The organism is Anaerocolumna aminovalerica, from assembly GCF_900115365.1.
GTDB lineage: Bacteria > Bacillota > Clostridia > Lachnospirales > Lachnospiraceae > Anaerocolumna > Anaerocolumna aminovalerica.
Map to the genome: position 1 here is coordinate 1 of NZ_FOWD01000024.1, position 57,671 is coordinate 57,671.

51 protein-coding genes, 7 tRNA genes and 1 pseudogene (1 of these 59 running past the window's edge) are annotated in these 57,671 nt (G+C 35.0%); 48 read left to right on the plus strand and 11 right to left on the minus strand.

The window, feature by feature from the left end; genetic code table 11:
* Window positions 1-315 precede the first annotated feature (315 nt).
* On the minus strand, window positions 316-1,236 hold the full coding sequence (locus tag BM183_RS13240; protein WP_091687359.1) for an alpha/beta fold hydrolase: 921 nt from the start codon (window positions 1,234-1,236) through the stop codon (window positions 316-318).
* Window positions 1,237-1,410: 174 nt separating this feature from the next.
* Here BM183_RS13240 and BM183_RS13245 point away from each other — a divergent pair, with 174 nt between their 5' ends.
* The 13 genes from BM183_RS13245 to BM183_RS13305 all read left to right on the plus strand — a co-directional run bounded on the left by BM183_RS13245 (window position 1,411) and on the right by BM183_RS13305 (window position 6,599).
* Window positions 1,411-2,559 carry an N-acetylmuramoyl-L-alanine amidase family protein gene (locus BM183_RS13245; RefSeq protein ID WP_091687360.1) on the plus strand — a complete coding sequence of 383 codons (1,149 nt, stop codon included), beginning with the start codon at window positions 1,411-1,413 and terminating at the stop codon, window positions 2,557-2,559.
* A gap of 19 nt (window positions 2,560-2,578) precedes the next feature.
* Window positions 2,579-3,172, plus strand: coding sequence for an XTP/dITP diphosphatase (locus BM183_RS13250; protein WP_091687361.1), 594 nt, complete (start codon window positions 2,579-2,581; stop codon window positions 3,170-3,172).
* A 158-nt stretch (window positions 3,173-3,330) separates the two neighbouring features.
* On the plus strand, window positions 3,331-3,813 hold the full coding sequence (locus BM183_RS13255) for a YfcE family phosphodiesterase (protein ID WP_091687362.1): 483 nt from the start codon (window positions 3,331-3,333) through the stop codon (window positions 3,811-3,813).
* A gap of 176 nt (window positions 3,814-3,989) precedes the next feature.
* Window positions 3,990-4,064 (plus strand) — tRNA-Pro (locus BM183_RS13260).
* Between the two features lie 99 nt (window positions 4,065-4,163).
* Window positions 4,164-4,234 (plus strand) — tRNA-Gly (locus tag BM183_RS13265).
* Between the two features lie 26 nt (window positions 4,235-4,260).
* Window positions 4,261-4,334 (plus strand) — tRNA-Arg (locus BM183_RS13270).
* A gap of 9 nt (window positions 4,335-4,343) precedes the next feature.
* Window positions 4,344-4,417: transfer RNA gene (locus tag BM183_RS13275), tRNA-His, on the plus strand.
* Between the two features lie 29 nt (window positions 4,418-4,446).
* A tRNA-Gln gene (locus BM183_RS13280) sits at window positions 4,447-4,518 on the plus strand.
* A gap of 59 nt (window positions 4,519-4,577) precedes the next feature.
* Window positions 4,578-4,650 (plus strand) — tRNA-Lys (locus BM183_RS13285).
* Between the two features lie 4 nt (window positions 4,651-4,654).
* Window positions 4,655-4,734 (plus strand) — tRNA-Leu (locus BM183_RS13290).
* Between the two features lie 101 nt (window positions 4,735-4,835).
* Complete coding sequence (locus BM183_RS13295; protein ID WP_091687363.1) at window positions 4,836-5,492, plus strand: alpha/beta fold hydrolase; 657 nt, start codon at window positions 4,836-4,838, stop codon at window positions 5,490-5,492.
* Between the two features lie 173 nt (window positions 5,493-5,665).
* On the plus strand, window positions 5,666-6,172 hold the full coding sequence (locus tag BM183_RS13300; protein ID WP_091687364.1) for a GNAT family N-acetyltransferase: 507 nt from the start codon (window positions 5,666-5,668) through the stop codon (window positions 6,170-6,172).
* A gap of 121 nt (window positions 6,173-6,293) precedes the next feature.
* Window positions 6,294-6,599 (plus strand): histidine phosphatase family protein, encoded by a 306-nt coding sequence (locus tag BM183_RS13305; protein ID WP_139221527.1) that lies wholly within the window; start codon window positions 6,294-6,296, stop codon window positions 6,597-6,599.
* 116 nt (window positions 6,600-6,715) lie between these two features.
* On the opposite strand, the gene BM183_RS13310 is transcribed toward BM183_RS13305, so the two are convergent.
* From BM183_RS13310 to BM183_RS13320, 3 genes are all read right to left on the minus strand, one after another.
* Window positions 6,716-7,279 (minus strand): GNAT family N-acetyltransferase, encoded by a 564-nt coding sequence (locus BM183_RS13310; protein WP_091687365.1) that lies wholly within the window; start codon window positions 7,277-7,279, stop codon window positions 6,716-6,718.
* Window positions 7,272-7,889 carry a TetR/AcrR family transcriptional regulator gene (locus BM183_RS13315; protein WP_091687366.1) on the minus strand — a complete coding sequence of 206 codons (618 nt, stop codon included), beginning with the start codon at window positions 7,887-7,889 and terminating at the stop codon, window positions 7,272-7,274. Before BM183_RS13315 ends, BM183_RS13310 begins: the two co-directional genes overlap by 8 nt.
* Before the next feature lie 162 nt (window positions 7,890-8,051).
* Window positions 8,052-8,960: an AraC family transcriptional regulator gene (locus tag BM183_RS13320; RefSeq protein ID WP_091687367.1), complete on the minus strand. Its 909-nt coding sequence runs from the start codon at window positions 8,958-8,960 to the stop codon at window positions 8,052-8,054.
* Between the two features lie 335 nt (window positions 8,961-9,295).
* On the opposite strand from BM183_RS13320, the gene BM183_RS13325 reads away from it, so the two are divergent.
* From BM183_RS13325 to vanT, 6 genes are all read left to right on the plus strand, one after another.
* Window positions 9,296-9,847, plus strand: a complete 552-nt coding sequence (locus BM183_RS13325; protein WP_091687368.1) for a DJ-1 family glyoxalase III — start codon at window positions 9,296-9,298, stop codon at window positions 9,845-9,847.
* 188 nt (window positions 9,848-10,035) lie between these two features.
* The gene (gene vanR, locus BM183_RS13330) at window positions 10,036-10,740 is read left to right on the plus strand and encodes a VanR-ABDEGLN family response regulator transcription factor (protein ID WP_091687369.1); all 705 of its coding nucleotides are present in this window, start codon (window positions 10,036-10,038) and stop codon (window positions 10,738-10,740) included.
* Complete coding sequence (gene vanS, locus BM183_RS13335) at window positions 10,733-11,833, plus strand: vancomycin resistance histidine kinase VanS (RefSeq protein WP_416386049.1); 1,101 nt, start codon at window positions 10,733-10,735, stop codon at window positions 11,831-11,833. Before vanR ends, vanS begins: the two co-directional genes overlap by 8 nt.
* Window positions 11,834-12,129: 296 nt before the next feature.
* On the plus strand, window positions 12,130-13,182 hold the full coding sequence (vanG, locus tag BM183_RS13340; protein WP_091687416.1) for a D-alanine--D-serine ligase VanG: 1,053 nt from the start codon (window positions 12,130-12,132) through the stop codon (window positions 13,180-13,182).
* Window positions 13,179-13,937, plus strand: a complete 759-nt coding sequence (locus tag BM183_RS13345; protein WP_091687370.1) for a M15 family metallopeptidase — start codon at window positions 13,179-13,181, stop codon at window positions 13,935-13,937. Before vanG ends, BM183_RS13345 begins: the two co-directional genes overlap by 4 nt.
* Entirely contained in the window at window positions 13,934-16,057 is a 2,124-nt protein-coding gene (gene vanT / locus BM183_RS13350; protein WP_091687371.1) for a serine racemase VanT catalytic subunit, read from the plus strand. The genes BM183_RS13345 and vanT overlap by 4 nt, the downstream gene beginning before the upstream one ends.
* Window positions 16,058-16,180: 123 nt before the next feature.
* Here vanT and BM183_RS13355 read toward each other — a convergent pair whose 3' ends face one another.
* Window positions 16,181-17,488: an alanine/glycine:cation symporter family protein gene (locus BM183_RS13355; protein ID WP_091687372.1), complete on the minus strand. Its 1,308-nt coding sequence runs from the start codon at window positions 17,486-17,488 to the stop codon at window positions 16,181-16,183.
* 365 nt (window positions 17,489-17,853) lie between these two features.
* Between BM183_RS13355 and BM183_RS13360 the strand changes: the two are divergent.
* The 8 genes and pseudogenes from BM183_RS13360 to BM183_RS13395 form a co-directional block, all read left to right on the plus strand.
* Window positions 17,854-18,060, plus strand: a pseudogene (locus BM183_RS13360) (small, acid-soluble spore protein, alpha/beta type); the annotation flags it as partial.
* A 418-nt stretch (window positions 18,061-18,478) separates the two neighbouring features.
* Window positions 18,479-19,825, plus strand: coding sequence for a phosphoglucosamine mutase (gene glmM / locus BM183_RS13365; protein WP_091687374.1), 1,347 nt, complete (start codon window positions 18,479-18,481; stop codon window positions 19,823-19,825).
* A 368-nt stretch (window positions 19,826-20,193) separates the two neighbouring features.
* Window positions 20,194-21,489, plus strand: a complete 1,296-nt coding sequence (gene tig / locus BM183_RS13370) for a trigger factor (RefSeq protein ID WP_091687375.1) — start codon at window positions 20,194-20,196, stop codon at window positions 21,487-21,489.
* A 160-nt stretch (window positions 21,490-21,649) separates the two neighbouring features.
* A complete protein-coding gene (clpP, locus tag BM183_RS13375) occupies window positions 21,650-22,231 on the plus strand; it encodes an ATP-dependent Clp endopeptidase proteolytic subunit ClpP (protein ID WP_091687376.1) in 582 nt (193 codons plus the stop codon).
* An 85-nt stretch (window positions 22,232-22,316) separates the two neighbouring features.
* The gene (gene clpX, locus BM183_RS13380; protein ID WP_091687377.1) at window positions 22,317-23,612 is read left to right on the plus strand and encodes an ATP-dependent Clp protease ATP-binding subunit ClpX; all 1,296 of its coding nucleotides are present in this window, start codon (window positions 22,317-22,319) and stop codon (window positions 23,610-23,612) included.
* A gap of 189 nt (window positions 23,613-23,801) precedes the next feature.
* A complete protein-coding gene (gene lon / locus BM183_RS13385; RefSeq protein ID WP_091687378.1) occupies window positions 23,802-26,129 on the plus strand; it encodes an endopeptidase La in 2,328 nt (775 codons plus the stop codon).
* A gap of 49 nt (window positions 26,130-26,178) precedes the next feature.
* Window positions 26,179-26,766: a ribosome biogenesis GTP-binding protein YihA/YsxC gene (gene yihA, locus BM183_RS13390; protein WP_091687379.1), complete on the plus strand. Its 588-nt coding sequence runs from the start codon at window positions 26,179-26,181 to the stop codon at window positions 26,764-26,766.
* Window positions 26,767-26,893: 127 nt separating this feature from the next.
* Entirely contained in the window at window positions 26,894-27,268 is a 375-nt protein-coding gene (locus BM183_RS13395; RefSeq protein ID WP_091687380.1) for a hypothetical protein, read from the plus strand.
* Window positions 27,269-27,324: 56 nt separating this feature from the next.
* Here the strand turns inward: BM183_RS13395 and BM183_RS13400 are convergent, their stop codons facing one another.
* The 3 genes from BM183_RS13400 to BM183_RS13410 form a co-directional block, all read right to left on the minus strand.
* Entirely contained in the window at window positions 27,325-27,855 is a 531-nt protein-coding gene (locus BM183_RS13400; protein WP_091687381.1) for a DUF4364 family protein, read from the minus strand.
* A gap of 94 nt (window positions 27,856-27,949) precedes the next feature.
* The gene (gene mnmL, locus BM183_RS13405) at window positions 27,950-28,894 is read right to left on the minus strand and encodes a tRNA modification radical SAM protein MnmL/YtqA (protein ID WP_091687417.1); all 945 of its coding nucleotides are present in this window, start codon (window positions 28,892-28,894) and stop codon (window positions 27,950-27,952) included.
* A gap of 45 nt (window positions 28,895-28,939) precedes the next feature.
* Entirely contained in the window at window positions 28,940-30,094 is a 1,155-nt protein-coding gene (locus BM183_RS13410) for an NAD(P)-dependent malic enzyme (RefSeq protein ID WP_091687382.1), read from the minus strand.
* A 350-nt stretch (window positions 30,095-30,444) separates the two neighbouring features.
* Here BM183_RS13410 and rho point away from each other — a divergent pair, with 350 nt between their 5' ends.
* From rho to asd, 15 genes are all read left to right on the plus strand, one after another.
* The gene (gene rho, locus BM183_RS13415) at window positions 30,445-31,935 is read left to right on the plus strand and encodes a transcription termination factor Rho (protein WP_091687383.1); all 1,491 of its coding nucleotides are present in this window, start codon (window positions 30,445-30,447) and stop codon (window positions 31,933-31,935) included.
* A gap of 112 nt (window positions 31,936-32,047) precedes the next feature.
* Window positions 32,048-32,257 carry a 50S ribosomal protein L31 gene (gene rpmE / locus BM183_RS13420; protein ID WP_091687384.1) on the plus strand — a complete coding sequence of 70 codons (210 nt, stop codon included), beginning with the start codon at window positions 32,048-32,050 and terminating at the stop codon, window positions 32,255-32,257.
* A gap of 161 nt (window positions 32,258-32,418) precedes the next feature.
* Window positions 32,419-33,867 (plus strand): DUF1385 domain-containing protein, encoded by a 1,449-nt coding sequence (locus BM183_RS13425; protein ID WP_091687385.1) that lies wholly within the window; start codon window positions 32,419-32,421, stop codon window positions 33,865-33,867.
* A 6-nt stretch (window positions 33,868-33,873) separates the two neighbouring features.
* Complete coding sequence (prmC, locus tag BM183_RS13430; protein ID WP_091687386.1) at window positions 33,874-34,725, plus strand: peptide chain release factor N(5)-glutamine methyltransferase; 852 nt, start codon at window positions 33,874-33,876, stop codon at window positions 34,723-34,725.
* A 69-nt stretch (window positions 34,726-34,794) separates the two neighbouring features.
* Window positions 34,795-35,871: a peptide chain release factor 1 gene (gene prfA / locus BM183_RS13435; RefSeq protein ID WP_091687387.1), complete on the plus strand. Its 1,077-nt coding sequence runs from the start codon at window positions 34,795-34,797 to the stop codon at window positions 35,869-35,871.
* An 80-nt stretch (window positions 35,872-35,951) separates the two neighbouring features.
* Entirely contained in the window at window positions 35,952-36,740 is a 789-nt protein-coding gene (locus tag BM183_RS13440; RefSeq protein WP_091687388.1) for a TrmH family RNA methyltransferase, read from the plus strand.
* A 242-nt stretch (window positions 36,741-36,982) separates the two neighbouring features.
* A complete protein-coding gene (locus BM183_RS13445) occupies window positions 36,983-37,420 on the plus strand; it encodes an NfeD family protein (RefSeq protein ID WP_091687389.1) in 438 nt (145 codons plus the stop codon).
* Between the two features lies 1 nt (window position 37,421).
* Window positions 37,422-38,342, plus strand: a complete 921-nt coding sequence (locus BM183_RS13450; protein ID WP_091687390.1) for an SPFH domain-containing protein — start codon at window positions 37,422-37,424, stop codon at window positions 38,340-38,342.
* Between the two features lie 357 nt (window positions 38,343-38,699).
* Window positions 38,700-40,619: an LTA synthase family protein gene (locus tag BM183_RS13455; protein WP_091687391.1), complete on the plus strand. Its 1,920-nt coding sequence runs from the start codon at window positions 38,700-38,702 to the stop codon at window positions 40,617-40,619.
* Window positions 40,620-40,815: 196 nt separating this feature from the next.
* Entirely contained in the window at window positions 40,816-41,751 is a 936-nt protein-coding gene (gene argF, locus BM183_RS13460) for an ornithine carbamoyltransferase (RefSeq protein WP_091687392.1), read from the plus strand.
* 383 nt (window positions 41,752-42,134) lie between these two features.
* Entirely contained in the window at window positions 42,135-42,479 is a 345-nt protein-coding gene (locus BM183_RS13465; protein WP_091687393.1) for a DUF6145 family protein, read from the plus strand.
* Between the two features lie 14 nt (window positions 42,480-42,493).
* Window positions 42,494-43,264 (plus strand): type III pantothenate kinase, encoded by a 771-nt coding sequence (locus BM183_RS13470; protein WP_091687394.1) that lies wholly within the window; start codon window positions 42,494-42,496, stop codon window positions 43,262-43,264.
* Window positions 43,265-43,284: 20 nt separating this feature from the next.
* Window positions 43,285-44,256, plus strand: coding sequence for a tRNA dihydrouridine synthase DusB (gene dusB, locus BM183_RS13475; protein ID WP_091687395.1), 972 nt, complete (start codon window positions 43,285-43,287; stop codon window positions 44,254-44,256).
* A gap of 35 nt (window positions 44,257-44,291) precedes the next feature.
* Window positions 44,292-44,738: a hypothetical protein gene (locus BM183_RS13480; protein ID WP_091687396.1), complete on the plus strand. Its 447-nt coding sequence runs from the start codon at window positions 44,292-44,294 to the stop codon at window positions 44,736-44,738.
* A 182-nt stretch (window positions 44,739-44,920) separates the two neighbouring features.
* Window positions 44,921-46,003, plus strand: coding sequence for an aspartate-semialdehyde dehydrogenase (gene asd / locus BM183_RS13485; RefSeq protein ID WP_091687397.1), 1,083 nt, complete (start codon window positions 44,921-44,923; stop codon window positions 46,001-46,003).
* Window positions 46,004-46,280: 277 nt separating this feature from the next.
* On the opposite strand, the gene BM183_RS13490 is transcribed toward asd, so the two are convergent.
* Both BM183_RS13490 and BM183_RS13495 read right to left on the minus strand, forming a co-directional pair.
* Window positions 46,281-47,009, minus strand: a complete 729-nt coding sequence (locus tag BM183_RS13490) for a hypothetical protein (RefSeq protein WP_091687398.1) — start codon at window positions 47,007-47,009, stop codon at window positions 46,281-46,283.
* Window positions 47,010-47,335: 326 nt separating this feature from the next.
* Entirely contained in the window at window positions 47,336-49,189 is a 1,854-nt protein-coding gene (locus tag BM183_RS13495; RefSeq protein WP_091687399.1) for a hypothetical protein, read from the minus strand.
* Between the two features lie 245 nt (window positions 49,190-49,434).
* Between BM183_RS13495 and ade the strand changes: the two genes are divergently transcribed.
* The 5 genes from ade (at window position 49,435) to BM183_RS21090 (ending at window position 56,820) form a co-directional block, all read left to right on the plus strand.
* Entirely contained in the window at window positions 49,435-51,222 is a 1,788-nt protein-coding gene (ade, locus tag BM183_RS13500; protein WP_091687400.1) for an adenine deaminase, read from the plus strand.
* 199 nt (window positions 51,223-51,421) lie between these two features.
* The gene (locus BM183_RS13505) at window positions 51,422-52,984 is read left to right on the plus strand and encodes an ABC transporter substrate-binding protein (protein ID WP_091687401.1); all 1,563 of its coding nucleotides are present in this window, start codon (window positions 51,422-51,424) and stop codon (window positions 52,982-52,984) included.
* A 394-nt stretch (window positions 52,985-53,378) separates the two neighbouring features.
* Window positions 53,379-54,320: an ABC transporter permease gene (locus BM183_RS13510; protein WP_091687402.1), complete on the plus strand. Its 942-nt coding sequence runs from the start codon at window positions 53,379-53,381 to the stop codon at window positions 54,318-54,320.
* Window positions 54,321-54,336: 16 nt separating this feature from the next.
* A complete protein-coding gene (locus BM183_RS13515) occupies window positions 54,337-55,125 on the plus strand; it encodes an ABC transporter permease (protein WP_170848007.1) in 789 nt (262 codons plus the stop codon).
* 9 nt (window positions 55,126-55,134) lie between these two features.
* A complete protein-coding gene (locus BM183_RS21090) occupies window positions 55,135-56,820 on the plus strand; it encodes a dipeptide ABC transporter ATP-binding protein (protein ID WP_091687403.1) in 1,686 nt (561 codons plus the stop codon).
* Between the two features lie 43 nt (window positions 56,821-56,863).
* Here BM183_RS21090 and BM183_RS13525 read toward each other — a convergent pair whose 3' ends face one another.
* Window positions 56,864-57,322 (minus strand): YaiI/YqxD family protein, encoded by a 459-nt coding sequence (locus tag BM183_RS13525; RefSeq protein WP_091687404.1) that lies wholly within the window; start codon window positions 57,320-57,322, stop codon window positions 56,864-56,866.
* 258 nt (window positions 57,323-57,580) lie between these two features.
* Here BM183_RS13525 and BM183_RS13530 point away from each other — a divergent pair, with 258 nt between their 5' ends.
* Window positions 57,581-57,671: the start of an ABC transporter ATP-binding protein gene (locus BM183_RS13530; RefSeq protein WP_091687405.1), read on the plus strand. 1,658 nt of this gene lie beyond the right edge of the window; only the first 91 of its 1,749 coding nucleotides appear in the window; its start codon is at window positions 57,581-57,583; its stop codon lies off the right edge, out of view.

The following is a 57,671-nucleotide window of genomic DNA, read 5'->3' on the forward strand; positions in this document are numbered from 1 at the left end:
TTTTGAGGAAGTGTTAAAAGAAAGTGAATAATATCTGTAAAAGCTAACTTCCTCGTTCTTGAAAATGCTGAGTTGTTTACTCTGTGTTGTTCAATAAACTCACTAGAAGTAAGAAGAGTATTCATTTCTTGAAAAAAATCCTTTAAGTTATTACGAATAGACATAAAAATCCCTCCAAAATTTAATAGATAAAATGTATCTAATAAAATTTTGAAGGGAACATTTGTTTGTCAATTCGCATTTTAACCAAAACACCTATAAATAAATATACAATATGACGGTAGTGTCCTTAAGTTGACGACATTGAGCGTCCTACTACGCTAAATTTTTATTAATCCAATTATGTACATCTTCCATTATTTCATGAGAATTTAACTCTTGCAATAATTCGTGTCTGCATTCAGGGTATAGTTTCCAAGACATTTTATTAAAGTTTAATTTTTCGTACGTGGAAATTAACTGTTGGATTTCGGCACCATAACCGCCAACAGGATCCTTATCACCTGAAATAATATACAATGGAAGGTCAGCTCTTGTTTTGCTCATGAGTGATGGTTTTGAAGCTTGTAGTGATAGTTTTATAAGATCTATATAAAAACTTATAGTACAGATAAAACCACAATAAGGATCATGGATGTATGCGCCTACAGCGTTATTATCCCTTGATAACCAATCGAAGGAGGTTCGGGTGGATAAGGATGTATAAAGTTTTGAGCCGAATAATAGGTTGTTCATAAACTGGGATTGATGCATAGGTCCGTTAAATAATTTTACAATATGTGCAAGAAAAAAACCTGCTTTTGCTTTTAAACTTGGCGGACAGGTTGTTCCGCACAAAATAACACCATCCAGATTATCCTCTTGCTGTATTACATTACGGGCAATTAGAGAACCCATACTGTGACCGAACAAAAAGAGTTTATGAGAACGTTTATTTTTCATAACAAAATGAAGAACTTCCAAAGCATCTTCAACTACTAATTTATGTCCGTTAGATGTACTGTAAAAACCTAATTCCTTTATCATTTTATCTCTTCCGTGTCCTCTATGGTCATAGAGATATACATCCATTCCATTAGTGCATAAATACTCAGCAAAGTTATGGTAACGGTTACAATGTTCGGCCATTCCATGTAATAGGAGGATACTTGCTTTTGGTTCTTGAGAACTGAAATAATGGTATAATATGGTTTTGTGGTTGTCTTTTTGTATGATAATATCTTTGTTAACTTCCATGTTCACTATCCTTCCTTTTAACAGGCAATTATATATTTTTTTTAAATAGAGCTGCTTTAAATTTATTATACCTCTAATTTTCAAAAAAGCAATTTTATTCCAGTGAAACGTTGAAAATGTTATTGTAGAATTCGATAAAACATAGTATAATTCTACATATCAGGGGGAAAATAAATGAACGATCAACGACTAAAGCTTTTAGCAATTCATAGTTTAACGATTATGTTGGTAGTTATAGTGATAGCTATCGCTATTTCGCCGAGCAATCAACAAAAAATTTATGCAGATGAGAATATTAATAAAAGCAAATCAGATGATTCTAAAAATATACAATTAGAAGTAGAAGTTATTACAGATGGAATTATTTCAAAGGATGAGCTAAAAGGCAATACATTAGGAGATAAATACCTTGTAATAAAAAAAGATGAAAAATCGCTGTTTCCTGTGAATTTTCAGGATTATTATATGGACCGCAGTATTGAAATAACGGTAAAAGGTTTGAAGGATAAAACTTTTTATGATTCTTCGATTCTTCGTGTGAATGGGGACAAAACCTTTGTGGGATTACCTGCTATAACTGAAGAAGAAACTCTAGATTTTGTAAAAAGTTTTCATATAAACTATACAAAAAGTGAGACAACAGGACTTTACACAGCGGTTATTTATATAACTTTTAATAATATATATGCAAGCTTGGTGTATCAGGATGATGAAAATATATATATTGATTTAAGGCGTCCAAAAGATGTATATGATAAAATTATAGTGGTGGATGCTGGTCATGGCGGCACAGATCCTGGTACATATTCACAGGGTGAAGAATATTATGAAAAGGAAATTAATCTAAGTATTGTACTATATTTGCAGGAGTTACTGGACAGGGAAGATATTAAAGTATATTATACAAGAACTTCCGATGAAACAATTTTCTTAAACCCAAGAGTTTATTTTGCTAATGATGTAGAAGCAGATTTTTTCATTAGTATTCATTGTAATGGAAATGAATCTTCCGAACCAAGGGGAGGGGAAGTTTTATATAATGATATTAAGCTGGATAATGGTTTTACTTCAGAACAATTAGCACAAATATGTTTGGATGAACTTATTAGTGTGACACATAATGTAAATCGTGGGCTTGTAAAAGAAGAAGAAGTGATTATTGTGAAAAAAGCTAAAATGCCCATGGCTTTATTAGAAGTGGGCTTTATGTCAAATACAGAAGAAATGGACTTTTTAGCTAAGGAAAGAAACAGAAGAGACATAGCAAAGGGAATACATAAAGCTATTATGAAAGCCTATGAGGAGTTAGAAAATTATAATTAGGCAGCAGACAGGAGATACTATGAAACGAATTATTTTTGCCACAACCAATGAAGGAAAAATGAAAGAAATAAAGGCTATATTAAGTGATTTGAATGTTGAGATTGTTTCCTTAAAGGAAGCTGGAATTCATGTGAATATAGTAGAAGATGGGGAAACTTTTGAAGAGAATGCAATAATAAAGGCAAAAACAATTATGGAATTAACAGGAGAAATTGTTTTGGCAGATGACTCCGGTCTGGAGGTGGATGCGATGGACAAGGCTCCGGGTATCTATTCTGCCAGATTTCTTGGTGAAGATACTTCATACGATATAAAAAATCAACATATTTTGGATAAGTTAAAAGATGTAGAACAAGAAAACAGAAGTGCCAGGTTTGTTTGTGTAATTGCATGTGCCATGCCGAATGGTGAAATTTTGACAAAAAGAGCTACTATTGAAGGCTTTATAGGATATGAAATTACAGGAAGTAACGGCTTTGGTTATGATCCTATATTCTGGGTACCGGAATTTCATAATACATTAGCACAGTTATCATTAGAGCAAAAGAATGAAATTAGCCATAGAGGGAAAGCTTTAACGGAAATGAGAGAAGAATTAAGGAAAAAACTATAAAAAGAATTTGCAGACATTATTGGAACCAGTGAATCAGAACTGCTAAGTAGTTTCTGTAAAAATATGATAGTTAAGCCGGAGGGTTTATCATATTTCGTATCGGATTTTATTTATTATTTAAGATGCCCCTCCGTGGCATCATGGTTGGAAGAGTGAATATGAAAATTTTAATTGTAAGTGATTCTCACGGAAGAATGAATAATCTAATAAAGGTTATAGATAAGGTTAAACCCATAGATTTAATGCTGCATCTTGGGGATTTTGAAGGCAATGAGGATTTAATAAGGGAGATTGCACCTTGTAATGTTGAGATGGTTAGTGGCAATAATGATTATTACACTAATTTAGAGAAAGAAAAAGTAATTAAATTAGGTAACCATACTGTATTTTTAGCTCATGGACACAGGTATGGTGTTAATTTTAGAACAGATTATATAAAAGAAGCAGCACTAGAACATAAAGCGGATATAGCCATATTTGGACATACTCACCGCCCTTTAATTGACTTATCAGGTAGTGTATGGACAATAAATCCGGGAAGCATTTCCCAGCCAAGGCAAGAGGGTGCAGTTCCAACTTTTATTATTATGGACATAGATAAGGATGGAAGGGCACATTTTACTTTAAACTATCTAAAATAAAGGGATAAGTGTGATTTCTTCAGGGCATAATATACCTGATTTATCCCTTAAATTAAGGTGGTGGAAGTATTTACCTATATGTTTTTTAAAAAAGTTTAAAAAAGTTGTTGACATTAAAGTAAGTCTATTATATAATGATTCTTGCGTCACGAGAGAGACGAAAAAACACTGGAAAACGGGGTGTGGCTCAGCTTGGCTAGAGCGCTTGATTTGGGATCAAGAGGTCGCAGGTTCGAATCCTGTCACCCCGATTTGTACAAGCCGAGTTGAATGATTTGTACAATGTAATTAAATGCAGTATGAATAAGTTACACAAAGCTTCATAATAATTCTATGTAAAGAGTTTATGTGCGGGTGTAGTTCAATGGTAGAACACTAGCCTTCCAAGCTAGATACGTGGGTTCGATTCCCATCACCCGCTTGATGTGCGTATTTGCATATCGAAATGTGCTAGTAGCTCAGTTGGATAGAGCAACGGCCTTCTAAGCCGTGTGTCGGGGGTTCGAATCCCTTCTGGCACATTTTATATGGTGGGTATAGCGCAGTTGGTTAGCGCGCCAGATTGTGGCTCTGGAGGCCAAGGGTTCGAATCCCTTTATCCACCCTGGTAATTAAAATTGCCTTAATTATTAATGGGCTGTCGCCAAGCGGTAAGGCACAGGACTTTGACTCCTGCAGTCGCTGGTTCGAATCCAGCTAGCCCAGTTTCTAACTGAATATTGTTAGATAATAGGATGCTTAACTTAATATAGTTAACATCGGATGGGATATTAGCTCAGTCGGTAGAGCACTTGACTTTTAATCAAGGTGTCCCGGGTTCGAATCCCGGATGTCTCATTTTGCGGATGTGGCGGAACTGGCAGACGCGCTAGACTTAGGATCTAGTGGGATACCGTGGGGGTTCAAGTCCCTTCATCCGCATTAATTGATAAGCCATATGCAGAGATTTGGATGCATATGGTTTTTTTATTTTATGAGGATTAATTATTTGGCGATGTGTAGTAAAATGGAGGATAATCCAAATGAAGGTAACAGTAAATAATATTGAACTTGCATACGAAAAGTTCGGAAATGGTGAACCGCTTATACTTTTGCATGGGAATGGTGAGGACCATCATATATTTGATGTAATTACTAAAAAGTTACAAAAAGATTTTACTGTATATTCTGTTGATAGCAGAAATCATGGTGAAAGTACAAAAACCGAAGATTATTCCTATGAAACCATGGCAACAGATATCTATTCATTTATTAATACTCTAAAATTAGGAAAAGTAAATATTGTAGGCTTTAGCGATGGTGGGATAATTTCATTAATTCTTGCAATGAATCAAAGTGAATGTATAAGAAAAATGGCACTGTTAGGTGTAAATTTAAAACCTGGCGATTTTAAGGAAGACAGTTATAGATTTATTAAAGACACCTATGAAGAAACCAAAGATCCTTTATTCAAATTAATGCTAGAACATCCTAATATTGAATTAGCTGATGTGAAAGCTGTAACCACTCCCACATTAGTTGTAGGGGCAGAACATGATGTGTTTAAGCCGGAGTTATTCGTTAACCTTGCAAACACCTTGCCAAACGCAGAATTAATAATAATGAATGGGCATGAGCATGATAGCTATATTGTAAATCAAGATATGTTATATCCTGATTTAGTGAAATTTTTTATTTAGGCATATGATGTTATCCGTATAATCTGGTTTTTAAGTGGATTCGCAAATTTATTTTAATTATGATTATCAAGTTGAAAAAGGGGCAAGATTGTTTCTTTTTTAACCTGATTTTATATGTTATATTTTATAATGATAAGTTTTTTATACCATATCTTAACAAGGAGGCTTAAAAAATGGAATGTAAAATACGTTCTTGGAGAATAGAAGATGCAAAGCATCTGGCAGAGGCTTTAAATAACAAAAAAATTCTTGAAAATTTAAGAGATGGATTACCATATCCATATACAGTAGATGATGCTAAAAACTTTATTTCAGCAATGCTAGAAGCGGATAAGGATACAACGTATGCTTTTGCAATCACTGTTGACGATAAGGCAGTAGGAAGTATTGGTGTGTTTCGCAAAGATAATATTCATTGTAAAACTGCAGAGATGGGTTATTATATTGCAGAGTCATATTGGGGACAAGGAATTGGAACAAGTGCTGTTAAACAAGTCTGTAAATATATTTTTGAAAATACAGATATTATAAGAATTTTTGCGGAACCTTTTGCTCATAACTTGGGATCCTGCCGTATACTTGAAAAATCAGGCTTCGTATATGAGGGCACTTTAAGGAAAAATGCTGTGAAAAATGGAATTATTCTTGATATGAAAATGTATTCAAGAGTAAAAGAATAATCTATTACATCAGGGGGTAGGCATGTTATACAAATCAAGAGGTTTTTATTACATCAGATACATTACGAGAACGTAATCTAGGAAAATGTATTGGTAAGTCATTCAATGGCTTAGTAAGAACATGGAATGCCAAGAAAAAACTATTGATGACCGAATGTTCTCTGACGCAGAAAGCCGCAGGGATGTTTGGAATAGGCTTCGTCCTTTTTACGATATGATAATGAATAGCGATGAGGAGAACATAATTATAGTATCTCACGGTGATTCTCTTAGTGTGTTTCATGCTATGTGGTTTGGATTAGAGGTTGAAATGTTAAACCAATGTGGTTTATTTGGTATGTCCGGAGGGGTAAGTTTTATGCAAAAGAATGAAGATGGTAAACACATTATTAGGCGTTTAAGTGATATGTCTTACATCTCTGAATAATCCAAATTCCCTTGCATCAAATTTGAAATCATACCATATGAATTGAAATGGTGTGAGAAATGGAGTAGCTTACGGCGATCCATTTCTCTTTTATCAATTAGGTGTATGAAGCTAAATCAGACAGAGTCTATAGGCGGTTCAGTATGAGATGCCATTTGTTTATACTCGGCACTTAAAATGCCCATTACAATAATGTCATGCCAGTTTCCGCCACGATAGAGAGCTTGCCGCAATTGGCCTTCTTGTTTGAAACCAATTTTTTCATACAGATTGATTGCACGTTGATTAAATGAAAATACCTGTAAAAATACACGGTGCAAATTCAATTCATCAAAAGCGTACCTCAAAATCATAGTAAGAGCGGCTTTGCCAATACCCTTTCCCCACATATCTTTTTCTCCAATATCAATCACACATTCAGCGGAGCGGTTTTTGGTATCTATATGAATCAGTGATATAATACCTACTGCTTGTCCTGTTTCCTTATATTCAATAATATATCCCTTAGCATCAGGCTGACCGGACATTATTTGAATTAGATTTTCTGTATCCTCTAAGGTATAAACATCTAATGCCGGGCTGGTACTATACATCACGTCTAAATCATTGCGCCAGTTATGATAAACATTAAAATCATTGGGTGATAGTTTACGTAATTTTATGATTTTGTCTTCAAACATCTGCTTGCCCTCCTTTATATAAAAATGCTGTTAATATATCTTCTAATAAATCAAACAATTTTTCACAATTTATGTTTTTGGAATATTGGTAATAGTGATGGAGCATTATACCATCAATAGCTGAAATCAAGAACTGGGATAAAATTACTTTATCTATTTGTTCACTAAATTCCCCCAGTTCAATTCCGGTATCAATAAATGATTGAATATCAGAAGAAAGAACCTCATGCCTTTCGCAAAGATAGGGAGTATCTATAGCAGAATGCGAAAGAAAAAATTCGGATTTTGCACGTACTAAACTCACTTTATCTTCTTCAATGGTTAAAGCCATTTCCTGCAACCATTTTTTTAGTTGTGGCAGCAGTGGTCTTTTGGGGTCCGGACGCAAAAAACGGTTGTGTGGTAAAGAGTCATCATACCGTAAAGCGGCTAGAAATACGGCATCTATATTTTCAAAATGCGCATACAATCCCCCTCTCGAAATATTTGACATTTCCATAATATCTTGCATAGTGGCATTAGAATATCCTTTTTCAGCAAAAACGTTGACGGCTGCTTTGGCGATTTTCATCTTACGTTCTTCCAAATATTTATCACTAACTTGGGGCATAATTTTCATTCCTCCTTTTATAATAAAATAGACACATGTGTCTATTTTATTATAAAAGGAAATTACATATATGTCAACAAGTAATACTACAATATAAAGATACACAAGAAATACAATATAAAAAGCCTGCTATTGCAGCAGGCTTTTCTAAAGTACAATAATTTATTCCTGTGGTACAGGAACAATCCATATCTCCATGTTGGTTGTTTCAGGACTGTGACTTGCATAGCGTTCCGCTGCAAAAGGTTTTGAAGTAAGGTTGTGATTTGGAAGCCAAGTTTCAAATACATATTTGTGAGCCTTATACACTACATCCATCACAAGGTGTTCAAAATCCTCCGCCTCAAAAGAACAGACGATATATTCACCTTTTGGGAGTTCCCAAGAAGAATAACCTTCCAATATTTCATTTGAATCAGATTCTGCACCGGCAAAATAGCGGTAATAGCCATCCTTTGTTCCGGGATAGGCAACCCCAAGTTCATCCCCATCTCTTTTCAGTTCTTGTATGGTAGGCTTGTTTTTATGAAAGTCGTCCCATAGCTTTCCCAGCTCATCTACGCCGGTCTCACCGCCGCCAGGCATCTGATTAATTGGTTCTTCTGCCGTAAGCCCAATGAAATATTGGGGAGATAAGAGAGTTCGTCGTGTAATTTCAAGAACGATTCCCTCTGCAACTAAAGGTACATTTTCGTCCACAAGAGTATAGTTTAACAGCAACTGGGGTTTCACAAAGCTATTAAGGCGAACAGGATTGATTCGGTATTCCTCAGGGGTCATTCCAAAAGTATCTTTAAAGGCTCGTGTAAAAGTTTCGTGAGAAGAAAAACCAAAATCCAAAGCAATATCTAGAATTCTTTTGTTCCTATTCCGTAAAGCCTCGGATGCTTTTGAAAGACGACGCATTTTAATATATTCGTTCACCGGTCTTTTTACCAAGCGGCTGAATAGCCTTTGATAATAAAACTGGGATAGCGAAGCAAGCTTTGCTAGATCATTAATTCTAATTTCCTCTGAAAGATGTTCTTCAATATAGTCTACAGTTATTTGTATTTGTTCCCATGCGTGCATATCTTAGCACCTCCTTGTAAATAGGATAGCATGCTCATAATGAATTAGCTTGACTGCCAATGCCTTTTTTAGATAATACAGGAATTTTGGAAAACTTTCAATGATAGTGCAGAAATATATTATAATATGATATAATAAAAACGGAGTGAGGAAATGCAAGCCTCGCTTGCGCTTTCCGAGCGTAGTGCCAAGATCATGAACACGCTTTTTGTTCATGATATAATAAAAACGGAGTGAGGAAATACAAGCTCGCTCGCTTGCGCTTTCCGAGTGGATCAGAAGATGGTGAATTGGATTTTCGTAAAAGGTGCTTAAGCACCGGAATGGAGGTTATTATGTCAGAAGTTTATATATTTTTAGCAGACGGATTTGAAGAAATTGAGGGCCTTACCGTAGTGGATCTTCTAAGAAGAGCTGGAATTGATATTACCATGGTTTCTATAACCGGGTCCAAAGAGATTACAGGGGCTCATAATATTAAAGTGATTGCTGATGAATTATTTGATGAAACAGGTTATAATAATGCAAAGATGTTAGTATTACCAGGTGGAATGCCAGGTACTACACATCTATTGGAACATAAGAAGTTACGTGAATTATTATTGAGACATAATTCTGAAGATAAAATGATTGCTGCAATTTGTGCAGCGCCAAGTGTGTTAGGAATGCATGGTATCTTAGAGGGTAAGAAAGCTACCTGCTATCCTGGTTTTGAAGATAAATTAATTGGTGCTAATTACACCAATGAAAAAGTAGTAAAAGATAAGAATGTCATAACAAGCAAAGGGCTTGGAACTGCTATTGATTTTGCCGCTTCTATTATTGAGCACTATCAGGGAAAAGAAGCAGCAAATCGGATAAAATCTTCAATACAATATGGATATTAAAAGGAAATAAAGAAAGAAGGAGTCGTAAGATATATCCAATAGTAACTAATGCTAATCTCTATTAAAACCTTACTAAAAAACCTTGTAAAATCCATATATTCAAGGATATAAAATGCTTTGCTTTTCTACAAGGTTTTTTTAATGGTTTATGATCGGGATAAGTATAAGATATATCATATAGGAATGTTATGAGTATTAATATATTAATTGTAGACGATGAACAACCAATTGCAGATCTAATTGAAGTATATTTAAAAAATGAGAATTATAATGTATATAAATTCTATACGGGAAAGGAAGCACTTCAATGTATCAATACAGTACCTCTTGACCTGGCTATATTAGATGTAATGCTTCCTGACACGGATGGTTTCTCAATATGCCAGAAGATACGGGAGAAATATTTCTTCCCAATTCTTATGCTGACTGCTAAAGTGGAGGATATGGATAAGATTATGGGATTAACGTTGGGAGCAGATGACTATATAACCAAACCATTTAATCCGTTGGAACTTTGTGCAAGGGTAAAGACACAATTAAGAAGGTATAAGAAATATAATCATTTGGACGGACAGGTTGAGGTTCCGGAGGAAAATAATGAATTTGATTTTGCAGGATTAGTAATTAATAAAGATAACCATAAATGTACTTTATACGGAAAACAGCTGTCATTAACGCCCATTGAATTCTCAATTCTATGGTACCTGTGTGAGCATAAAGGTAAAGTTATCTCTTCTGAAGAATTATTTGAAGCAGTATGGGGAGAAAAATATTTAGACAATAACAATACTGTTATGGCACATGTGGCCAGGTTACGGGAGAAGATGAATGAACCTTCTAGAAAACCGAAATTCATAAAAACAGTATGGGGGGTTGGGTATACCATTGAATAAGAATAAATATAAATCCTCAGGTGGTAAATTAACAAGGACAATATTTACAAAATTCTTCTTATCGCTGGTTATTTACTCAGTTGCTTTAGTAGTTCTCTTTCTATTTGCCATTATGTTTTTTTCCTACTTTACTTGGTACAGTGAAGATATCATATATAGGATTCTAAAAATTATTGATTATAACAAAGGGCTATTTTTAGGATTTTGCTGGATAATCGGTTCTATTGTGATATTTCTTATCTATTGGAGAAAGACACTAGGATATGTGGATACGATTGTAGAAGCCAGCAATGAACTTGTAGAACCAGGTGATGATTTTATTCATCTTCCAGACGAATTAAAGCAAGTGGAAAATCAAATGAATCAGATAAAACAACAGGCAATTCGTAATGCAAGGCTTGCAAAAGAATCAGAGCAACGTAAAAATGATTTAATTGTTTATCTTGCCCATGATTTAAAGACTCCCCTTACTTCTGTCATTGGATACCTGACCTTGCTGCGGGATGAGTTACAGATATCAGAGGAGCAGAGAGAAAAATATTTATCAATATCATTAGATAAGGCTGAACGTTTAGAAGAACTCATTAATGAATTCTTTGAAATTACCAGGTTCAATTTAAGTAATCTTAGTTTAGAAGTAAGCCGCACTAATTTATCAAGAATGTTAGAACAAATTGTATATGAATTCAAACCATTATTTAATACGAAAAATTTAGAGTGTAAATTAGATATTGCACCCAATATGGAAATAAAGTGTGATATTAATAAAATGGAACGTGTTTTTGATAATCTCATTCGAAATGCAATTAATTATAGCTTTGAAAACAGTACAATTGAAATAACAGTATCTAAGGAACAGGATTATATATCAATGAGCTTTTTGAATCATGGTAATACAATTTCCGAAGAAAAACTAAGTCGTATCTTTGAACAATTCTATCGATTAGATACTTCCCGTGGGACAAAAACAGGGGGCGCAGGACTTGGACTTGCTATTGCAAAGGAGATTATTGAATTACATCAGGGAACGATTACCGCTTCCAGTGAAAATGAGTGTATCCAATTTGTTGTAAGGCTTCCAAATAGTAATTAGCTTTTATTTTCTTAAGAAAATCTTAGGATTTTACGAATAAAATTGCAATAAATTCTTGTCGAAAAACGAAAAAATAAAGTTCTTTGTTTTGGTACTATAAATGTACCGGGACAGAGAACTTTTTTTATGGGAAAATACGTTTATCTTTTAGTAATGTTTATTTCCAGATATAGCTGCATACGTTATCCGTGCACTAGTAATCAAAATTCTCCAAATCGGTTTCATAAATTAAATGCACAAGGAGAATGGTTGAAAAATTTCATTGTTCAACCTGTGAAAGGAGTATGGTTTTAAAGATGGAAAAGAAAAAAGTTGCAATTATTTTTGGAGGCTGCTCTACAGAATATGAAGTATCCTTACAATCAGCTTATGCAGTAATAACAAATATAAATAAACAAAGGTATGACACAGTATTATTAGGAATTACAAGAGAGGGTAATTGGTTCCGCTATATTGGAGATACTGAAAAGATTCCTGCTAATACATGGCATCTGGAAAAAGATCATTGTATTCCGGCAGCAATATCACCAAGCAGAGATATCCATGGAATTATAGAATTCTATGATGATGAATTGAAATTTACAAGAATTGATATTGCATTTCCCATGTTACACGGTAAAAATGGAGAAGATGGTACCCTGCAAGGATTGATTGAATTGGCTGGAATTCCTCTTGTAGGTTGTAATTCACTGTCCTCTGCATTGTGTATGGACAAAGACAGAGCACATAAATTGGCTGAATTAGCAGGCGTTAAAACACCTTCATCTGTGGTTTTCTCAGGTTCCCTTTCAGACCAGTTGATTTTTGAAAAGACAAGCCATTTAGCCTATCCGTTATTTGTAAAACCAGTAAAAGCAGGTTCTTCTTTTGGAATAACAAAGGTCTATAAAAAAGAACAATTACCGGAAGCAGTTAAGAATGCCTTTCAACATGACAACCAGGTAATAATAGAAGAAAATGTAGAAGGTTTTGAAGTAGGTTGTGCAGTCCTTGGTAATAAGGAGCTTATTATTGGTGAAGTAGATGAAATTGAATTAACAGAAGGATTTTTTGATTATACAGAAAAATATACTTTAAAATCTTCTAGAATTCATATGCCTGCAAGAATTAATGCCGAATTAAAAGATAAAATTAAAAAAACAGCGGTCTCTATTTATCGCGCTTTAGGTTGTACAGGATTTGCAAGGGTAGATATGTTCATTGCAGAAAAAGGAGAAATCGTTTTTAATGAGGTTAATACCATTCCCGGATTTACTTCTCACAGCCGTTATCCTAATATGATGAAAGGAATTGGATTACAATTTGATGAAATTGTGGACAAGCTGATCCAATTAGGTCTGGAAGAATGAGAAGGATAACCTTAAATGAATTGGATATTTTTCATGGGCCATTAATTCTTGTTAATAAAGAACATCAAATTCAAAATAAAAACAATCTGAATTTAGTACCTTATAGTTTAGAGCACAAGGAGATACAACTAGATGCAAAAACTGCATCTATGTTGTCAAAATTGCTGGAATCCATTAATTGTGATAATGAAATTATACCCGTTAGCGGTTATCGCAGCAAAGAGGAACAGGAAGAGATATTTGATAATTCTCTTTTAGAAAATGGAATTGATTTTACACATAAGTATGTGGCATTCCCGGATCATAGTGAACATCAGACCGGCCTTGCAATTGATTTAGGTGAAAATGGTGATTCTATTGATTTTATTCGACCTAAGTTTTCCTATACAGGTATATGCGGTGAATTTCGTGCAAAGGCCCCACAATATGGATTCATAGAAAGGTATAGTAAGGGAAAAGAAACAATGACAGGAATTGCTCATGAACCTTGGCATTTTCGATATGTTGGATATCCACATTCTTATTTAATAGAATACAATGGTTTAAGCCTGGAGGAGTATATACAATTTATTAAGAAATACCCCTACCAAGGAGAGCATCTTACAATTAAGAATAAAGGGACAGAGGTAAAAGTGTTCTTTGTAGAAAGTATAGCAGATAAAACAGTAATAGAATTATCTAACAATGACTTATATCAGATATCCGGTAATAATGTAGACGGTTTTATTGTTACAGTTTGGAGGCAATATTCATGAATATAACAAAAAGATATGCCACACTTGATATATTCAGGTTGATTGCTGCATTTCTAATTATCGCAATTCATACCTCCCCTTTTTTATCAATCAATGAAACTGCTGATTTTATAATCGTCCATATAATTGCCAGAGTAGCAGTTCCTTTTTTCTTTATGGTAACCGGTTACTTTTTATATTTATCTATGGAAAAAGGCAATAAATTAAGAAGAACTTTAAACAAGTTAATCGGTATCTATATAATTGGAATTTTTCTTTACTTGCCCCTCAATTTATATGGAAGTTATTTTAGTCAGGAAAATCTGCCCTTTCAGATTACAAAAGATCTGATCTTTGACGGTACGTTCTATCATCTTTGGTATCTTCCTGCTACAATCATTGGAATTTTATTGGTCCAGTTCTTATTACGCAGGTTTCGAATGATACATGTTTTTATTATTACGATTGTATTATATGTAATAGGATTAGGTGGAGATAGTTATTACGGAATAGTCACACAGATTAGTACTGTCCATAAAAGCTATGATTTCTTATTTAAAATAATGGATTATACAAGAAGTGGATTGTTTTTTGCACCGGTTTATTTATTCCTAGGGTCCTGGATTGCATACTCTAAACATAAAATAAAAACTGAATTTGCAGTTATTGGGTTAATTATTTCTAATGTATTACTTATGGCAGAAGGACTTTTGCTTCATAATTTTAATGTACAACGTCATGATAGTATGTATATTATGCTATTACCAAGTATGTATTTCTTATTTTTAATATTATTACAGTGTAATGGAAACAACATTAAGGAATTACGAACTCTGTCTATGGTGATCTATATCATTCATCCCTGGATGATTGTAATAGTAAGACTAATTGCAAAGATTTTGCACCTTCAGAATTTATTAATTTATAATAATTTGCTTCATTTCTTATCGGTTAGCATTCTATCTCTATTAGCAGGATTAATAGTTATATATTTTTTTACAAGGTTAAAACAAAAGGGGCCAGGTAGTAACAGCAGAGCTTGGGTGGAAGTTGATCTAAATGCGTTGGTACATAATGCTTTCGCATTGAAAGAATGTTTACCAAAAAAGTGTGAGTTAATGGCAGTAGTAAAAGCTGGTGCCTATGGACACGGTGATGTTGAAACTGCAAAGGCGCTGAATAAAGCGGGATTTCATGCTTTTGCAGTTGCTACACTTACAGAAGGAATACGACTTCGGAAAAATGGAGTTAAAGGAGAAATCCTAATTTTAGGATATACCAATCCTTCTGACGTAAATTATCTTACGAAATATAAATTAACCCAAACTGTACTAAATTATGATTATGGCAAGTCATTAAATGAATCTTCTAAACAAGTAAAGGTCCATATAAAGATTGATACAGGTATGCACAGGTTAGGTGAAGATTATGATGGTTATGATAATTTGGAACATATTTACGAACTAAATAATTTAAAGATTGAAGGGATGTTTACCCATCTTTGTACCAGTGACAGTTTGAAAGATACAGATATTACCTTTAGCAAATTACAAATAGAAAGATTTTATGAAACCATTCGCTATTTGCAGGCTAAAGGATATGATACAGGAAAGTTGCATATACAAAGCAGCTATGGAATATTAAATTATCCGGAGTTGGAATGTGACTATGTCCGGGCTGGGATAGCACTTTATGGAGTATTAAGCGATAGAAACAATACCCGTTTATCAGTTGATTTAAAACCAGTTTTATCATTAAAGGCAAGGGTTAGTATAATTAAAAATATAAAAGCTAATGAAAGTGTAAGTTATGGAAGGTTATTTACTGCAAAACAAAATATGAAAGTTGCAACGGTTACCATTGGATATGCAGATGGAGTTCCAAGAAATCTTTTTGAAGCGGATACTTATGTTTTACTACATTCTCAAAAGGCACCAGTTATTGGGCGAATCTGCATGGATCAATTTGTAATAGATGTTACAGATATAGATGATGTGAGGCCGGATGATATAGTCACTATAATTGGAAATGATGGTGAGGAGCAGATATATTGTGAAGATTTTGCTACGGAATGCGGAACCATTTCCAATGAAATATTAAGTCGTCTGGGAAGTCGCCTGGGATATATATTTAAACATTAATATTTGATTTGAGTGTCAAAAGTCTTCAACCAATTAAATTATGAATAGTATTTATGTGCAGTACTATTCATTCAATAAACTATATTTAGACTTTTGACATTCAAATCATTTTTATGTAATGAGCTAATCCTTGACTTTCTTATACAGTACCAAAAGAGACAATACATTTGGCATTATCATAAAAGCATTGACTAAATCAGAAAATTCCCACACAAATTCCAAGGATAATATAGAACCGATAAAAATCATAATGATATAGCATATACGATAGGTTTCAATACCACTTTTTCCGAATAAATAATCCACTGCTTTTTCACCAAAATAGGACCACCCAATGAGTGTGGCCACCGCAAAAGCGATAATAGAAATACCCAGCATAGTTTCGCCTACGACTGGAATTTGCTTAAAAGCGGCTGTAGTTAATTCTCCAGAAGAAAGCCCTTCTACGGATTGGGGATTTCGAAGCATATTTGTTACTATGACCAGTCCGGTAATAGCACACATTATAACGGTATCCCAAAAAGTTGCACTCATAGATATCAGTGCCTGGTCTTTCGGACTTTTTGTTTTTCCGCTTGCAGCTGCAATAGCAGCGGTACCAAGGCCGGCTTCGTTGGTAAATAATCCTCTGGCAATACCATAGCGGGCAGCTGTTTTAATGGTGCTGCCAATAAAACCTCCCATAATTGCCTGGGGAAGAAAAGCGGAACGCAGGATAAGAGTAAAAGCTGGCAATATGTAGTCCAGATTCATAAGAAGCAATATAATACAGGCAAGGATATAAAACCCACCCATTGCAGGAACTAAACGCATACAAATCTTCCCTATGGATTGAATGCCGCCAAGTATAACTAATCCCGTTACGAAGGCAGTGAGAAATCCGGTTATGTAAGGAGATATTCCCCAAAGATGTGCGGCTGTTTCCGTAACGGCATTGGATTGTGTGGAGCAGCCTACTCCATAGGAAGCTAAAAGCGTTAAAAAACAAAATAAAACTGCTAAACCTTTGGAATGAAGACCATATTCTAAAGTATACATAGGCCCCCCAAGATAGGTTCCGTCTTTTGTTTTCTTACGGTATAAGACACCAAGATAACATTCTGCATAGGTAGTTGCCATTCCAAATACACCGGTTAACCAGCACCAAAAAATAGCACCGGGTCCTCCAAGTGCCACTGCAGTTGAGACACCTATAATATTACCAGTTCCAAGGGTAGCTGCCAAGGTGGTGGTAAGAGTGGCAAAACTGCTGGTATCACCTTCCCCGGATTGTGAAGGGGCTATGGATAGTTTAATGGCCTTACCTATATTTTTTTGAATAAATTTTAAATAAAAAGTAAAGAAAAGATGAGTGCCAAAAAGCAGAATTAACATTGGCCAGCTCCAAATAACGCTATTTATATTTTTAATAATATTAAATAATTGACTCATAATAACCTCAATTCCGGTGCTCCAACACCATTTAATTACGACAGTAGCCAACTACTCCTTAGGAAAAGCAATTACTATAATATATGTAAGAGGTAAAATGATTAGTATCCCTATAAATTTTTGAAACCTTTTCTCTCTTTTAAAAAGAGCTATTTATGGGAACTATAAGTTATACTAAAAATTTTAGAAAGTAAATTTTTCAATTCCACAACTTACCATCAATATTTTATAATAAAATCTATAATCACTGCTAACAATATCATTAAGATAATTGATTTACATCATTTATCTAAAATAAAAAGATAAAAGTTGAAATCACTCAACAAATATCTTCAACTAATTAACAAATCACGGAGGTGAATTATATGGCAAGTAATAGGACAGGTTCTAACAGAACAGAAGTACCTCAAGCTAGAGAAGCTCTTAACAGATTCAAGATGGAAGTTGCTGGTGAAATTGGTGTTCCTTTAAAACAAGGTTACAACGGTGACTTAACAAGTTATCAGAATGGTTCTGTTGGTGGAGAAATGGTTAGACGTATGATTCAACGTCAAGAAGAATCAATGTCTGGAACAACAGCATCTGCTGGCACAGGAAGTGCTCCAGCTGCAGGCTTAGGACAACCAGGTGGACCACAAGCAGGTTCAACAGGTCAATCTCAAGGATTCTAATCAAATTGAATAATGTAAAAAAGGCTAACTTTTGATTATGAAACAGATGCTTCATAACCGGTAAAAAGATAGTCAGAATAAAACATCATCTAGTATATATGATGAAGTAAGGGAGTTACATCTGTTACATGAAATCGTACATATGAGATGATGTTTTTTTTGTAAGTAAAGCACTTTTTAATTGCCGTTACATAATTTAAGTATAGAATAACAACAACATTGGAACTAAAAAGTTGCAGCCAGGTTTATATTATGTTACAATTTAACGGGAAAATAACCGCGGAGCTTTGCGGTATGAATATAAAAAGGAGTCATATTTATGGGAAAATATTTTGGAACAGATGGATTTAGAGGAGAAGCAAATGTTGAACTCACTGTAGAACATGCCTATAAGGTAGGAAGATTCTTAGGGTATTACTACGGCAAAGACCATAAGGCCAATATTGTAATTGGTAAAGACACTAGAAGATCAAGTTACATGTTTGAATATTCTTTGGTGGCTGGATTAACTGCAAGCGGCGCAGATGTTTACCTATTACATGTTACCACTACTCCCAGCGTTTCTTATGTAGTACGAAGTGAGAATTTTGATTGTGGAATCATGATATCTGCCAGCCATAATCCATACTATGACAACGGTATTAAGATAATTAACGGAAATGGCTTTAAATTAGAGCCGGAAGTGGAAAGTTTAATTGAAGAATACATAGATAGTGAAAGTGATAATATACCTTTTGCTACAAAAGAGAATATAGGTAAGACCACTGATTACGCTATGGGTAGAAATCGGTACATTGGATACTTAATTTCTTTGGCCACCAGATCTTTTAAACAGGTAAAAGTTGGCCTGGATTGTGCCAATGGTTCTGCCTCCACTATAGCTAAAGGTGTATTCGATGCGTTGGGAGCAAAAACCTTTACTATTCATAACGAACCAAATGGTCTTAATATTAATACAAACTGCGGTTCAACACATATTGAAAATTTACAAAAGTATGTGGTGGACAATGGTCTGGATGTTGGATTTGCATATGATGGGGATGCTGACCGCTGTTTAGCCATAGATGAAAAGGGTAATATTATAGATGGCGATTTAATACTATATATTTGCGGACGCTATATGAAAGAACGAGGGGAATTAAATAACAATACCATTGTAACTACAATTATGTCCAATATCGGTTTATATAAAGCTTTGGATGAACTGGGGATTTCTTATGAAAGAACGGCTGTAGGTGATAAATATGTATTTGAGAATATGATGGCCAACAATCATTCCATTGGTGGTGAACAATCCGGTCATGTAATTTTTAGCAAGCATGCAACTACCGGTGACGGGATTTTAACTTCTTTAAAGATTATGGAAGTAATGCTGGAGAAGAAGTCAAAATTATCCGATATTGTGAAAGAAGTAACTATTTATCCGCAGCTTTTGGTAAATGTTAGAGTTAAGAATAAAAAGGATGCGAAAGAAGACCCCAAGGTAGCAGAGATAATTGAAAAGGTTGCCGATGAGCTTGGGGACAATGGGAGAATCCTTGTTAGGGAAAGCGGGACGGAACCGGTACTTCGAGTAATGGTGGAAGCCAAGACAGATGAAATGTGCAAAAAATATGTGGATATGGTTGTCGGTGTTATTGATAATCAGGGACATACTTTATGTTAATAAAAAAATAGCGTTATAAAAATAGTAAACTATAAAAGTTTAAACATATAAATAGGAAATGTATAAAAATAGCAATAAAAGAACAGCGGTAATAACATAATAAATTCTTAAGAATAAGAAGAAAAATATTTATGGTATTTACAGAATTCCTATGTTATAATATACTAATGTCAAAACTCAGAATGGGAAATTGTCAGTTTTAATCTGCAAATTTTGTTAATAATAAATTATTAGTATAACAAATTATTATAATAATAAATTATTTCATAAGTAGAAGGTAAGTTGTGCATACAGTGGATTATATTGACGTTAAAATTACAGGGATCGTATAAGAGATACGCTTCACATATTTAAGGAGGAAATATTAAATGAGTTTACAAGTAGAGAATTTGGAAAAGAATATGGTTAAATTTACCATAGAATCAAGTGCAGAGGAGTTTGAAGCTGCATTAGAGAAGGCCTATCAGAAAAATAAAGGAAAGATGAATGTACAAGGTTTCCGTAAAGGAAAAGCACCTCGTGCAATTATTGAAAAAATGTATGGAGCAGGTATCTTTTATGAAGATGCAGCGAATATTATTATACCAGATGCTTATGAAAAAGCAGCAGAAGAAAGTAAATTAGATATTGTATCAAGACCTGAAATCGATGTTGTTCAAATTGAAAAAGGCAAGTCATTTATTTTTACTGCTGAAGTGGCTGTAAAACCAGAAGTTACCTTAGGACAATACAAAGGCATTGAAGTGGAGAAAAAATCTGTAGAAGCAACAGAAGATGAAATCAATGCAGAATTAGATAAAGTAAGAGAACAAAACTCCAGAACAATTACAGTAGATGACAGAGCTGTTCAAAGCGGAGATATAGCTGTAATAGATTATGAAGGATTTGTAGATGGTACTCCATTTGAAGGAGGAAAAGGTGAAAATTATTCCTTAACAATAGGTTCTCATTCCTTTATTGATACATTCGAAGACCAATTAATCGGTAAGAACATTGGTGAAGAAGTAGAAGTAAATGTAACATTCCCTGCAGAATATCATGCTGCGGAATTAGCAAGCAAACCTGCTTTATTTAAAGTTACCATTAAAGAAATCAAAGTAAAAGAATTACCGGAATTAGACGACGATTTTGCACAGGATGTATCTGAATTTGATACTTTAGCTGATTACAAAGAAGATATTAAGAAACATATTCTGGAAAGAAAAGAAAAAGATGCTAAGAGGGCAAAAGAAGATGCTGTAGTTGAAAAAATTATCGAGAATGCAACTATGGAAATTCCTGATGCTATGATTGAAACACAGACAAGACAAATGGCAGATGAATTTGCACAAAGACTACAAATGCAAGGTTTAACAGTAGAACAATATTTCCAATTTACAGGAATGAATGTTCAAAAGTTATTAGAAGAAATGAAGCCTCAGGCTATACAACGTATTAAGACCAGATTAGTATTAGAAGCTATCGTAAAAGCTGAAAACATTACTATTTCTGATGAAGAGTTAGAAAAAGAAATAACAAACATGGCTTCTTCTTATCAAATGGAAGTTGATAAATTAAAGGAATTAATTTCTGATAGAGAAAAAGAACAAATCTCATTAGATTTAGCAGTACAAAAAGCTGTTGATGTAGTTTATGAAGCAGCAGTTGATACAGAAGCAAAATAATATCCCAAAATTAAAATAATTTGTAAACTATTCAGTACACTAGAGAAAACCCAAGGACTCTCCAGTTAGCCAGCTCAACAGCTTGTTTTTGAAAGCTGTGTGCTTCGGTCATAAGAAACCTTGTGACTGAATAGTAATTCTTAATAAAGGAGGAATTTCTATGAGTTTAGTACCATATGTCATTGAACAAACCAGCAGAGGCGAAAGATCCTATGATATTTATTCCAGATTATTAAAGGATAGAATCATTTTCTTAGGTGAAGAAGTAACCGATGTATCTGCAAGTGTTATAGTAGCTCAGTTATTGTTCCTAGAGTCAGAAGATCCAGGTAAGGATATTAATCTGTATATCAATAGCCCAGGTGGTTCTGTTACCGCCGGTATGGCAATTTATGATACCATGAGATATATTAAGTGTGATGTTTCAACTATTTGTATAGGTATGGCTGCTAGTATGGGCGCATTTCTTTTAGCAGGCGGTACAAAGGGTAAGAGATTTGCACTTCCTAACGCTGAAGTTATGATTCATCAGCCATCAGGTGGGGCCAAAGGACAGGCAACGGATATTAAAATTGTTGCTGAGAACATTTTAAGAACAAAACAAAAATTAAACGAAATTCTTGCTGCTAATACAGGAAAGCCACTTGACGTGATTGAAATTGATACAGAAAGAGATCACTATATGACAGCTGAGGAAGCAAAAGAATATGGAATCATTGATAGTGTAATTATTAGCGGATAAAGGACATTCGGCTAAGCTACATGAGATTGAGCTTAGCCGAATGTTTTTAGCCTGAATTTAGGACTAATGAAGTGAGGTGAAAATAGTGGCTAACAAGACGGATGAGAGAAAACAGTTAAGATGCTCATTCTGTAATAAAAATCAGGATCAGGTCAGAAAGTTAATAGCTGGTCCTAATAATGTATATATTTGCGATGAATGTATAGAGATATGTTCTGAAATTGTAGAGGAAGAGTTTGATGATACAGTAGCGGATACCGATATTAATCTGCTAAAGCCAGCCGAAATCAAAAGCTTTCTTGACCAATATGTAATCGGACAAGAAGAAGCGAAAAAGGTATTAGCGGTATCTGTATACAATCATTATAAAAGAGTGCTTGCCGGTAGGGATTTAGATGTAGAGCTGCAAAAAAGTAATATTCTTATGGTTGGGCCTACTGGTTCCGGTAAAACTTATCTGGCTCAAACCCTGGCAAAACTACTGAATGTACCTTTTGCCATTGCCGATGCTACAGCATTAACAGAAGCAGGTTATGTAGGCGAAGACGTTGAAAATATCCTGTTAAAGCTGATTCAAGCAGCAGATTATGACATTGAAAGAGCAGAATATGGTATTATTTATATAGACGAGATAGATAAAATAACAAGAAAGTCTGAAAACACCTCTATTACCAGAGATGTTTCCGGTGAAGGTGTACAGCAGGCTTTACTTAAGATACTAGAAGGAACAGCGGCTTCTGTACCGCCACAAGGTGGAAGAAAACATCCCCATCAGGAATTTATACAAATTAACACTACCAATATATTATTTATTTGCGGCGGTGCCTTTGATGGATTGGAGAAGATTATTGAATCCAGAATTGGAAATAAGTCCATTGGATTTAATGCTGTTATTTCTGAAAAAGGAAAGCATAATGTTGGAGAGTTATTCAGACAGGCAATGCCTCAGGACTTTGTAAAATTCGGTTTAATACCTGAATTTGTTGGTCGTGTTCCTGTATGCGTAGCTTTGGATTTATTGGATGAAGAAGCATTGGTTCGTATTCTTACAGAACCTAAGAATGCAATTGTTAAGCAGTATAAAAAGCTGTTTGAATTAGATGGCGTAGAACTTGAATTCGATCAGGAAGCAATTCGTGCCATTGCGAAACGTTCCATTGAAAGAAAGACAGGGGCCAGAGGATTAAGAGCTATTATGGAATCGGTTATGATGGATACCATGTATAGGGTACCTTCCGATACAAAAATCTTAAAATGTATTATTACCAAAGATGCTGCGGAAGGTAATAGTGATCCTACATTAATTAATGCAGAAGACGATTTGCCAAGAAAGCAGATGACAAAACGTATATCAAAAAAGAGTAATAACGAAATAGCTTAAGTCTGTAAAATGAGGCTGTCTTAAAATACCTTTATTGTTTCAATTTAATTTCACGAGATATAAGTGAAACTTCGTGAAATAAGTAGAATTAAAGAGGAGGCATTTTGAGGCAGCCCCATTTTTAAAATACCAAATTAAATGGTGCTAAAGCACCGGAATTAAGGTTAATATGGAAAGCAAGGTGTTAACATGAGTGAGTATGAAAGAAAAATTCCTGTGGTAGCTTTAAGAGGAATGGCAGTACTTCCGGGTATGTTAATTCATTTTGATATAAATCGCCCCAAATCCATAGAGGCAGTAGAGAGTGCTATGGATAACAACCAAATGGTGTTACTTTTAACCCAGCGAGATCCGGATGTAGAAGAGCCGGAGCAAAAAGATTTATATGAAATTGGTACATTAGCACAAATTAAGCAATTAATTAAATTACCTGGAGATATATTAAGAGTCCTGGTTTCAGGAACAGAAAGAGCTAAGCTGGAAAGTCTGGAACCAGACAGTACTTATTTAGTGGGCGAAATTCAGTTGCTGGAAGATAAGACTAAGATACAATTATCTCCTCTGGAGCAAGAGGCCATGCTTCGAGGTCTAAAAGATATATTTGAGCTTTATTCCATAGAGAATACCAGAATCGGGAAAGAAGTAGTAAAGCAAATTCTGAATGCAAAAGAGCTTCAGGAAATGATTGATTTAATTGGAATTAATATACCTCTTAGCGTAGAAGGTAAGCAGATATTAATTGAAGCTGTAAATTTAGTTGACAGATATGAAAAATTAATGGTAATGATTTCAGAAGAGATTGAAATCCTAAGAATTAAGAAAGATTTACAAGCAAAGGTTAAAGAAAAAGTAGATAAAAATCAAAAAGATTATATTCTACGGGAACAATTAAAAGTAATTCGTGAAGAACTTGGAGAAAGTAATACTGTTTCTGATGCTGAGAATTTTATGGCAGCCGTGGAGAAACTGAAGGCAAAAAAAGAAGTAAAAGAAAAAATCATCAACGAAATTAACCGCTATAAGAATATGCCGGGCAATTCCTCAGAAAGTGCTGTAGTAAGAGGCTATATAGAGACTTTATTGGCTCTTCCCTGGGATAAAACCAGCAAGGATAATTTAGACATTAATCATGGGGAGAAAATCTTGAATGAAGATCACTACGGACTGGAAAAAGTAAAAGAAAGAATTTTAGAATTTCTTTCTGTAAGATCTTTAACCAAAAAGGGCGATAGTCCAATCCTGTGTTTAGTGGGGCCGCCGGGTACCGGTAAAACCTCCATAGCCAGATCAGTGGCAAAGGCTTTGAATAAAGAATATGTTCGAATCAGCCTTGGAGGTGTGAGAGACGAGGCGGAAATTCGCGGACACAGAAGGACCTATGTTGGTGCATTGCCAGGAAGAATTGTATCTGGTCTAAAAAGTGCCGGTGTAAAGAATCCTCTATACCTATTAGACGAAATTGATAAAGTAAGCAGTGACTATAAAGGAGATACTTCTTCTGCACTTTTAGAGGTACTGGATGGGGAACAAAATAATAAGTTTGTGGACCATTATGTAGAAATTCCTGTAGATTTATCCGAAATATTATTCATTGCCACCGCTAATACAGTACAAACTATACCAAGGCCATTGCTGGATAGAATGGAACTGATTGAAGTAACCAGCTATACGGAGAATGAAAAACTTCATATAGCAAAAGAACATTTAATAAGAAAGGTTATGGAGAAAAATGGTTTAAAAGAAAAACAATTAACCATTTCCGATCATGCATTAAAAGGGATAATATCCGGTTATACAAAAGAAGCAGGTGTTCGTAACCTGGAAAGAAAGTTAAGTGAAATATGCAGAAAAGCTGCAAAAGAACTGGTTAGCAAAAAGAAAGTACAAGTTAAAATTACAGAAAAGAATTTGGTGAAATATTTAGGCAAGGAAAAATATACACATCAAATGGCCAATGAGAAAAATGAAATTGGTATAGTTAGAGGTCTTGCGTGGACAAGTTTTGGCGGGGATACACTGCAAATTGAAGTGAATGTTATGCCGGGTAAAGGTAAATTCGAATTAACAGGTCAATTAGGGGATGTTATGAAAGAATCTGCTAAAGCAGGTATTAGTTATATTCGCTCAGTTAGTGAACAATATGGTATAGAAGTAGAATATTTTGAGAAACATGATATTCATATTCATATACCGGAAGGTGCAGTGCCAAAAGATGGTCCTTCTGCCGGAATTACTATGGCAACAGCAATGATGTCGGCTGTTCTAAAAAGACCGGTTCGGGCAGACATAGCCATGACTGGTGAGATTACTCTAAGAGGAAGAGTACTTCCAATTGGTGGATTAAAAGAAAAAATATTGGCTGCAAAAGCAGCGAAAATCAAACTGGTACTGGTACCGGAACAGAACAAAAAAGATGTAGAAGAAATATCCTCGGAGATTTTGGATGGAATTGCTATACAGTACGTAGATACTATGGAGGAAGTTCTTTCCTTTTCACTTGTTCCGGAGGAAAAATAGTTTTGGATCAGCACCTTGTGTAAATACGTGAGCAGGATAGGAGAGAAATATGGTTGTAAAAAGTGTAAATTTAGAAACTGTATGCGGAATTACGAGTACATTACCACAAAATGATAAAATAGAAATTGCATTTGCTGGAAAATCCAACGTTGGTAAGTCATCTCTCATTAACGCTTTAATGAATCGTAAGGCATATGCAAGAACGTCATCACAACCAGGTAAAACTCAAACTATTAATTTTTATAATATCAATGACGAATTATACTTTGTAGATCTTCCTGGCTATGGTTATGCAAAGGTTGCAGAAGCTTTAAAAGAAAAATGGGGTAAAATGATTGAACGTTATCTAAAAACATCAAAGCAATTAAAGATTATTTTTTTGTTAATAGACATTCGTCATGAACCTTCTGTAAATGATCGTAATATGTATGAGTGGATAGTTTATAACGGATTTGAACCTGTTATTATTGCTACAAAGCTGGATAAAATTAACCGCAGCCAGAAAGATAAACAGATTAAACTGATTCGGGAAGGGTTAAATGCAAAACCTGGTACTAGAATTATTCCATTTTCATCATTGTCTAAACAAGGCAGAGATGAAATATGGGAATGTATTGAAGAAATAATGGAAGTGTAAATAATTGCTAAACTAATAATCTACTTAAAGACTTAAACAAAAGCAATTTTAAGAATATAAGATATTACCTTCGGAGAAAATAATTAAGAACTCATTGTTTCCTAATTTTTTAGAAAGGTGGTATATTATGACTAAAAGAAGTAATGACGATAATAGGTGCATTGAAAATGAACGTAGAATTGACCATCTTAGAAATATAGTGGAAAAACAAACTCGTTCAGAACGTCATTTAGAAGAACACTCTGATATATCCAAATCTTCTGAAAATATAGCTCATGTAAAAGATATTCAAAGAGAACGGGAAAATGAAATTCAAAACCTAAAGGATATTATTGCCCATGGTGAAAATCATACAAATGATCAATTAGAGAATACAAAAAAACGTTTGAAATATACGGAAGGTTATTTAAACCATAATGCAGATCAAATGGATGATGAAACATTAGAAAGTACAAAACGTAAACAGGAGCACAGAAGAGAACAGGTTGATCAATTAAAGTAAAAAAACAGTGCAGGTATCAATTACCTGCACTGTTTTTTGATTTAAACACCATCTATTTACTCATCATCTTCTTTTAATAAAGTTGAGACTACAAAAGCATATATTTTTTGGCTTTCTGTCCTCCAATTATTACAGAGTTTTGAAGCTTCTTCTTTCGTAGGCACGGATATACTTAAGTCGATAATGGGTTCTTCCTTTTCCAATACACGGAGTCGAGCCATGTATTCTCCTTTTTTTGCCTCAAAGTATTCTGCAAGAATAGATGTTTCGTTTCTTAGTGAATACTGATTTTCTTTTAAGTACTCTATGATTTCTTCTTGAATTACGGAAGAAATCATATTATCAAAGAAAGACAAGGTTTCTCTGCCTTCATTATTAATCTTATAATATGAATTATGCCCGATGGTTTCCATGTTTATGAACTCAGCCTCGATTAATTCGGAGATAGACTGTTGAACATTAAAGTAGTTGGTATACCCTTTTTCTAATATAAAGTTTGATATTTGTGAATTGGTTAAAGGAAAATCTACTTTATCCAGAAGAAATAATATAATCAATTTATATAATGTAAAAGCATCTGATTCCATTCAATAACCTCGATTCCGGTGCTTTAGCACCATATAATAATGGTAGCGATTTGTGCCACCGCACAAACTGCCGGTTGAAAAATATTGTTTTTCCCTATATGACATCCCAGCATTTACCCTGCCAGGTCTTTCTTATTTTAAACTCTTTATGAATTCTATTCAAGACTAACTTTTTATTGGAACTCCATAATGGGGCAATTAATAAACTCTTAGGTCCATCTCCTGTTAATCTATGAATGACCATATCTTTTGGAAGCATCTCAATACAGGATATCAGAATATCCATGTATTCTTCAAGAGAAAGTACATGAAAAGAGTATTTTGCCAAATCCGTGTTTTTTAGCACATGGAGTAATTGCAGTTTTATTCCCTGAATAGGCATTCCTTTTTTGTGAAAGGAGGTAATGTAGGATATGGTCTCTAACATATCAGAAAAACTTTCTCCGGGCAAGCCAAGTATAATATGAACAACCACGGTTACATTTATTTGATGCAGATTTTTAACAGCTTCTTCAAAACAGGAAAGAGAATAGCCTCTCCTTATAAGCTGAGAGGTTTTCTCATGACAAGTTTGTAAACCAAGTTCAATCCATACCGGTTTTATTTTATTTAAATCTGCCAGCAGAGCAATTACGTCATCTGCAAGGCAATCCGGACGGGTTGCTATGGATAAAGCTGCAATGTCCGGATGAGATATGGCCTCTGTAAATATATTGCGCAGATGAGATATTTCACCATAAGTGTTAGTGTATGCCTGAAAATAAGCGATATATTTTTCAGTGATATCTTTTCCATTTATTTTACCTTTCACCAGCTTTTTTGCTTCTTCTATCTGATTGGTAACGGATAGTTCTGGAGAAGCAGCAAAATCCCCGGAACCGCCTAAGCTGCAGAAGATACATCCTGATGTTCCCAAAGTCCCGTCACGATTAGGACAGGTCATGCCCCCATTAAGAGACAGTTTGTACACCTTTTGTCCAAATTCTTGTTTTAGATAATAATTGAGGGAATAATAAGGCTTATCTCCCCAAACTTGTATGTCAGTCAAAAAAATTCTCCTTAATAATGGTAATGATTGCTTGGTTTATTCTGAAATATGAGACTTTACAGCATTGCATACCGCGTTGCATACTCTTGGATCAAATGGCTGGGGCATAATATTATCTGCATTAAGCTCACTATCGTCTATTAATCCTGCAATAGCTTGCGCAGCAGCCAGCTTCATTTCTTCCGTAATTTGTGCTGCCCGCCCTTCTAATGCTCCTTTAAATATTCCCGGAAAGGCAAGTACATTATTTACCTGATTAGGAAAATCGGAACGTCCGGTACCTACAACTTTAGCTCCAGCTTCCTTTGCCAGGTCAGGCATAATTTCCGGTACAGGGTTTGCCATAGCAAATAAAATGGAATCGTTATTCATAGAAGCTACCATTTCTTTGGTAAGAATATTTGGAGCAGATACTCCGATGAATATATCGGTACCTTTTAATGCATCAGCTAATGTACCTTGTTTACCCGGCAGATTGGTTACCTCCATCATTTGCCTCTGCATCCAGTTCAGATCAGGAGCAGACTTAGATAAGATACCTGTTTTATCACATAAAGTTACATCAGTGAATCCGTAATTTAATAACAATTTGGCTATGGCAATTCCAGCAGAACCGGCACCATTAACCACAACCTTACAATTTTCTTTTTGTTTTCCCGTTACTTTTAAACTGTTAATAACACCTGCTAAAACAACAATGGCAGTACCGTGCTGATCGTCATGGAATACAGGAATATTTAATAGTTCTTTTAAGCGTTCCTCAATTTCAAAGCAGCGGGGAGCTGCAATGTCTTCCAGGTTAATACCTCCAAAGGCAGGTGCAATATTAACAATGGTTTTAATGATTTCTTCGGTGTCTTGAGTATCCAGACATATTGGAAATGCATTAACTCCTGCAAATTCTTTGAACAATACCGCTTTTCCTTCCATAACCGGCATGGCAGCCAGGGGGCCGATATTACCCAACCCTAAAACCGCGCTTCCATCAGAAACAACTGCCACAGTATTGGATTTTATTGTATACCGGTAAGCTGCATCGGGATTCTTATTTATTACTTTACAAGGTTCTGCTACTCCCGGGGTATAGGCTAAAGCAAGATCTTCTTTGGAATTAACAGAACATTTTGAAGTGGTTTCAATTTTTCCCTTCCATTTTTCGTGTAACAATAATGACTGGTCGTTTAAATTCATAGTGTTATACCATCCATTCCTTTCTGTATCAGTATGTTGCTTAGTTTTTTATTTCTTTCCGTTTTTGATAATAATACCACTAGAAATCAGGTAAAACAAGTCTGCTCACCATAAATATTCCAAAATTTTTAATTCTTTGGTCCTATTTTAATCTAATTTTAAAAAAAGCCTTTTTTTTCAAATAGAATAGGTGTATAATAAGTAAAAGTTTATTTGATTATTCAATACTGCTTATTTCATTAGAGTCGTCTTATCTTAATCGTAATTACTCCCAATTGATACTGTAAAAATAGCTTAATAATGTTTATAGGAATAAAAGTTATTAAAGACCTTATTAAAGGAGCGTGTACATGGAAACAAATTTGAACGCAATGTCTCTAGCTGAGCTTAGAGCGTTGGCAAAGAATAAAGGAATTAAAGGAATAACCGCATTGAGAAAACAGGAACTGATTGATGCTTTAAAAGAAAATGATGATAATGGGATGACGATGGACGAAGTAATAAGAACACAAGATAATACCGTGGAAGGAGCAATAAGGACACAAAATACTGTGGAAGAAGCAATAAGGACACAAGATAATACGGTGGAAGAACATAATAAGCAGGATATGCAAGGTCAAGATATTGGACAACAGGATTCGGATTTTAGAAAAAATAAAGTACAAAATGATGCTAGAAAACTCAATGCATCCTCAGAAGCAGAACAATTGGACAGTGGAGAGACCAAAGAGGGTATATTAGAAATCATGCCGGATGGATTTGGATTTATCCGCTGTGATAATTACTTGCCCGGTGAGAACGATGTTTATGTGTCACCTGCACAAATCAGAAGATTTGGATTAAAAACCGGTGATATTGTTGCAGGTAATACAAGGATCAAAAGCCAGAATGAAAAATTCAGTGCACTACTGTTTGTTAAGAGTGTCAATGGCTTTCATCCTTCCGAAGCTCAAAGAAGGAAAAGGTTTGAAGATCTAACACCTGTTTTCCCAAATGATAGAATTCATTTAGAAACCCCCGGTGCAAGTGTTGCCATGAGAATGGTGGATTTAATTTCACCTATTGGAAAGGGCCAAAGAGGTATGATTGTATCTCAGCCTAAGACCGGTAAAACTACTTTATTAAAGCAAATCGCAAAGGCTATTACCAAGAATCATCCGGAAATGAATCTTATTATATTATTAATTGATGAACGGCCGGAAGAAGTAACAGATATTAAGGAATCCATCGAAGGTAAGAATGTAGAAGTAATTTATTCTACTTTTGATGAGCTTCCGGATAATCATAAACGTGTTTCCGAAATGGTAATTGAACGTGCCAAAAGACTGGTCGAGCATAAAAAGGATGTTATTATTCTGTTAGACAGTATTACACGACTGGCAAGAGCTTATAATTTAACGGTACAAGCCAGCGGAAGAACATTATCTGGTGGTTTGGATCCTGCTGCTCTTCATATGCCGAAACGTATCTTTGGTGCGGCAAGGAATATGCGTGAAGGGGGAAGTCTTACTGTTCTTGCAACTGCCTTAGTGGATACAGGAAGCAGAATGGACGATGTAATTTTTGAAGAATTTAAGGGAACCGGTAACATGGAACTGGTATTAGACAGAAGCTTATCAGAGAAACGAATATTCCCGGCCATTGATTTACCAAAGTCCAGTACCAGAAGAGAAGATTTATTATTGAACCAGTCGGAATTAGAGGCTACTTATTTAATGCGTAAAGCTTTAAATGGTCTAAAATCCGATGAAGCGGCAGAGAGAATAATAGAAATGTTCTTAAGAACTAAGAGTAATGCAGAATTTATTGAAATGATAAAAAAGACAAAAATTGTGTTTTAGGTATTGCATAAACGAACAACCTATGCTATAATTAAAAAGCTGTTTATTTGAAATGATTAGTTTGACAAAAGTCAACTTTAAACATTAGTATAGTTGCAAAGAGGTGAAAGTAATGAAAGAAGGAATACATCCAAATTATCATCAGGCAAAAGTTACATGTAACTGTGGTAACGAATTCGTAACTGGTTCAACAAAGAGTGAAATCCACGTAGAAATATGTTCTAAATGCCATTCATTCTACACAGGTCAGCAGAAAGCAGCTGCTGCTCGCGGAGCTATTGATAAGTTCAATCGTAGATATGGCCTTAGTCAAAACAAATAGAAAGACAGAAACATATCAAATGTTAAAAACAGGTTGAGGTTGGAGAATCTCAGCCTATTTTTAAATTAGCAGAGGTCTTTCTTTTTGAAAAAATAGATGTCCTTCTGCTTTTGGTTAATAAACATAAGATAGATAGCATTTTTAGAGAGGATGTGGGGTATATGAAACCATCAGGAATAGGTGGACAAGCAGTTATTGAAGGCGTAATGATGAAAAACAAAGATGAATATGCCATTGCTGTCAGAAAACCCAATAAGGAAATTGTAATTGAAAAAAGTACCTTTGTAAGTGCAGCAGAAAAATATAAAATATTTAAGCTTCCGATCTTTCGAGGAATGTTATCTTTCGTGGAGTCCATGATTATTGGCAGCAGAACTTTAACTTTTTCTGCAAGTTTTTTTGAAGAAGAGGAAGAAGTAAAACCAAGCAGGATGGAGAAAGCATTTTCAAAGATTTTTAAAGAAAAAGCGGAAAGTGTTATTATGGGAATTACTATGCTTGTTTCTGTAATATTAGCCATTGGAATATTTATTCTTCTTCCTGGTTTTATAGCCGGTTTATTAACCGAAGTGGTTCAGTCCAGAGTGCTGTTAACGATTATTGAAGGCTGTATCCGTATTTTGTTATTTGTGTCTTATGTAGCAGCCATATCTCAAATTAAGGATATTAAACGTATGTTTATGTATCACGGTGCTGAACATAAGACTATTAACTGTATTGAACGGGGGTATGAGTTAACAGTTGAAAATGTAAAACGGCAGTCCAGAGAGCATAAGAGATGCGGTACCAGTTTTATGTTCATTGTAATGTTTGTCAGCATTATATTCTTTATCTTTATACGTGTTGAGCAACAATGGCTCCGTTATGTGATCAGGGTATTATTAATACCTGTGATTGCTGGTGTTTCTTATGAATTTATCCGGTTGGCGGGAAGAAATGAATCAAAAATTGTTAACATACTAAGCAGGCCGGGTATGTGGCTTCAGGCCCTTACAACGAAAGAACCGGACAATGACATGATTGAAGTTGCCATTCAATCTGTAGAAGCGGTATTTGATTGGAAGGAATTTCTGAATACTAATAAAGCAAAAACCTCTAGAAATAAATCAGCGAGAAAAACTGTGAAAAATTCCAAGACAAACAATGGAAATGAAAATAGTAAATTAAATGATAATAGTTCAAAAGAAAATAATAAAATAAATCAAAATAAAAACATAAATAATATGAAAATAGAAGAAACTGCGGAAGAAATTATTGCTAAAAAAGAGAGTTTAAAAGCAAAATCTAAGGTAGTTGCGGATAGTACTTTACAACATCTGGAAGCGGATAAACGTAATGATATTGAGGAGCAGAATAATCAAAAGAAAGACGACTTAAGTAAAGACAATAAACACAGAAGTGAAAAACATAAAAAATCAGGCAACAATAATTCCAAAAGTAGTGAAGGTCTAAAAGCTTCTGATAAAAAGCATCCGGTGGATGAAGAGACAGCAGCTGCTATTGGAGAACTGAAAGGAAATCCTTATATTGATGAGGAAGAAGACGACGAGATATTAAGGGCGTTGGACCGTTATCTTTTCATTAATGAGAAAAGCAAAGAAGAGGAATGATATATCATGAAAACATTAGAGAATGCATTACAGGAGGGCAGAAAGTTTTTAAAAGAGAAGCAGATTGCAGATAGTGATATTGATGCATGGTATCTGTTATCTTTTCTGTTTAAAATGGATCGTGCCCGGTACCTGATGCATTCTTCTATGCCTATTTCTCAAGTAGAATATCATGAATATATGGAATTAGTAAAGAAACGTGGTAATCATATACCTCTTCAGCATATAACCGGTGAACAGGAGTTTATGGGGCTTAATTTTAAAGTATCGAAAGACGTATTAATACCAAGGCAGGATACCGAAATATTAGTTCAGGAAGTCCTGAAGACAGCTGAGGGAAAAAACGTATTGGATATGTGTACTGGCTCCGGTTGCATTATTATTAGTTTGGATAAACTGGGGAATATTAAGTCAGGAGTTGGTGTGGATATATCAGAAGCAGCCTTAAAGATTGCAAATGAAAACAATACCCGATTGGAAACCAAGGTGCAATTCCTGCAAAGTAATTTATTTGAACAGGTACGTGGCAAATACGATATTATTGTATCCAACCCGCCTTATATTCCAACTTCTGATATAGAAACCTTAATGGATGAGGTAAAAGAACATGAACCCCCCATTGCTTTAGATGGTAAAGAAGACGGTTTATACTTCTATAGATGCATTCTGTCAGAAGGAACCGAATATATGAATCCGGGAGGATTCATTTTCTTTGAAATAGGATGGGATCAAGGCATGGCAGTAAGCCGGCTTCTGAAAGAAAAGGGTTTTCAGGATATTCGTATTATTAAGGACTTAGCAGGTTTAGACCGGGTTGTTACAGGCAGATATGTAAACCAAGAGGAACCCTTCACTTAGCGTTGCGAATATAATTTGATACAAATCAATAGAATTTATAAATGAAAGTTATTATTGGAGGAATATGTAATGTTTGATAAATTAGAGGATCTTTTAATAAGATATGAAGAAATCATTCAAGAATTAAATGATCCGGGAGTTATAAATGATCAAAATAAGTATCGTAAGCTTATGAAGGAACAGAGTGACTTAAGTGCTATTGTAGATAAATATAAAGAATATAAGGCTACAAAAGAAGCCATTGATGACAGCCTAAAGATGTTAGAAGAAGAAAAAGATGAAGAAATGCGTGAACTTGCCAAGGAAGAGTTAAATGATTGCAAGCAAAGGCTAATCGAAATTGAAAATGATCTGAAGATTCTTCTTTTACCAAAAGATCCTAATGACGAAAAGAATGTTATTGTTGAAATCCGTGGTGGTGCCGGAGGAGACGAAGCAGCATTATTTGCAGCTGAGCTTTTTAGAATGTACTCCAAGTATGCAGAAAGCCAACGTTGGAAGATTGATATGATAAACTTAAATGAAAATGGTTTAGGCGGATTTAAAGAAGTTGTATTTATGATTAATGGTAAAGGCGTATATTCCCGTATGAAATACGAAAGCGGTGTACACAGAGTACAAAGAATTCCGGTAACAGAATCCGGCGGACGTATTCATACCTCTACTACAACTGTAGCTATAATGCCTGAAGCAGAAGAAGTTGAAGTAGAACTTGATTTAAATGATTGTAAATTTGATGTATTCCGTGCCTCCGGTAACGGAGGACAGTGCGTTAATACAACTGACTCCGCAGTACGTCTTACTCATATACCTACTGGTATCGTAATCTCCTGTCAGGATGAAAAATCTCAGTTGAAGAACAGAGATAAAGCCTTAAAGGTATTACGTGCGAAACTTTATGAATTAGAGCTGGAAAAGGCTCATAGTGCTGAAGCGGAAGCCAGAAGAAGCCAGGTTGGAACAGGAGACCGTTCTGAAAAAATCAGAACCTATAATTTTCCGCAAGGACGTGTAACGGATCATAGAATTAAGCTAACACTTCATAGACTTGACGATATTTTAAATGGAGATTTGGATGAAGTTATTGACAGCTTAACTGCAGCTGATCAGGCGGCTAAATTAAGTAAAATGAATGAAAGCCAATAAGATGAGTGAAATGGCTTAGTCGGTATTTAAGTTAATGCATAAATAGAAATCTAAAATGAAATAAGGCAAGAGGAATAAGTATGATCAGCAGTATTTCTAATGGGCAGATTAAAAATATAATACAATTGCAGAAAAAATCCAAAGCCAGAGCAGAACAAGGTGCCTTTGTAATAGAGGGAATTAAAATGTTCGAGGAATCAGTGGCTTTTGGAAAACTTATAAAAGCATATGTTTCAAATAGCTTTTATGAGGAAAAAGTTTTAGAGGATCCGGACTATTTCAGGATTATCCCATATGAAATAGTAGAAGATACCGTATTAAAAGAAGCTTCCGATACTTTAACCCCTCAAGGAATTATGGCTATTGTAAAGAAACCGGAATATAATCTAGAAGATATGCTTCAGGCCCCTAATGCTAATTTAGTAATATTAGAAGACCTTAGGGATCCCGGAAATCTTGGAACTATCCTTCGTACAGCAGAGGGTGCTGGGGTAACGGGAATTATTCTCAGCAAAACCTCTGTAGATATGTATAATCCAAAAGTAATCCGTTCCACCATGGGTGCTATCTACCGAATGCCTTTTGTTTATGCAGAGGACTTAAAAGAAGCAATTGTCAAAGTGAAGGAGCATAATATAGCTATATATGCAGCACATCTGTCGGCTGATTGTTATTATGATGAAATAGATTATAAAGGAAAAAGTGCCATTCTGATTGGTAACGAAGCCAACGGCTTAAGTGATGAAATCACCCAAATGGCAACAAAATATATAAAAATCCCTATGGAGGGAAATGTAGAATCTTTAAACGCAGCAATTGCGGCGTCGGTTTTGATGTATGAAATATATCGTCAAAAAAGAGTGAGATAATATATAAAATTATCGGCTGTTTTAATACTATAAAATCAGATTCATGAATAATTAAACAATATAAGGTTGGTATGAAAATACCAATCTTTTTAATGTTAGGAAATTTATAGGTTGTTAACGAAACATAAATTACTACTATTGGGAAATAATAAATGTATAATATGTTAAACTAATCTTGTATATTATGGTAATATGAAGTAAAATAAAATTACCATAGTGAGAATAAGGGGGTGCTTTACAAGATGGATTCTATGTACTGGTTAGTGATTTTAGCAATATTCTTACTAATAGAAATTATCACACTGGGTCTGACTACCATATGGTTTGCCGGTGGTTCTCTCGTATCTTTTTTCCTTTCCCTGCTGGTAGATAACATGATATTAGAAATAACTGTATGCTTAGTCGTTTCATTTTTACTGTTGTTTTTTACAAGGCCTGTTGCAAAAAAATATTTTAATAAACAACGTGTTAAGACAAATATTGATTTGCTTATAGGTAAAGAGGTGAAAGTGATAGAAACTATTGATAATTTAAATGGTAAGGGATGGGTCTTACTTAATGGGCAGGAATGGATGGCCAGAGCGGTGAATGATGATACAATCATTCCGGAAGGCGAAAGAGTAATTGTAAGAAAAGTTTCAGGTGTAAAATTAATTGTTGATATAAAGGAGGAAATATAGTATGGAGATTGTACTTATTATTTTAGGTGTTATTGTTTTACTCATTCTTGCATCCAGCATCAAAATTGTACCACAGGCTACGGCTTATGTAATCGAGCGTCTTGGTGGATATCAGACTACATTAGATGTAGGTATTCATTTTATTATACCCCTTATAGATAAAGTAGCAAAAAGGGTATCCTTAAAAGAGCAGGTAGCCGATTTTGCTCCTCAGCCGGTTATTACTAAGGATAATGTAACTATGAAAATCGATACGGTATTATTTTTTCAGATTACAGATCCGAAGTTATATACCTACGGTGTTGAGAGGCCCTTAATGGCTATCGAGAATTTATCCGCCACTACATTACGTAATATTATTGGTGATTTGGAATTGGATGAAACTTTGACTTCCAGAGAAATTATTAATACGAAGATGCGTGTATCTCTTGATATTGCAACAGACCCCTGGGGAATCAAGGTAACTCGTGTAGAACTAAAGAATATTATTCCCCCAACTGCTATTCAGGATGCTATGGAGAAGCAAATGAAAGCAGAGAGGGAAAGAAGAGAAGCAATTCTTCGTGCAGAGGGTGAGAAAACTTCTGCTATTTTGGTTGCCGAAGGTAAGAAACAGGCAGTGATACTTGAAGCGGAAGCATCAAAAGAAGCTGCCATATTACGGGCAGAAGCACAAAAAGAAGCGACCATTAGAGAAGCAGAAGGTCAGGCAGAAGCGATACTTGCTGTACAAAAGGCTAATGCAGACGGTATTCGTTTCTTAAATGAATCTCAGCCGGGAAATGCAGTGCTTCAATTAAAGAGTCTGGAAGCCTTTGCAAAAGCTGCAGATGGTAAAGCAACAAAGATTATAATTCCTTCTGAAATTCAAGGAATTGCAGGTCTTGTAAAATCTTTAACAGAAGTAAGCAAGGAAGATTAATAAAAAAGGGAGCAGAATCATTCTTGTATGATTTGTTAACCACAACACTGGTTTTATAGAAAATAAATTTGTAACCAATAAAAATTAATTTAATGCCTGATATTTAAAAAATCTGAGTAATTATAAGGGCTGGAGGAAAGAAAAAAGATATTATTTTCCTACAGGCTCAGAGGATTTAATGTCAGGCATTATTTTTATTTAACAAAAAAAACTTTAAATTTCCATTTTTTTTAAGATAATCTTAAGAATTCTTGTCTTGATAATAAAATCCCTTTGAGCTATTATATAAAAGGAGTAGGATGAGGATTTAAGAACAGATGGTACTCTGTTGAAATTGATAAAAGGAGTGCATATATAATGAAACAGTACAAAAAGATTTTACAATCGCCTTATATGATTTTGCTTTTATTTACAATAAAGCTAATTATATATTATGGATTGATTGATGCCAATATTCTGGATAGTTTTATTATTATAGTAAGTATTATAACTCTTGGCATCATTTTTATAGGCATTAGCAGAATTAAATTTAAACATAAAAAGGGATTATTTTTAATAGTATATAGCTTAGTCAGTTTATTGATGTTTGCTGATTCCATGTATTATAATTATTATAATCAAACAGTGTCCATCAAGCAACTTTGGCAGGCAAAGAATGTTGCTGCCGTACCGGATAGCTTTTTTGCAACACTAATACCTGCAAGTTTTCTGTTGTTCTTAGATATTCCCTTTGTCTACTATTATTTTAAAAAGCATACCGATGACATCAGTACGAAAAATAGCTGGAGTTTTAAAAGAGAAATGAAGTATTTAATAGCAGGCTTATGTGCTATTTTTGCTTTATTGGTTGTAAATCCATTAGATAGTGTAGCTATTGACAAAGTAAACAGTGTAGAGTTTTTTACGAACCATGTAAATGATATCTATAATGCCGTTGCAGATAATATAGTAACAGAAGAAATACCGGTGGAAGAGGTCTTGGAAGTGGTAGAAGAGGTTGCCCCCAAGGAAGAAGGTATGTCCCTGCAAGGTATTGGAAAAGACAAAAATTTAATATTACTTCAAGTGGAAGCTTTGCAAAACTTTGTTCTTGGTGCAGAATACAATGGGCAAATACTAACACCTAATTTGAATTCCTTAATCGGCAAAGACTCTATATATTTTAATAGGTATTATAGTACCATAGGGAAAGGAAATACTGTTGATGCGGAATTTGCTACCTTAAATAGCTTATATCCTGTTATTGATAGGGAGTGCTATACGTTATATGAAAAGAATACTTTTTATGGACTTCCCTGGATCTTACGGGAAAAGGGATACAGCACTTTGGCTATCCACGGTTATGAAGGAGCGTTTTGGAATAGGGAAGCAGCTTATCCGGGGCAGGGCATTGAAGAATTTTATAGTATGGAAGATCTGGATGCAAGTGAAACAATTGGATTAGGTATCTCAGATAAGTCCATGTTTAAACAGGCAATTGATATATTAGAGGAAGAAAAAGAACCTTTCTTTAGTTTTATTATTACTTTAACCAGTCATCATCCTTATCTTTTGGATGAGGAATATAATACCTTAGTACTTCGGGAAGAAGATAAGGACACGAAGTTTGGTTCTTACCTGCAAACCATTCATTATATGGATGAAGCCCTTGGACAATTTATTGCTGATTTAAAAGAAAAGGGACTTTACGAGGATACGGTAATTGCTATATATGGTGATCATCATGGTTTAAATAAAAACATGGATAACAACCAAGAAAAGATGGAAGAGTTTTTGGGGAGAGAATATGATTATGATGAAATGCTAAGGGTACCTTTAATCATACATGTTCCCGGAAGCAATGTATATAGAACCGTATCAACAACAGGTGGGCAAATTGATTTTCTCCCCACCATTGCCAATATTATGGGACTGAAAATAGATCATCCTTATATTTTAGGTCAGGATTTAGTGAATGCCAAAGAAGGTTTCGCAGCGTTTACGGCATATTTATTTGAAGGGTCCTTTATACACAATAATGTTATGTTTGAAATATCCAGAGAAGGTGTCTTTGAAGGAAGCAGAGCTTGGGACGTGGGAACCCATGAAGAATTGGATGGGTCACTTTTTGAAGAGGATTATAATAGAACTGTTAAAATAAAGAAGACCTCAAAAGAAATATTAGATCGGGATTTAATTGCAGAATATATGGAAGATAAAAATAGTTCTGATCATTCCTATGAGGAAAAGTACAATACAGATACTAAGAGTAATATAGAAGAAAACAATTATAGATAATTAATTTATTCAAGGAAGTTCTACACTTTTTATATCAGTGTTAGAACTTCCTTTTAAAATTTACAAAAATATATTGACAAAAAAATAAAAATTAAGTACCATGTATAAATAAACATTAATATTTATAAATATAATATATAGTCATTATTAAAAATGAAGCCTAAATTATTATTTCATTTTATAAAGGAGGATTTGTATGAATTTGAAAGGGCGTAGTTTACTAACATTAAAAGATTTTACACCAGCAGAGATTGAATATTTAATAGATTTAGCGGCAGACTTAAAAAGAAAAAAGAAACAGGGTATTACGGGAAATAGTTTAAAAGGTAAGAATATTGCATTAATATTTGAAAAACCTTCCACCAGAACCAGATGTGCATTTACAGTGGGATGTGTTGACGAAGGGGGACATCCTGAATATTTAGGTAAAAATGACATACAATTGGGGCATAAGGAAAGCATTGAAGATACTGCAAGAGTACTAGGAAGAATCTTTGATGGGATTGAATTTCGAGGATTTAAGCAAGATACCGTTGAAAAACTTGCCAAATACAGTGGAGTACCTGTTTGGAATGGTTTAACAGACTTATACCATCCAACACAGATTTTAGCAGATTTTTTAACATTAAAGGAGCAATTTGGGAAGTTATCAGGACTTCATTTGATATTTGTGGGAGACGGCAGAAATAATATGGCAAATAGTTTAATGATCGGTTCCGGTAAATTAGGTATTAATTTTACTATTCTTGCTCCAAAATCCTTATGGCCGGAAGGGGAGTTAGTAAAGACCTGCAAAGAATATGCAGATGCCGCAGGCAGCACAATAACAATCACAGATAACATAGAAGCGGTAAAAGGTGCAGACGCTATTTATACGGATGTATGGTGCTCCATGGGTGAGGAGGACCTTGCAGCAGAACGTATCGCGCTTCTAAGACCTTATCAGGTAAATCAGGCTCTAATGGAGAAGACGGGTAAGAAAGAGACGATTTTCTTACATTGCCTTCCGGCAGTAAAAGGAAACGAAGTTACAGAAGATGTTTTTGAAAAACACAGTGAAGTTGTTTTTGATGAAGCGGAAAACCGCATGCATACCATAAAGGCGGTTATGGTTGCTACACTTGGTAATTAGTTAAAGGACGTTTCTGAAAAAGGATAGAGAACTCCGAAAGTCAACCATGACTTTCGGAGTTCAATTTACGTTATAAGGCAAAATTAAGTACTTAAGTAGGATGTTGTATTGTTGAAAATCTCAGTATATTTTTTTTACTATTTATCAGTTTTAAATGGAAAAAATATTATCATAGGTTGTCTTAAATTTACTTGAATTATTTTATATTTCCGTTTATGATATAATACAAACGGAATGAGGAAGGTGCAAGCTTGCTTGCAAATTCCGATTGGAGTGCCAAGATCATGAACATTTTTTATGTTCATGATATAATACAAACGGAATGAGGAAGATGCAAGCTTGCTTGCAAATTAAAAAGTTTAACCGAAAGGGTATGGATGACTATGTATCAGGATAAGATGGTTTTATGTGCCAGCAGTTCTTATGAGCATAAATTTTATTTAAATGAAGATTTTGATTCGCTTCCGGAATCTATTAAAGAGGAATTAAAAATCATGTGTGTTTTATATACAGAAGATGTAGGAGGTGTTCTTACATTAGAGTTTGATGAAGAAGGTGACTTGATGTTCAATGTGACTAGTGATGAGGGAGATCTTCTTTTCGATGAAATTGGAAGTGTCCTTAAGATAAAGGAAATCAGACAGAAAAAAGAAGAGCTTTTGGAAGCATTGGAATTATATTATAAAGTGTTTTTTTTAGGTGAAGATGTTGATTTAGAAGATAAATAGAATGGAGGTTTGTTATGTTACTGGTAATTGATGTGGGAAATACCAATGTTACATTAGGTATATTTAAAGAGGATGTTTTAATTTCTAACTTCCGTATTACAACAAGAATAGCAAGAACCTCTGATGAATATGGAATTATAATTTATGATTTATTGAAAATAAAAGGAATAGATTTTACCCAGATTAAAGCGGCAGCAATAGCTTCTGTAGTACCAGGTATTATGCATTCTCTAAAGTCTGCAATTATAAAGTATCTCAACTTAACCCCTTTTGTAATTGGTACAGGAACAAAAACCGGCATTAAGATAGTTACTCCAAATCCGAAAGAAATCGGCTCGGATCGTATTGTTGATGCAGTAGCGGCTTATGATTTATATGGAGGACCTTTAATCGTGATTGATTTTGGGACGGCAACTACCTATGATCTTATTACAGAAGACGGCTCTTTCCTTGCAGGAATTACAAGTCCGGGTATCCGCATATGTGCTGATGCTTTATGGCAACAAACTGCAAGACTGCCGGAAATCGAAATTAAGAAGCCGGATTCCATTTTAGCAAAAGAAACTATTTCCAGTATGCAGGCGGGATTAGTTTATGGATATATAGGCCAAACTGAGTATATCGTTAAGAAAGTTATAGAAGAATCCGGTATAAAGGGAATCAAAGTCATTGCTACCGGAGGGCTTGGAAAAATTATTGCAGATGAAACAGACGCGATTCAAATCTTTGATGATAGTCTAACTTTGCAAGGTATTCGTCTCATTTACAATAAGAACAGAATGTAGAACAAAGAGCAGGTAGTTTTATGAGTTTAATGATTGGAAATATAAAGATAGATGGTAATCTTGTGCTAGGACCTATGGCAGGAGTAACAGACCTGCCATTTCGTCTGTTGTGCAAAGAGCAAGGTGCAGATCTAATTTATACTGAAATGGTTAGTGCCAAAGGCATACAATATAATAATAAAAATACAGAGAAGCTTTTAGAAGTTGCAGAAGGAGAAAGGCCGGTTTCCCTGCAATTGTTCGGATCAGATCCGTATATTATGAGTGAAACGGCAAAACGTATTGAAGATAAAAACTTTGATATTTTAGATATTAATATGGGATGTCCGGTTCCTAAAGTAGTTAATAACGGTGAAGGCTCCGGCTTAATGAAAAATCCTAAGTTGGTAGGAGAAATTGTACATGCCGTATCTTCTGCTATTAAAAAGCCTCTTACCGTAAAAATACGTAAAGGTTTCACAGAATCTACAACAAATGCAGTAGAAATAGCAAAGATAGCAGAAGCCAATGGAGCAGCAGCCGTTGCTGTTCATGGTAGAACCCGTGAGCAATATTACAGCGGTGAAGCAGATTGGAAGATTATTAAAGCGGTAAAAGAAGCCGTATCCATACCGGTTATTGGCAATGGAGATGTAATTACGCCGGAGAGTGCTACCGCGCTGATAAACGAGACAGGTTGTGATGCTGTTATGATAGCCCGCGGTGCCAGAGGTAATCCATGGATATTTTCTCAAATCAAAGAATATTATCAAACAGGTAAGATACCAAAGAAGCCAACTCCCCAAGAAGCAGTAGATATGATGCTTCGTCATGCAAGAATGTCAATTGACTATAAAGGTGAATATACTGGTATTAGGGAAATGCGAAAACATATTGCTTGGTATACAACAGGATATCCTTTAGCTGCTAAATTAAGAAATCGAGTAAATGAAATTGAAAGTATAGAACAATTACAAGAATTACTTTTTGAATATTTAAAAAGTATAGGATAAATTTTTTCAACCTGTGAAAGGAGCATGGTTAAAAGATGGAGAACTACCAAAGAAATGCAAATGGTGAAATAAGGACTTGTATAAGGTGTGGAAAAATATTTCAATATTATGGGTTAGGCCGCTGCTACTGTCCTGCTTGCAAGAAGCAAGATGATGAGGCTTTTAATAAAGTGAAAGCTTATATCTATGAACATGGTACTGCAACGGTTATGGAGGTATCTGAAAAAACGGGAGTTCCCGTTCGTTACATAAGACTATATTTAAAGGACAGCCGAATTGAAATACCAGAGAATTCACCTATATTTATTCAATGTGAAAGATGTGGTGTAAATATACGTTCCGGTAGGTTATGCCCCAATTGTGCAAGTGAATTGACCAATGAGATGCGATTGGAAATGGATTTTAACAACGAGCAGATTGGTGAGATACCCAGAAAGTATAGCTGCGGGAAAATGAGATTTTTAGATAAGAATTGTGACTAAAAACTTTAATACTTATACTTAATATTTAAACATTTGTCACAAAAAATCATTAAATAGTAGAAAACAGTTGATTTTTATGAGCAAGAAGAGTAGTGTATATCTACAAGGAAGACATATGTTCGTAGTACAAATACATTTTCAGGTATTTGTCCTTTTATAAGTTGAAAGGAATTGGTGTTGGTATGAGCAAATTAAAAGTTGGTATCTTAGGCGGTACTGGAATGGTAGGGCAGCGCTTTGTTGCATTGTTAGAGAATCATCCTTGGTTTGAGGTTGTAACTGTTGCAGCTAGTGAAAGAAGTGCAGGAAAGACATATGAAGAAGCAGTAGGAGATCGTTGGAAGTTAAATACTCCAATGCCTGAATCAGTAAAGAAACTTATTGTAAAGAATGTAAATAGCGTAGATGAAGTCAGCCAAGGAGTTGATTTTGTTTTCAGTGCAGTTGATATGACAAAAGAAGAAATTAAAGCCATAGAAGAAGCCTATGCTAAAACAGAAACGCCAGTCGTATCCAATAATAGTGCACATAGATGGACACCTGATGTGCCAATGGTAGTTCCTGAAATTAACCCGGAACATTTGGCAGTTATTGAAGATCAAAAGAAACGTTTGGGAACGGAAAGAGGTTTTATTGTAGTAAAACCTAATTGTTCTATTCAAAGCTATACACCGGCCCTTCACGCCTTAAAAGAATTTGAACCTAAAATTGTTGTAGCAACAACTTATCAAGCGATATCCGGAGCTGGAAAAACCTTTAAGGACTGGCCAGAAATGATTGATAATGTTATCCCTTATATCGGTGGAGAAGAAGAAAAGAGCGAACAAGAACCGCTTAGAATCTGGGGTAAGGTTGAAAACGGTGAAATCGTAAAAGCGGCAGCACCAATTATTACAACTCAATGTATCCGTGTACCGGTAAGTGATGGTCATACTGCGGCAGTATTTGTAAGTTTTGAAAAGAAACCAACTAAAGAACAAATAATCAAAGCTTGGAAAGAATATAAAGGACTTCCCCAAGAATTAAATTTACCAAGTGCTCCAGAACACTTTATTCAATATCTTGAGGAAGATAATCGTCCACAGGTTAAGCTGGATAAAGATTATGAAAATGGTATGGGAATTTCTCTGGGCAGGCTTCGTGAAGACAGGGTTTACCATTATAAATTCGTTGGTTTGTCCCACAATACCCTTCGTGGAGCAGCAGGCGGCGCTGTCTTAATCGCTGAATTGCTGAAAGCCAAGGGTTATATTACTTCAAAATAAACTTATTAATTTATAGAACGCTTACTTAATAATTATAGAAATGTCTCACTAATAATGTGTAGCTTCCATTATTAATCGTTGACCTTCAAGAGTAAGGATTTGTTTTTGCAGAGAATCAGTGGAGGGTATGTGGGATTAGTGGCAATATAGAAAATGCCACTAATCCCACATACCCTCCACTGATTTCGAAAAAACAAATCATACCCTCTCGCTATATTCACAACCTAAATTATGCAACATCTATTCAAACTTAACAGGGCAAAGTGTACATTGAACTTTATTTTGTTAACTCAAAGATATACCTGATAAAATCAACAGCATTTTCAGTATATTTGGAATTCACGGCTATTCCCAGAACCGGATTCTCCATAGGTTGTCCGGTTTTATCATATAATATGCTATCCTTTAGGTAAATCCCATAAGCGCCTTTAGCCGGATCTTCTTCTGTTTGGGTATAGTAGAAGGAATCTCCAAAATAGCTGCACATTTCAGTGGTTAGCTGATCCGATAATTTACTAAAGAAACCTGAATTTGCATAGCGAGCAAATTCAGCTTCGGGAGCTATGAAGATATCGATTTCGCCAGAGTAAAACAAAACCGTTAATTTTTGCTCACTGGCCATAGTCATTTCATTCATGGCGTCTTCATTGCTAAGATATAATGTAGTGTCTATAAATACGTTTTCTTTATCTTTATCTAAGTTTAGATAATCAGAAAAGTTGGCTTCCAGTATTTCTGCCGTCTCCATATCAATGGAGCTGTTAATAGAGGTTACATGTAATACTGTTTTGGGACCTGGATTTAAGATAGTATAGGCTAAATAGATGATTCCAACTGCTATTGCAACGAAGACTATTGTTTTTAATCTATAATAGTCATTAAAATAACTAACCTTTTCCTTAAATGTCATCTCACTGAATTTTTGCTTTTCTGTTTGTTCCTGTCTTGGTTGATATATAGAAGCAGAGTCATCAAGAGTTGTACTTTTAAAATGATCTTCTTTCATGAATGATGTACCTCTTTCCTTTTACTAATTTCTAATTATGTTCGTTAAGATTCATTACAATAAGTTTAGCATACTGCCCTATGAAATAAAAGAAAGGAAATATAAAATATTAGTAAAAATATTTAATACAAAAGTTATGCCAATATAAATAATGGGAAATTTATTATAAGATTAAGCATGTTATTTATTTCTGCTGATAAAAAGAGAGTTGCTGCATTTCTCTTAACATATAATTGGTAACAAGTTACACAATCTACGTTATGAAATTTGCAGCAACTCCCGCTTATAATTGTTTTAATTTTGTCTTATTCGTAAAAAATTCTAAATTACATTCCATATAGAAGCAGATCAAATAATGGGCCAAAGTCTTCCGCTAATATAGTTTGAATGTTCGTCATAAAACCTTCCAAGTCTGCGGTTTCAATGTAGGAATCCATATTATTCATCATATCAACGATTTTTTCAGAAGAAGAAGGCATTTTTATATCTTTTACTGGTATTTCCTTGGTGGTCAATAATAATGCAATGGTTTCAATTCCACCAGCCATCATTTTAATGTTTATATCCTGCTGTTTGTTAGCAGATTTGAATTCAACTACGAATTCCGTACCAAGCATTTCATCAGATGTTAAAGTGAATTTACCATCTAATTTGTTATCTTTCAATTTAACATTTTCAAGAGCTACATTAAAACTTGTTGAAGTAGTTTCGTCATAGTATTCATCATAATAATTAAATGAAATAACAGAATCACCGGTAAAACCATTGCCGATAGTACCATTAGCAGTAACATCTAAAATATCTAAATCCTTTTCCTTAAACCAGGCTTGAAAGCCCAATTTTGAACCATCCCTAGCGGTAGTATAACCCAAAGAAGTGCTGCTACCGTCCAAAATGGTTATTTCGCGGCCTGTAATATTACCATTACTATCTGTATATAGGACCATATTTAACATAGGTTCGTTTGTCAGAGTTGATTTATCCGCTTTCAAATCATTAATGGCGGTTTCAATGGTATTGTAATATTCATCTTCAGTCATTAACTGTAAGGAAGCTGTTATTTTAGCTAAGTCTTTATCAGTTTTGGCGTCTTCTAAAATTGCTAAAGCTATATTATATAAATCCGTATCTGTAACAGTTGCAGTAAGTTTACTATAGCTGGAAGTTATAGTAGAAGCAGTAACATCTACGTTTTTCTTAACCTCAACTGTTTTAATATTATTGTAAATATCAGAAGAATATCTTTTTAGCATTTCATTTAAGGCATTTTCAGAGAGAAGCTGGTTACCCAGTAGTGCAGGGAGATTTTTTGCATATTCATTATAATCGAAATCAGTATCTGCCATAATTCCTGAATCTATCATGTCTTTCATAGTCATGAGCAGATATGCACTGCTTAATTCGGGTACTTTTAGGTAGTAATCAGAAGTATTCATATCAGATAACAACTCTAAAGATGCAAGGGTTTTATTATCATAGGAAAGTACTCCATTAAAACTACTTAATCCATCTTTTGAAATGCTTTCAAGCTTTGCATTGATCGGTTTAATTTCATTTAAGCCCATCATCATTGCTAATGCAGGAGAGATGGTGAAGGACAGGTTATTTTCAGCCCCAATTCCTTTTTTATAATTATCTTGTGATTTACTGTAATTTTTTGTTACAGAATTTATTTGTTTGTCAAGATTCTTTTGTTCTATATAGGCATAGTATTGAGAGGAACTTTTTGTCATCATTGCAATTGTATTGGATAACTTATTTCGATTTGCAAATGCTGTAATAGAACCGGCCAGAACAACTACTAAGATTAGTAAGGCAGCTACGATTTTACCTGTTTGTTTCTTTTTTACAGGTGCTTCAGGAAGAGTTTCTACATTCGGTTGAGAGTCACTTGGCTGCAAAGATATATCTTCTTTCATTTCTTCCGTAATATTTTCTTTGTTAAGCTCTAAATCCTCAGACTGAGTATTTAAGTTTTCACCCGCTGTGTTATTTTCAGCTTCTATATTAGAAGTTAATTCTGTGTCAGAAGCTGCTTCCGTGCCAGATGTTTCTTCTGTAAAAGAAGCTGTTTCTGTAAAAGGAGTTTCTTCAGGTACTCCTTTAGGAGCATTGTCCAATTCTACTTCAGAGAATTGATTTTCATTCAAATTACTTTCGTTTTGATTTTCATTATTCATATTAAATTTTGACCCCTTCTTTATATTGGTAAATATAAAAAAATGTTATCAGAGATGTAGAAAAAAGTCAACTTAAATGTGATGATTTGGGGAGTCTAACATAATATCTCTAAAAAAACATAAAAAAACTATGAAATCTATTGTTTTAATCCAGGTAAAAATATATAATATACAAAAGGAAAATCCCAAACTGCATAAAAAATTTACTAGTTAGGAGCCTTATATAATACCTTAAGGAGGACATTATGACAGAACTATTCAAAAATTCAGTGGATTCATATGTGAAACATCTACAAGAAAATGTTTTTGCATCAATAGGAAGGATAGCACCGGAATTAGTACTTAAAAACGGAAGATTTGTAAATGTATTTACCAATCAACTAGAGAGCGGAGATATAGCCATACATAATGGGTATATAGTTGGCATCGGTGACTACTCCAGTGTGGAATTTGATACAGAAACAGGTCATTTAACAAAATATATTGATTGTTCAGGCAAGATTTTGTGTCCCGGATTTATTGATGGTCATATTCATATAGAAAGTTCTATGTTATCCCCCGGTGAATTTGCTGCTTCTGTAGTGCCTCACGGAACTACGGCTGTTATTACAGATCCTCATGAGATTACCAATGTTGCCGGCAAGATGGGAATCGAATATATGCTGGAAAGCAGCGAAGGATTACCTTTGGATGTTTATTTTATGCTACCTTCCTGTGTACCTGCTACTTCTTTGGATGAATCAGGGGCTGTACTGGAAGCAGAAGATCTGGAGGAGTTTTTTGAAAATCCAAGGGTTTTGGGACTGGCAGAATTAATGAATTCTTACGGTACTTTATTAGGAGACGAGGGAATCTTTCGAAAGATTGCCATAACAAAGAAATATAATAAAATAGTGGATGGCCATGCTCCCGGGTTGCAGGGGAAAGGGCTGAACGGATATATAGCTGCCGGTGTTGTTTCAGATCATGAATGCAGTACCGTAGAAGATGCAAAAGAGAAACTAAGCCGGGGACAGTGGATTATGATTCGGGAAGGCACTGCTGCAAAGAATATGGACGCCTTAATGCCATTGTTCCAACCACCCTACTGTTATAGATGTATGCTGGTTACAGATGATAAACATCCGGGAGATATTATAGAGTACGGTCATGTAGATTATTTAATTAGAAAAGCCGTGTCCAATGGAGCGGATCCTATACTGGCGGTTAAGATGGCTACTATTCAGCCCGCAGAGTATTTTGGAATAAAGAATACGGGAGCCATTGCACCCGGTTATAAAGCAGATATAGCGGTGGTAGGCAGCTTATATGACATGAATGTATTGGAAGTATATAAAGACGGTAAACTAGCAGCACAAAATAAAATCATTCTAAATGAAAGTGTAACTACTAAAAAAGATTTAAATAAATTTAAAAAAGTATATACTTCTTTCCATATGAAAGAATTAAAACCGGAAGATTTTATAGTGAAGGAAACCGGAGAATCCATGCGGGTAATTGAACTTGTTAATGGAGAGATATTAACGAATGAAAAAATAATGCCTTTCTCTGGAACAGGAGTAAATCCAGAGCAGGATATTGTAAAACTTGCGGTAGCGGAACGACATTTAAATACAGGGCATATTGGTGTGGGATTCTTAAAAGGTTATGGACTGAAGAATGGCGCAATAGCCTCAAGTATTGCTCATGATTCACATAATCTGATTATTGTGGGTACCAATGATTTGGATATGAGCATAGCTGGAAATTGTGTGCGAAAGAATCAAGGAGGCTTGGCAATAGTGTCAGAGGGTAAGATTCTTGGAGAATTGCCATTGCCTATTGCCGGTGTAATGTGTGATGAAAAAGCAGAAGTAGTAGAAGATAAGCTGGGAGCAATGAAAAAGAAGGCAAAAGGTTTAGGGGTATCGGAAGGAATTGATCCATTTATGACTTTAGCATTCATAAGTCTGTCAGTAATTCCTGATATCAGGCTCACGACCCGTGGCTTGGTAAAAGTGGATGTGCAAGAATTTGTACCAACTATTTTTTAATTATAGTAAAAGGTGTTCAGCACTTTTGCCGGTACAAGATATTGCTTGGTAAGGAAGGTTACTCATCAATATCTTGTACTAGAATAGCATCTTTGGTGTTATTATATCTTTATATTTTTTAGAAAATTATGAATTTATATCTTGCAATTTTCACATAATAAGTATATGATGAAGAAAATTTCATAAGGAGGAGTTTTATATGAAAAAAAGAAAACCATTTTTCATACTCATGATTCTGGTTTTATCCATTGCACTTTACGGATGTGGAGGCGGTAGGAAAGGAAACGATAATGAGAAAGCTCCTGTAGATGATATGTCTTCAAAAACCCCTATTAACAGTGGAAAAATCGTAGTAGGAATTTCACAAGATTTAGATAGTCTTGACCCTCACAAAGCGGTAGCGGCAGGAACTAAGGAAGTTTTATTTAATCTGTTTGAAGGTTTGGTAAAACCTGACCAAAATGGTAATTTAGTGCCTGCTGTAGCAGAGAGTTATGACATATCGGAAGACGGAAAAGTATATACTTTCCCTTTGCGTGAAAATGTTAAGTTTCATAACGGTGCTCCTGTAACAGCAGATGATGTTATATATTCAATCAAAAGAAGCGCCGGTTTACTTGAAACAGCTGATCCTGCTGTTGTAGTGGAATCGGCGCTTACTAATGTTTCAGAAGTAAACAAGATAGATGAAACTACAGTGGAAGTGGTATTAAAAGAAGGTGACACAGAGTTACTGGGTTATCTTACTTGTGCCATTATTCCAAAAGACTACAAGGACCAGAATACTGCTCCGGTTGGAACGGGACCCTTTAAATTTGTGTCTTATACACCGCTAGAAAGTCTGGTCGTAGAGAAGAATGAAGAGTATTATGTTACAGGAAAACCATATTTAGATCAGGTAACTTTTAAAATAGTACCAAATCCGGATTCTGCGGTTTTGGATTTATTAGCAGGATCACTTGATATTTTTCCATATTTAACAGAAACCCAGGCAGCTCAATTATCACAGCAGTTTAATATTGCAGAAGGCCATATGAATCTGGTACAAGCACTATTTTTAAATAATACTGCAAAACCATTTACTGATATAAAAGTACGTCAGGCTCTAAATTATGCAATAGATAGACAAGGAATTCTTGATATGGTAGCAGGGGGAAAAGGTTCTGTAATTGGCAGCAATATGTTCCCCGGCTTTTCCAAGTATTATAATGAAGAAACGGCAGGAACTTATACCTATGACGTGAAAAAAGCAAAGGATCTACTTGCCGAGGCAGGATATCCCAATGGATTCACTTTCACTATTAAAGTGCCTTCCAATTATAAGTTCCATGTAGACACTGCCCAGGTAATTGTTGAACAGCTAAAACAGGCGGGCATTACTGCTAAAATTGAGCAGATCGAATGGGCCAGCTGGCTAAGTGATGTTTATGTGGCAAGAAATTATGAAGCAACAGTTATTGGCTTAGACGCGAAACTGGCTCCCAGAGATGTATTAGAAAGATATAAATCAGATGCGGGTAATAATTTCTTAAAATATAGTAACCCACAATTTGATAAGACTTTAGACAATGCCGTAAAGACAACAAAGGATGAAGAGAAGATAACGTTTTATAAAGAACTGCAATCCATTTTAGCGGAAGACGCAGCTGCTGTCTATATACAGGATCCTGCCCTTTTAGTGGCGGTCAATAAAAAATTAGACGGATTTACCTTCTATCCTGTTTTTGCATTAGATATGGCCAGTGTGTATTATGCAGAATAATTGTTGATAAATATATAAAATAAATAAATTTTTGTGGAAAAGTAGAAATAAAATAATTTGTCATTCTAAGCCCAAAGGGTGGAGAATCTCTAATAAAGGTGAGATTTTTCGAGTACAGGATTCAGCCTTGCTGAAATTGTACTCTCGGAATGACAAATTTAATTTTATTTTGTAATATTTAAAGAAAAATAAGAGGAAATCGTACATACTTTATTTAACCTCATCAGGTAAGGACTTGCCTGTTTCAGCAGGAGTTAGGGCTCCTGCTGAAATGCCATGTAGTGGCAATGAGGTAGAGCTGGTAGCGTAAGCGGATAAACTTGCCTATAGGCAAGTGAGAATATCCGCTTTAACGATAGGATTAGAAAACACATATAAAAGGAGGAAAAGGAATATGAAATATACTCTAAAGAAAGTACTTACTTTAGTCCTTACTCTACTTATTGTTTCCTTTCTCACTTTTATAGCATTTCAAGTAGTTCCGGGAGACAGTGCTGTTACCCAATTGGGTACCAATGCAACAGAAGAAAATATTGAAGCTTTAAGGGAAGCTATGAATTTAAATGGAAATGTTTTGGTTCGTTACGGAAGGTGGCTTTCTAGAGTATTTACCGGTGATTTTGGCATCTCCAGCCAGTATAAAATACCTGTAAGTTCTCTTATATTGGAAAGAATGCCGGTGACTATTTGGCTGGCTGCTTTATCTTTTTCTTTTATTCTTGTTCTTTCCATTCCTTTTGGTATTATGGCAGCTAAGAAAGAAGGGGAAGGGGTGGACCGAATTATATCCTTCTTTACTCATACCGGAATGGGAATACCACCTTTCTTTCTTGGTATTATTATAACATTACTATTTGGATTTATATTAAAATGGTTTACGCCGGGAAGTTATATTGGGCCTAAGGAGAACTTCGGTCTATTTCTGGGATACATGATTTATCCCGCATTGGCCAATGCAATTCCCAAGGCTGCTATGGTCTTAAAGTTTTTAAGAAGTTCTATCATCAGACAGCTTCAGATGGATTATGTAAGGACAGCCAGAAGTAAAGGTAATTTAGAAAACCCCATTCTTTACAAACACGTGTTAAAGAACGCCTTTATTCCTGTGCTTACCTTTATTGGGATGATTATTGCTGATACTTTAGCCGGAAGTATTGCGATTGAACAGGTCTTTAGTTTGCCGGGCTTAGGAAGGCTTCTGGTTATGGCAATTTCCAACCGGGATTATGCAGTTGTACAAGTCATAGTTTTATATATTGCTGCGACTATTGTTGTTATAAACTTTATTGTTGATATGCTATACCAGTGGATTGATCCACGTGTGAGAGTGAAGTAATGTAAGGAGAAGACAAGTGAAGAACAAAAAAATAAATAATTTAAACTTTAAAATAGGAATCTCTATTATTAGTTTAGTGCTTCTCTTTATTATAATAGGGCTGTTTTACACCCCCTATGACCCAAATGCAATGGATGGAACTGCGAAGAATATGGCACCGGGTTTTACGCATTTATTTGGAACAGATAATTTTGGCCGTGATGTATTAAGCCGGGTGATGGAGGGGGGAAGAACCACCTTTTTTGTAGCCTTGCTCACGGTTGCCATTGGTGCTTTTTTTGGAACACTAGTAGGAGCATTTACCGGTTACTATGGAGGCTGGCTGGATGAGATCCTAATGCGCATTAATGATGGAGTGGCTTCTTTTCCAAGTATTTTGCTGGCACTTATTGTGGTAAGCTTAATTGGACCCGGTAAATATAATGTGATCATTGCATTAGGTATTATTTTTATACCCAGTTTTGCCAGAGTAGTACGAAGTGAGTATATTACATTAAAAGAAAGAGATTTTGTAAAGAATGCAAAATTAATGGGCGCCAGCGATTTGCGAATTATGTTTGTTCATATTCTTCCTAATACAAAAGCTATTTTATTATCTTCCCTTACTATTGGATTTAATAATGCGGTTTTGGCAGAAGCAGGTATGAGTTACCTGCAATTAGGTGTACAGCCTCCCGATCCCAGTTTAGGAAGAATGTTATCAGAGGCACAATCTTATATGTTTATGTCTCCCTGGTGTGCCATATTTCCGGGAATTATGATAGTTCTATCCGTAATAGGATTTAGTCTGATAAACGAAAGGTAGGAAATAAAGGTGAATCATCCATTAATTAAAGTTAAAGATGTTACCATTGGTTTTCGTGATAAAGGCAATGTAAGTAAAGTGACGGATAAAGTTTCCTTTCAATTGGAGAAAGGCGAAATCCTTGGAGTTGTTGGAGAATCCGGTTCTGGAAAAACAATGACCGCACTGGCAATTATGGGTCTATTATCAAAGGATGCGGAAGTTTTGGAGGGAAGTATTCTCTTTGAACATAAAGATTTATTAAAGTTAAAACAGGAAGAGCTTAGAAAAATAAATGGAAATCAAATCTCTATGATATTTCAGGAACCCATGACCTCTTTGAATCCGGTTATTACAATCGGTCATCAGATTGAAGAAATGCTGCTGTTACATGAGCCGGAATTACATTCTGATGAACGTAAAAAACGGGTACTGGAAGCTTTGCAGGAGGCAGACTTAAAGGACCCTGAGAGCTTATTTTATAAATATCCCCATCAATTATCCGGAGGTATGCGCCAGAGAGTAATGATTGCTATGGCAATGATTTGCAGCCCTAAAGTGCTGATTGCAGATGAGCCAACAACTGCACTGGATGTTACTATTCAAGCTAAAATACTAAAATTAATAAAGAAATTGAATAAAGATCATGGTACTTCTGTTATTCTCATATCCCATGATCTGGGTGTTATCAAAAGCATTTGTAAAAGAGCCTTGGTTATGCAGGATGGAAAGATTGTAGAAGAAGGGACGGTAGAGGAGATATTCTCAGATCCCGTTAAAGATTATACCAAGAAATTACTGGCTGCCATGCCCGGCAGAGAAAAAAAGAAATTATACAATGAAGCCGCTGAAAAGGAAACATATCAGGGACATAGCAAGAAGCTTGAAGTTGAAAGTACTAAGAAAGCTGAAAGGGATTGCACAGAAGCAGAAACAGAAGCTAAAAGGAAATCAGAAATTAAAGAGGTAAGAAATACAGATGAGGTTACTATATTAGAGGTACATCATCTGGATGTATTTTATGAAGAAAATGTAAAAAAGGTATTCGCAAAAAAGAAGTTAAAAAAAGTGGTAAACAAAGTTTCTTTGTCTGTAAAGTATGGAGAAGTTCTGGGCATCGTAGGTGAAAGCGGAAGCGGAAAATCAACTTTAGCAAAAGCAATAACAGGACTTATAAAGGATGTATCCGGTGAAATCAAATTAAAAGATAAGAAACCCCAAATGGTCTTCCAGGATCCTTATGGCAGCTTAAATCCCGCAAAGAAAGTAAGCTGGATTTTAGAAGAACCCTTAAGGATTGCCGGTGGTTATACCAGACAGGAAAGAAAAGAAAAGGTATTGCAAATATTAAAAGAAGTTGGGTTAAAAGAAAAGCTCGGAGAACGTTATTTATCCCAATTAAGCGGTGGCCAAAGACAAAGGGTGGCTATTGGTGCAGCCATTATTCAGAATTCCAGGCTTATCGTTTTAGATGAACCGGTTTCTGCTCTTGATGTGACAGTTCAAGCTCAGATATTGGAACTTTTAAAAAAATTAAGAGAGGAACACGACCTGTCCTATCTTTTTATTTCCCATGATTTGAATGTTATTTATCAAATGTGTGACAGGGTATGTGTTATGTACCAAGGTGAAATTGTGGAGACGGCAGATGCCTGGGATTTATTCCATCAGCCTAATCATCCATACAGTAAAAAGTTGTTAGAAACTATGGTTTGATAAGTGAGATTCGTATAGCTTAAAAAAGGAAGCTCCCGGATTCTTATTCAGGTTGGGAACTTCCTTGTTTTAATCGTAAACATAATTGTAAAAAAGCCCTTTCAAAATTTTCATCATTTTCTTTGGTTCGCTTTTTAATAGAGCTGGTTTTCTTACCGGCTCTTCTTTGCTTTTTGGCAATATGCCGTTCAAACATTAAACAGTCAATGTTATCTTCCGTATAATATCTGCCATTTTGATTGATTGCATAGGCCTTTTTTCCAAGGGCCATAGAAGCCACTCCATAATCCTGGGTTACCACAATATCTCCAGCAGAAGTACGGTTGATCAGGGCAATATCCACCGCTTCCGGAGCCTTACTGACTTGAAGGATTTCACTATAGTCCGATTGAAGGATATGACTTGTATCGATTACCATAATAACCGGTATCTTATGTTCTTTTGCAATCCTTTCTATAATATGCTTTACCGGACAGGCATCAGCATCTACTAATATCTTCATAGGACTCCTTTCACCGGAATGCTGCAACATCCTCGGGTGGGAATGCTGCGTATCCCACTCTTTCCTCATTCCGTTTTTAAATGTATTACTTACTCCTATTATATACCATTGGGTTTATAAACAGTATACATATTGAAAATAAATTATAGAACAAAAGCTTACATAATAGCAAATGAATAAAAATTATCATTGAAAAAAAGATAACTATCATACATAATAGAAAAGTACGGTTAATTAAAAGAACAGTAGGTGAAGAACATGAAAAAGAATAATATAATATTAAAATACTTATATAGATATAAATGGAAGTACTTTCTTGGTATCATTACTCTATTTGTAGTGGATTTTG

What these genes read in the sequence shown, in the direction of transcription:
- BM183_RS13480 (WP_091687396.1), top strand. Translation starts at nt 44,292, where the DNA reads ATGGAGAACTACCAAAGAAATGCAAATGGTGAAATAAGGACTTGTATA.
- prmC (WP_091687386.1), top strand. Translation starts at nt 33,874, where the DNA reads ATGAAAACATTAGAGAATGCATTACAGGAGGGCAGAAAGTTTTTAAAA.
- BM183_RS13320 (WP_091687367.1), bottom strand. Translation starts at nt 8,960, where the DNA reads ATGCACGCATGGGAACAAATACAAATAACTGTAGACTATATTGAAGAA.
- BM183_RS13245 (WP_091687360.1), top strand. Translation starts at nt 1,411, where the DNA reads ATGAACGATCAACGACTAAAGCTTTTAGCAATTCATAGTTTAACGATT.
- argF (WP_091687392.1), top strand. Translation starts at nt 40,816, where the DNA reads ATGAATTTGAAAGGGCGTAGTTTACTAACATTAAAAGATTTTACACCA.
- asd (WP_091687397.1), top strand. Translation starts at nt 44,921, where the DNA reads ATGAGCAAATTAAAAGTTGGTATCTTAGGCGGTACTGGAATGGTAGGG.
- dusB (WP_091687395.1), top strand. Translation starts at nt 43,285, where the DNA reads ATGAGTTTAATGATTGGAAATATAAAGATAGATGGTAATCTTGTGCTA.
- BM183_RS13400 (WP_091687381.1), bottom strand. Translation starts at nt 27,855, where the DNA reads ATGGAATCAGATGCTTTTACATTATATAAATTGATTATATTATTTCTT.
- BM183_RS13410 (WP_091687382.1), bottom strand. Translation starts at nt 30,094, where the DNA reads ATGAATTTAAACGACCAGTCATTATTGTTACACGAAAAATGGAAGGGA.
- BM183_RS13250 (WP_091687361.1), top strand. Translation starts at nt 2,579, where the DNA reads ATGAAACGAATTATTTTTGCCACAACCAATGAAGGAAAAATGAAAGAA.
- BM183_RS13395 (WP_091687380.1), top strand. Translation starts at nt 26,894, where the DNA reads ATGACTAAAAGAAGTAATGACGATAATAGGTGCATTGAAAATGAACGT.
- vanT (WP_091687371.1), top strand. Translation starts at nt 13,934, where the DNA reads ATGAATATAACAAAAAGATATGCCACACTTGATATATTCAGGTTGATT.
- BM183_RS13510 (WP_091687402.1), top strand. Translation starts at nt 53,379, where the DNA reads ATGAAATATACTCTAAAGAAAGTACTTACTTTAGTCCTTACTCTACTT.
- BM183_RS13470 (WP_091687394.1), top strand. Translation starts at nt 42,494, where the DNA reads ATGTTACTGGTAATTGATGTGGGAAATACCAATGTTACATTAGGTATA.
- BM183_RS13445 (WP_091687389.1), top strand. Translation starts at nt 36,983, where the DNA reads ATGGATTCTATGTACTGGTTAGTGATTTTAGCAATATTCTTACTAATA.
- clpP (WP_091687376.1), top strand. Translation starts at nt 21,650, where the DNA reads ATGAGTTTAGTACCATATGTCATTGAACAAACCAGCAGAGGCGAAAGA.
- BM183_RS13355 (WP_091687372.1), bottom strand. Translation starts at nt 17,488, where the DNA reads ATGAGTCAATTATTTAATATTATTAAAAATATAAATAGCGTTATTTGG.
- BM183_RS13300 (WP_091687364.1), top strand. Translation starts at nt 5,666, where the DNA reads ATGGAATGTAAAATACGTTCTTGGAGAATAGAAGATGCAAAGCATCTG.
- BM183_RS13425 (WP_091687385.1), top strand. Translation starts at nt 32,419, where the DNA reads ATGAAACCATCAGGAATAGGTGGACAAGCAGTTATTGAAGGCGTAATG.
- BM183_RS13255 (WP_091687362.1), top strand. Translation starts at nt 3,331, where the DNA reads ATGAAAATTTTAATTGTAAGTGATTCTCACGGAAGAATGAATAATCTA.
- BM183_RS13310 (WP_091687365.1), bottom strand. Translation starts at nt 7,279, where the DNA reads ATGTTTGAAGACAAAATCATAAAATTACGTAAACTATCACCCAATGAT.
- rho (WP_091687383.1), top strand. Translation starts at nt 30,445, where the DNA reads ATGGAAACAAATTTGAACGCAATGTCTCTAGCTGAGCTTAGAGCGTTG.
- BM183_RS13345 (WP_091687370.1), top strand. Translation starts at nt 13,179, where the DNA reads ATGAGAAGGATAACCTTAAATGAATTGGATATTTTTCATGGGCCATTA.
- BM183_RS13325 (WP_091687368.1), top strand. Translation starts at nt 9,296, where the DNA reads ATGTCAGAAGTTTATATATTTTTAGCAGACGGATTTGAAGAAATTGAG.
- BM183_RS13455 (WP_091687391.1), top strand. Translation starts at nt 38,700, where the DNA reads ATGAAACAGTACAAAAAGATTTTACAATCGCCTTATATGATTTTGCTT.
- ade (WP_091687400.1), top strand. Translation starts at nt 49,435, where the DNA reads ATGACAGAACTATTCAAAAATTCAGTGGATTCATATGTGAAACATCTA.
- BM183_RS13305 (WP_139221527.1), top strand. Translation starts at nt 6,294, where the DNA reads ATGGAATGCCAAGAAAAAACTATTGATGACCGAATGTTCTCTGACGCA.
- BM183_RS13240 (WP_091687359.1), bottom strand. Translation starts at nt 1,236, where the DNA reads ATGGAAGTTAACAAAGATATTATCATACAAAAAGACAACCACAAAACC.
- BM183_RS13315 (WP_091687366.1), bottom strand. Translation starts at nt 7,889, where the DNA reads ATGCCCCAAGTTAGTGATAAATATTTGGAAGAACGTAAGATGAAAATC.
- yihA (WP_091687379.1), top strand. Translation starts at nt 26,179, where the DNA reads ATGGTTGTAAAAAGTGTAAATTTAGAAACTGTATGCGGAATTACGAGT.
- BM183_RS13295 (WP_091687363.1), top strand. Translation starts at nt 4,836, where the DNA reads ATGAAGGTAACAGTAAATAATATTGAACTTGCATACGAAAAGTTCGGA.
- BM183_RS13450 (WP_091687390.1), top strand. Translation starts at nt 37,422, where the DNA reads ATGGAGATTGTACTTATTATTTTAGGTGTTATTGTTTTACTCATTCTT.
- BM183_RS13465 (WP_091687393.1), top strand. Translation starts at nt 42,135, where the DNA reads ATGTATCAGGATAAGATGGTTTTATGTGCCAGCAGTTCTTATGAGCAT.
- BM183_RS13490 (WP_091687398.1), bottom strand. Translation starts at nt 47,009, where the DNA reads ATGAAAGAAGATCATTTTAAAAGTACAACTCTTGATGACTCTGCTTCT.
- BM183_RS13525 (WP_091687404.1), bottom strand. Translation starts at nt 57,322, where the DNA reads ATGAAGATATTAGTAGATGCTGATGCCTGTCCGGTAAAGCATATTATA.
- vanG (WP_091687416.1), top strand. Translation starts at nt 12,130, where the DNA reads ATGGAAAAGAAAAAAGTTGCAATTATTTTTGGAGGCTGCTCTACAGAA.
- tig (WP_091687375.1), top strand. Translation starts at nt 20,194, where the DNA reads ATGAGTTTACAAGTAGAGAATTTGGAAAAGAATATGGTTAAATTTACC.
- prfA (WP_091687387.1), top strand. Translation starts at nt 34,795, where the DNA reads ATGTTTGATAAATTAGAGGATCTTTTAATAAGATATGAAGAAATCATT.
- BM183_RS13495 (WP_091687399.1), bottom strand. Translation starts at nt 49,189, where the DNA reads ATGAATAATGAAAATCAAAACGAAAGTAATTTGAATGAAAATCAATTC.
- lon (WP_091687378.1), top strand. Translation starts at nt 23,802, where the DNA reads ATGAGTGAGTATGAAAGAAAAATTCCTGTGGTAGCTTTAAGAGGAATG.
- BM183_RS13505 (WP_091687401.1), top strand. Translation starts at nt 51,422, where the DNA reads ATGAAAAAAAGAAAACCATTTTTCATACTCATGATTCTGGTTTTATCC.
- glmM (WP_091687374.1), top strand. Translation starts at nt 18,479, where the DNA reads ATGGGAAAATATTTTGGAACAGATGGATTTAGAGGAGAAGCAAATGTT.
- rpmE (WP_091687384.1), top strand. Translation starts at nt 32,048, where the DNA reads ATGAAAGAAGGAATACATCCAAATTATCATCAGGCAAAAGTTACATGT.
- BM183_RS13440 (WP_091687388.1), top strand. Translation starts at nt 35,952, where the DNA reads ATGATCAGCAGTATTTCTAATGGGCAGATTAAAAATATAATACAATTG.
- vanR (WP_091687369.1), top strand. Translation starts at nt 10,036, where the DNA reads ATGAGTATTAATATATTAATTGTAGACGATGAACAACCAATTGCAGAT.